At 47.9% G+C, this 57,671-nt stretch carries 54 protein-coding genes and 1 other annotated feature; of the genes, 12 read left to right on the top strand and 42 right to left on the bottom strand.

Translation table 11 applies throughout. The features are described 5' to 3' along the window. Positions 1 to 249: 249 nt before the first annotated feature. The 6 genes from E0496_RS16470 to E0496_RS16445 form a co-directional block, all read right to left on the bottom strand. Entirely contained in the window at positions 250 to 927 is a 678-nt protein-coding gene (locus tag E0496_RS16470; RefSeq protein WP_161601450.1) for a nucleotidyltransferase family protein, read from the bottom strand. After that, positions 842 to 1,897 carry an XdhC family protein gene (locus E0496_RS16465; RefSeq protein ID WP_161601449.1) on the bottom strand — a complete coding sequence of 352 codons (1,056 nt, stop codon included), beginning with the start codon at positions 1,895 to 1,897 and terminating at the stop codon, positions 842 to 844. Before E0496_RS16465 ends, E0496_RS16470 begins: the two co-directional genes overlap by 86 nt. A gap of 67 nt (positions 1,898 to 1,964) precedes the next feature. Further along, a complete protein-coding gene (locus tag E0496_RS16460) occupies positions 1,965 to 3,290 on the bottom strand; it encodes a 5'-deoxyadenosine deaminase (protein ID WP_141502871.1) in 1,326 nt (441 codons plus the stop codon). 341 nt (positions 3,291 to 3,631) lie between these two features. Next, positions 3,632 to 4,603, bottom strand: a complete 972-nt coding sequence (locus tag E0496_RS16455) for a serine hydrolase domain-containing protein (RefSeq protein ID WP_141502870.1) — start codon at positions 4,601 to 4,603, stop codon at positions 3,632 to 3,634. 17 nt (positions 4,604 to 4,620) lie between these two features. Beyond that, complete coding sequence (locus E0496_RS16450; protein ID WP_141502869.1) at positions 4,621 to 6,024, bottom strand: MDR family MFS transporter; 1,404 nt, start codon at positions 6,022 to 6,024, stop codon at positions 4,621 to 4,623. Positions 6,025 to 6,128: 104 nt separating this feature from the next. Next, entirely contained in the window at positions 6,129 to 6,374 is a 246-nt protein-coding gene (locus E0496_RS16445; protein WP_141502868.1) for a hypothetical protein, read from the bottom strand. A gap of 204 nt (positions 6,375 to 6,578) precedes the next feature. Here E0496_RS16445 and E0496_RS16440 point away from each other — a divergent pair, with 204 nt between their 5' ends. Both E0496_RS16440 and E0496_RS16435 read left to right on the top strand, forming a co-directional pair. Further along, positions 6,579 to 7,196 (top strand): DedA family protein, encoded by a 618-nt coding sequence (locus E0496_RS16440; RefSeq protein WP_141502867.1) that lies wholly within the window; start codon positions 6,579 to 6,581, stop codon positions 7,194 to 7,196. A gap of 478 nt (positions 7,197 to 7,674) precedes the next feature. Then, complete coding sequence (locus E0496_RS16435) at positions 7,675 to 9,126, top strand: SulP family inorganic anion transporter (RefSeq protein ID WP_141502866.1); 1,452 nt, start codon at positions 7,675 to 7,677, stop codon at positions 9,124 to 9,126. A 63-nt stretch (positions 9,127 to 9,189) separates the two neighbouring features. Here E0496_RS16435 and E0496_RS16430 read toward each other — a convergent pair whose 3' ends face one another. Together E0496_RS16430 and E0496_RS16425 are read right to left on the bottom strand one after the other, a co-directional pair. Then, on the bottom strand, positions 9,190 to 9,465 hold the full coding sequence (locus E0496_RS16430; protein WP_338325862.1) for a hypothetical protein: 276 nt from the start codon (positions 9,463 to 9,465) through the stop codon (positions 9,190 to 9,192). Between the two features lie 25 nt (positions 9,466 to 9,490). Continuing rightward, on the bottom strand, positions 9,491 to 9,931 hold the full coding sequence (locus E0496_RS16425) for a DUF6376 family protein (protein WP_141502865.1): 441 nt from the start codon (positions 9,929 to 9,931) through the stop codon (positions 9,491 to 9,493). A gap of 120 nt (positions 9,932 to 10,051) precedes the next feature. Here E0496_RS16425 and E0496_RS16420 point away from each other — a divergent pair, with 120 nt between their 5' ends. Beyond that, positions 10,052 to 11,464, top strand: a complete 1,413-nt coding sequence (locus tag E0496_RS16420; protein WP_141502864.1) for a hypothetical protein — start codon at positions 10,052 to 10,054, stop codon at positions 11,462 to 11,464. On the opposite strand, the gene E0496_RS16415 is transcribed toward E0496_RS16420, so the two are convergent. Then, positions 11,448 to 12,032: a hypothetical protein gene (locus E0496_RS16415; protein WP_141502863.1), complete on the bottom strand. Its 585-nt coding sequence runs from the start codon at positions 12,030 to 12,032 to the stop codon at positions 11,448 to 11,450. The two genes, E0496_RS16420 and E0496_RS16415, sit on opposite strands and share 17 nt — an antisense overlap. A gap of 351 nt (positions 12,033 to 12,383) precedes the next feature. After that, complete coding sequence (locus tag E0496_RS16410; protein ID WP_141502862.1) at positions 12,384 to 14,606, bottom strand: MMPL family transporter; 2,223 nt, start codon at positions 14,604 to 14,606, stop codon at positions 12,384 to 12,386. 133 nt (positions 14,607 to 14,739) lie between these two features. On the opposite strand from E0496_RS16410, the gene E0496_RS16405 reads away from it, so the two are divergent. Further along, positions 14,740 to 15,354, top strand: a complete 615-nt coding sequence (locus E0496_RS16405) for a TetR/AcrR family transcriptional regulator (protein WP_161601448.1) — start codon at positions 14,740 to 14,742, stop codon at positions 15,352 to 15,354. Positions 15,355 to 15,378: 24 nt separating this feature from the next. Beyond that, positions 15,379 to 15,666, top strand: a complete 288-nt coding sequence (locus E0496_RS16400; RefSeq protein WP_141502860.1) for a DUF3817 domain-containing protein — start codon at positions 15,379 to 15,381, stop codon at positions 15,664 to 15,666. A gap of 316 nt (positions 15,667 to 15,982) precedes the next feature. Here the strand turns inward: E0496_RS16400 and cysI are convergent, their stop codons facing one another. From cysI to E0496_RS16360, 8 genes are all read right to left on the bottom strand, one after another. After that, complete coding sequence (gene cysI / locus E0496_RS16395; RefSeq protein WP_141502859.1) at positions 15,983 to 17,707, bottom strand: assimilatory sulfite reductase (NADPH) hemoprotein subunit; 1,725 nt, start codon at positions 17,705 to 17,707, stop codon at positions 15,983 to 15,985. Positions 17,708 to 17,760: 53 nt separating this feature from the next. Continuing rightward, positions 17,761 to 19,629, bottom strand: a complete 1,869-nt coding sequence (locus E0496_RS16390) for an assimilatory sulfite reductase (NADPH) flavoprotein subunit (RefSeq protein ID WP_141502927.1) — start codon at positions 19,627 to 19,629, stop codon at positions 17,761 to 17,763. A gap of 329 nt (positions 19,630 to 19,958) precedes the next feature. Then, positions 19,959 to 20,747, bottom strand: coding sequence for an undecaprenyl-diphosphate phosphatase (bacA, locus tag E0496_RS16385; protein ID WP_139998606.1), 789 nt, complete (start codon positions 20,745 to 20,747; stop codon positions 19,959 to 19,961). Positions 20,748 to 20,796: 49 nt separating this feature from the next. Continuing rightward, positions 20,797 to 22,110 carry a hemolysin family protein gene (locus tag E0496_RS16380; RefSeq protein WP_141502858.1) on the bottom strand — a complete coding sequence of 438 codons (1,314 nt, stop codon included), beginning with the start codon at positions 22,108 to 22,110 and terminating at the stop codon, positions 20,797 to 20,799. 31 nt (positions 22,111 to 22,141) lie between these two features. After that, the gene (locus E0496_RS16375; protein ID WP_141502857.1) at positions 22,142 to 22,501 is read right to left on the bottom strand and encodes a Lin0512 family protein; all 360 of its coding nucleotides are present in this window, start codon (positions 22,499 to 22,501) and stop codon (positions 22,142 to 22,144) included. Positions 22,502 to 22,548: 47 nt separating this feature from the next. Then, complete coding sequence (locus tag E0496_RS16370; RefSeq protein WP_141502856.1) at positions 22,549 to 23,697, bottom strand: DUF3900 domain-containing protein; 1,149 nt, start codon at positions 23,695 to 23,697, stop codon at positions 22,549 to 22,551. 5 nt (positions 23,698 to 23,702) lie between these two features. Further along, the gene (locus E0496_RS16365) at positions 23,703 to 24,227 is read right to left on the bottom strand and encodes a glycosyl-4,4'-diaponeurosporenoate acyltransferase CrtO family protein (protein ID WP_141502855.1); all 525 of its coding nucleotides are present in this window, start codon (positions 24,225 to 24,227) and stop codon (positions 23,703 to 23,705) included. Then, a complete protein-coding gene (locus E0496_RS16360) occupies positions 24,217 to 25,353 on the bottom strand; it encodes a glycosyltransferase family 2 protein (RefSeq protein ID WP_141502854.1) in 1,137 nt (378 codons plus the stop codon). Before E0496_RS16360 ends, E0496_RS16365 begins: the two co-directional genes overlap by 11 nt. 209 nt (positions 25,354 to 25,562) lie before the next feature. Between E0496_RS16360 and E0496_RS16355 the strand changes: the two genes are divergently transcribed. Then, positions 25,563 to 27,059 (top strand): phytoene desaturase family protein, encoded by a 1,497-nt coding sequence (locus E0496_RS16355; RefSeq protein ID WP_141502853.1) that lies wholly within the window; start codon positions 25,563 to 25,565, stop codon positions 27,057 to 27,059. On the opposite strand, the gene E0496_RS16350 is transcribed toward E0496_RS16355, so the two are convergent. The 16 genes from E0496_RS16350 to E0496_RS16275 form a co-directional block, all read right to left on the bottom strand. Continuing rightward, positions 27,056 to 28,156, bottom strand: a complete 1,101-nt coding sequence (locus E0496_RS16350; protein WP_141502852.1) for a nitric oxide synthase oxygenase — start codon at positions 28,154 to 28,156, stop codon at positions 27,056 to 27,058. The two genes, E0496_RS16355 and E0496_RS16350, sit on opposite strands and share 4 nt — an antisense overlap. Continuing rightward, positions 28,153 to 29,001 carry an EcsC family protein gene (locus E0496_RS16345; RefSeq protein WP_141502926.1) on the bottom strand — a complete coding sequence of 283 codons (849 nt, stop codon included), beginning with the start codon at positions 28,999 to 29,001 and terminating at the stop codon, positions 28,153 to 28,155. Before E0496_RS16345 ends, E0496_RS16350 begins: the two co-directional genes overlap by 4 nt. Positions 29,002 to 29,200: 199 nt before the next feature. Further along, entirely contained in the window at positions 29,201 to 31,282 is a 2,082-nt protein-coding gene (locus E0496_RS16340) for a HelD family protein (RefSeq protein WP_141502851.1), read from the bottom strand. A 75-nt stretch (positions 31,283 to 31,357) separates the two neighbouring features. After that, complete coding sequence (locus tag E0496_RS16335) at positions 31,358 to 31,654, bottom strand: DUF1294 domain-containing protein (RefSeq protein WP_139998588.1); 297 nt, start codon at positions 31,652 to 31,654, stop codon at positions 31,358 to 31,360. Positions 31,655 to 31,709: 55 nt separating this feature from the next. Further along, a complete protein-coding gene (gene hrpB / locus E0496_RS16330; RefSeq protein ID WP_141502850.1) occupies positions 31,710 to 34,238 on the bottom strand; it encodes an ATP-dependent helicase HrpB in 2,529 nt (842 codons plus the stop codon). 28 nt (positions 34,239 to 34,266) lie between these two features. Beyond that, positions 34,267 to 35,091, bottom strand: coding sequence for a hypothetical protein (locus tag E0496_RS16325; protein ID WP_141502849.1), 825 nt, complete (start codon positions 35,089 to 35,091; stop codon positions 34,267 to 34,269). Between the two features lie 25 nt (positions 35,092 to 35,116). Continuing rightward, on the bottom strand, positions 35,117 to 36,067 hold the full coding sequence (corA, locus tag E0496_RS16320) for a magnesium/cobalt transporter CorA (RefSeq protein ID WP_141502848.1): 951 nt from the start codon (positions 36,065 to 36,067) through the stop codon (positions 35,117 to 35,119). A gap of 157 nt (positions 36,068 to 36,224) precedes the next feature. Continuing rightward, positions 36,225 to 36,935, bottom strand: coding sequence for an adenosylcobinamide amidohydrolase (locus tag E0496_RS16315; RefSeq protein WP_141502847.1), 711 nt, complete (start codon positions 36,933 to 36,935; stop codon positions 36,225 to 36,227). A gap of 33 nt (positions 36,936 to 36,968) precedes the next feature. Then, positions 36,969 to 38,072, bottom strand: a complete 1,104-nt coding sequence (gene cobD / locus E0496_RS16310; protein WP_141502846.1) for a threonine-phosphate decarboxylase CobD — start codon at positions 38,070 to 38,072, stop codon at positions 36,969 to 36,971. Positions 38,073 to 38,091: 19 nt separating this feature from the next. Beyond that, positions 38,092 to 38,904, bottom strand: a complete 813-nt coding sequence (gene cobS / locus E0496_RS16305; protein WP_141502845.1) for an adenosylcobinamide-GDP ribazoletransferase — start codon at positions 38,902 to 38,904, stop codon at positions 38,092 to 38,094. Beyond that, the gene (gene cbiB, locus E0496_RS16300; RefSeq protein ID WP_141502844.1) at positions 38,886 to 39,866 is read right to left on the bottom strand and encodes an adenosylcobinamide-phosphate synthase CbiB; all 981 of its coding nucleotides are present in this window, start codon (positions 39,864 to 39,866) and stop codon (positions 38,886 to 38,888) included. The genes cobS and cbiB overlap by 19 nt, the downstream gene beginning before the upstream one ends. After that, complete coding sequence (cobU, locus tag E0496_RS16295; protein ID WP_141502843.1) at positions 39,863 to 40,453, bottom strand: bifunctional adenosylcobinamide kinase/adenosylcobinamide-phosphate guanylyltransferase; 591 nt, start codon at positions 40,451 to 40,453, stop codon at positions 39,863 to 39,865. Before cobU ends, cbiB begins: the two co-directional genes overlap by 4 nt. A 10-nt stretch (positions 40,454 to 40,463) precedes the next feature. Further along, entirely contained in the window at positions 40,464 to 41,528 is a 1,065-nt protein-coding gene (gene cobT, locus E0496_RS16290) for a nicotinate-nucleotide--dimethylbenzimidazole phosphoribosyltransferase (RefSeq protein ID WP_141502842.1), read from the bottom strand. Between the two features lie 33 nt (positions 41,529 to 41,561). After that, a complete protein-coding gene (locus E0496_RS16285) occupies positions 41,562 to 42,344 on the bottom strand; it encodes a heme ABC transporter ATP-binding protein (RefSeq protein ID WP_141502841.1) in 783 nt (260 codons plus the stop codon). Next, positions 42,341 to 43,378: a FecCD family ABC transporter permease gene (locus E0496_RS16280; RefSeq protein WP_141502840.1), complete on the bottom strand. Its 1,038-nt coding sequence runs from the start codon at positions 43,376 to 43,378 to the stop codon at positions 42,341 to 42,343. Before E0496_RS16280 ends, E0496_RS16285 begins: the two co-directional genes overlap by 4 nt. A gap of 4 nt (positions 43,379 to 43,382) precedes the next feature. Next, on the bottom strand, positions 43,383 to 44,339 hold the full coding sequence (locus E0496_RS16275; RefSeq protein ID WP_141502839.1) for an ABC transporter substrate-binding protein: 957 nt from the start codon (positions 44,337 to 44,339) through the stop codon (positions 43,383 to 43,385). 317 nt (positions 44,340 to 44,656) lie between these two features. On the opposite strand from E0496_RS16275, the gene E0496_RS16270 reads away from it, so the two are divergent. Continuing rightward, complete coding sequence (locus E0496_RS16270) at positions 44,657 to 45,103, top strand: FixH family protein (protein ID WP_141502838.1); 447 nt, start codon at positions 44,657 to 44,659, stop codon at positions 45,101 to 45,103. 5 nt (positions 45,104 to 45,108) lie between these two features. Here E0496_RS16270 and E0496_RS16265 read toward each other — a convergent pair whose 3' ends face one another. From E0496_RS16265 to E0496_RS16250, 4 genes are all read right to left on the bottom strand, one after another. After that, positions 45,109 to 45,795, bottom strand: a complete 687-nt coding sequence (locus E0496_RS16265; protein ID WP_141502837.1) for a sulfite exporter TauE/SafE family protein — start codon at positions 45,793 to 45,795, stop codon at positions 45,109 to 45,111. Next, entirely contained in the window at positions 45,792 to 48,062 is a 2,271-nt protein-coding gene (locus E0496_RS16260; RefSeq protein ID WP_161601447.1) for a heavy metal translocating P-type ATPase, read from the bottom strand. Before E0496_RS16260 ends, E0496_RS16265 begins: the two co-directional genes overlap by 4 nt. A gap of 97 nt (positions 48,063 to 48,159) precedes the next feature. Then, positions 48,160 to 50,028 (bottom strand): arginine--tRNA ligase, encoded by a 1,869-nt coding sequence (locus E0496_RS16255; protein ID WP_141502835.1) that lies wholly within the window; start codon positions 50,026 to 50,028, stop codon positions 48,160 to 48,162. A 49-nt stretch (positions 50,029 to 50,077) separates the two neighbouring features. Continuing rightward, positions 50,078 to 50,309 (bottom strand) — a binding site (T-box leader). Between the two features lie 90 nt (positions 50,310 to 50,399). Beyond that, entirely contained in the window at positions 50,400 to 50,804 is a 405-nt protein-coding gene (locus tag E0496_RS16250; protein WP_141502834.1) for a hypothetical protein, read from the bottom strand. Positions 50,805 to 51,141: 337 nt separating this feature from the next. Here E0496_RS16250 and E0496_RS16245 point away from each other — a divergent pair, with 337 nt between their 5' ends. After that, the gene (locus E0496_RS16245) at positions 51,142 to 51,351 is read left to right on the top strand and encodes a hypothetical protein (protein WP_139998553.1); all 210 of its coding nucleotides are present in this window, start codon (positions 51,142 to 51,144) and stop codon (positions 51,349 to 51,351) included. Positions 51,352 to 51,811: 460 nt separating this feature from the next. Here the strand turns inward: E0496_RS16245 and E0496_RS16240 are convergent, their stop codons facing one another. Next, on the bottom strand, positions 51,812 to 52,273 hold the full coding sequence (locus tag E0496_RS16240) for a VOC family protein (protein ID WP_141502833.1): 462 nt from the start codon (positions 52,271 to 52,273) through the stop codon (positions 51,812 to 51,814). Between the two features lie 157 nt (positions 52,274 to 52,430). Here E0496_RS16240 and E0496_RS16235 point away from each other — a divergent pair, with 157 nt between their 5' ends. After that, positions 52,431 to 52,865, top strand: a complete 435-nt coding sequence (locus E0496_RS16235) for an AsnC family transcriptional regulator (RefSeq protein ID WP_141502925.1) — start codon at positions 52,431 to 52,433, stop codon at positions 52,863 to 52,865. A 106-nt stretch (positions 52,866 to 52,971) separates the two neighbouring features. Here E0496_RS16235 and map read toward each other — a convergent pair whose 3' ends face one another. Then, positions 52,972 to 53,718, bottom strand: a complete 747-nt coding sequence (gene map / locus E0496_RS16230) for a type I methionyl aminopeptidase (RefSeq protein WP_139998550.1) — start codon at positions 53,716 to 53,718, stop codon at positions 52,972 to 52,974. Between the two features lie 349 nt (positions 53,719 to 54,067). Beyond that, positions 54,068 to 54,979 carry a helix-turn-helix transcriptional regulator gene (locus E0496_RS16225; RefSeq protein ID WP_141502924.1) on the bottom strand — a complete coding sequence of 304 codons (912 nt, stop codon included), beginning with the start codon at positions 54,977 to 54,979 and terminating at the stop codon, positions 54,068 to 54,070. A gap of 100 nt (positions 54,980 to 55,079) precedes the next feature. On the opposite strand from E0496_RS16225, the gene E0496_RS16220 reads away from it, so the two are divergent. Beyond that, complete coding sequence (locus E0496_RS16220; protein ID WP_141502832.1) at positions 55,080 to 56,024, top strand: alpha/beta fold hydrolase; 945 nt, start codon at positions 55,080 to 55,082, stop codon at positions 56,022 to 56,024. Positions 56,025 to 56,290: 266 nt separating this feature from the next. Beyond that, entirely contained in the window at positions 56,291 to 56,437 is a 147-nt protein-coding gene (locus E0496_RS36190; RefSeq protein WP_206669786.1) for a hypothetical protein, read from the top strand. A gap of 97 nt (positions 56,438 to 56,534) precedes the next feature. Here the strand turns inward: E0496_RS36190 and E0496_RS16215 are convergent, their stop codons facing one another. After that, complete coding sequence (locus E0496_RS16215) at positions 56,535 to 57,086, bottom strand: TetR/AcrR family transcriptional regulator (protein WP_141502831.1); 552 nt, start codon at positions 57,084 to 57,086, stop codon at positions 56,535 to 56,537. Positions 57,087 to 57,235: 149 nt separating this feature from the next. Here E0496_RS16215 and E0496_RS16210 point away from each other — a divergent pair, with 149 nt between their 5' ends. Continuing rightward, positions 57,236 to 57,574 (top strand): ketopantoate reductase family protein, encoded by a 339-nt coding sequence (locus E0496_RS16210; protein ID WP_241674832.1) that lies wholly within the window; start codon positions 57,236 to 57,238, stop codon positions 57,572 to 57,574. The last annotated feature ends 97 nt before the right edge of the window (positions 57,575 to 57,671 follow it).

Below are 57,671 nucleotides of genomic sequence, written 5' to 3'. Positions count from 1 at the left end.
ATACTAGTTGCAAATGAGCCGCCATACTCCTGTCGCAAAATGCTTACGTCCGCCTTTTAAGATTAGCTTTCGTAGCTTTTACTAGTTTTGGTGGAAACCAATCACTTACTTTCAATATATATCTACGTTAACTTTACGTCAATATATATAACATTAATTTTCAACAAATAAACATAATACCTATTAAAACAAAATTCCATAGCAAAAACCGTTTTTTTTAATGTTATATATATTTACATATAATCAAAATTAATATTGAATTCGCCCTTTTGAATAGTGATTTTTCGCTGCTTCCATCTCTGATACCGTATCAACGTCCATTAAACAAGCCTTATCGCTTACGGTCAGACCTTCTCCTTTGAACACCGATGATTGAAACAGTTTCCGGGCACCAACATCCCCCTCTAATTCCATTAAAGCTGCAAACATAGAACGAGCTATAACCGCAGGCGGCATCAAAACAGGAGTTCCTTCACTTAATTCTCCGGATGTCGTCGCAACGAAGTCCAGCTCTGGCTGGCTTCGCCAATAAAGAATAAGCTCCTCGATCCTTTCGGCTGAAATAAACGGCTGATCTGCTAAAGCAATGCAAACAGCTTCAACAGTCGGATCTTCCTCCAATAGCACGCCAAGCCCATATTTGATGGAATGCGCCATCCCCTTGGACGCCTCCCTGCACGGAGCTATGCTGACTACAGGGCTCCCCTCTGCAAACGAATGGCTAGCGCTAAGTTTCTCTCGCTTAGGCAGCCAAGATAGCGGGTCTTCTGGATGTACAACGACAACCACATGTGATACAGAACTGAATTTGAGAGCTTGGAGAGCAAGGCTAGCAAGCGGCTTATTTGTCGCCAGCTCTAGCGATTGCTTGCGAACTCCCATGCGCCTGCTTTGCCCTGCCGCCAAATAAAGGGCCGAAATCGACATCCCTCCCCCACTCCTTCCTAGAGCGCTGCTTAATCCCAACTCTAATGGCAATGAGTTCAGCAGCAACGCTAACCGCGATTTCTGCGGGACCATCTGCACCAATAGACAGACCTATGGGTGCTCTTACATTCGATGGAATTAAAAAGGTTTCGAACAATAGCCGAATCCGTTTCTTCGAGCCCATGACACCGATGTACACCAGCTTCAGCGGCAAAGCAAGTCGAATCATTTCCCTATCCTGCTGAAGCTGATGGCTGCATACGATTAAATAATCCTCCGGGCGAAAGCCAACCTCCTCCATAATCTCCTCAGGCGTACCTACGATACACTCTGCATCCGGATAGCGCTCCTTTGTGCATATTGCTGCCCGCCAATCCGCAATAATGATATGGAATCCGATTGATTTCACCAAGGCGCATAAAGCATCCGCATCCTTACCCGCTCCAAACAAAACAAGCCGGGGCCTTGGACTGATGTCCATGGACATCATCTTTAATCCCTCATCATGCCTTTCGGTATACGCTATTGCATCTTCATCGCCTGTACCTTCAGATAGCGTATAATTGATATCGAGGTCATTCCAGCTTCGAGTAAGTTTAACTGAATGGCCTTCGTCGTTTTTCTCTTTCACTTTCAGCAAAACCGCTCGCAAACGTTCATCCACCGGCTCAAGCAGCAGGCGAATTTCCCCTCCGCAGCCGATCGCTTCGCCCCAGACTATATCTTCATCCTGATTCATGTTGTAGTCGATGCATACAATGCGGCCTGTAGCCCATATCTCCTCGGCACGCTCCATAAGATCATGCTCCAGACAGCCCGGGCTAATGGTGCCTACTTGCTTACCGCCGAGCATGAAGAGCATCGTTGCCCCTGCCTTCCGATAAGAATGGCCCTCCACACAAATGATAGTGGCAAGTACTGCTCGCTGATCCTGCTTCTTCACCGCAGTTAATACCTCATGCATATCCATCCGATTTCCCTCCCTAAGCATCTACCCTTGCAAAGGTTTCGATTAGCCGTTTGAACGAACTTTATTCCTATAGCCGCTCAATTAGCTTTCTTAGCGAGCGGTCCGCTTCCTTCAGTACGATCTTTTTGTCAACCGTCCTAACAAGTTTGTTCTCCATGACCAGCTGTCCGTCGATAAGGACCGTATCCACATCGCCTCTAGTCGCGGCATATACAACTCGGGAATACCAGTCCGCATCAAAAGATGGGTACACGTGGAAGTCCTCCAAATCCAGCAGCTGCAAATCCGCAAGTTTGCCTGCCTCGATGCTGCCGATCTCCTTTTCTAATCCGAGCACTTTCGCGCCTCCCATCGTCGCCATTCGCAAAACCGTCCTTGCGTTCATCACTGTGGGACCATGCTTCACCTTCTGCATGTAAGCCGTTAATCTCATTTCCTGAAACATATCCAGGTTGTTATTGCAGGGTGCGCCATCTGCTCCAATTCCGACATCAATTCCTTGTTCAAGCAATAGCGGGATCTCTGCCACACCGGATGACAGCTTCATATTAGAGCCGGGACAATGCGTAACTTTTACTCCCCGCTCGCGAATGATCCGTTTCTCCTCATCATCCAGCCAAATGCTATGAGCTAAAATCAAATTCGGCTTTGCGAGGCCAATGTGATCCAGGTAGATGACATTCCGCATGCCGCGCTCCGCTTCCACCATCGCGATTTCGCCTGCATTTTCGGAAGCATGGGTGTGTACCATTACACCGTACTTCGCTGACAAGTCACGAACACCGACAAGCAACTCTTCTGTACAAGAAACAACAAATCGCGGACAGAACGCATATTGAATTCTCCCATTTTCTGCGCCATGCCACTTCTCCAGCAAATCCACGCTGTCCTGCAGCGATTTTTGTGTATTCTCTTGCAGAGCTAGAGGTACCTCAGTGCCATGGTCCATCATCACCTTGCCTGAGAGTGCCCGAATGCCGCTTTCCTTAATGGCTTGAAAAGCCGATTCCGTATAATGCACGGTTTCCATATCCAATATCGTCGTTGTTCCGCTGCGGATCAGCTCGCCAATTCCTAACATAGCCGAATAATAAACGGAATCCTCGCTGTGTGCGGCTTCGAGCGGCCAAATTTTTTCTTTCAGCCATTCAATAAGCGACAGATCATCAGCTCTGCCACGGAACAGCGTCTGACAAAGATGAATATGTGTCTGCACGAAACCTGGAAGCAGCACTTTGCCACCAGCGTCAATTACCCGGTCTGCATCCATCGCCTCAAGCCCTTCACCTAACTGCATAATCCGATTTCCTTTTATTAAAACAACTCCAGTAAAAATGTCATCCTGCGCATTCATCGTCATGACAACTGCGTTGCGAATTAATAACGTAGACATCTAACTTCCCCCTCATGACGAACTCGCAAGTTGCTCATATAATTATTGTAATTTTCAGACTTTTTAGAGTGGACAAACAACTTCTTTATCGCTGCTTAAAAGGTAGCATTACAAACGCCCACCTTTACGCTATGGTCAACTATAAAAATGCAAACAGAAAGTAAATAAGACGTTTCACTTTCATAATGTAAGATTATATAACATCATAATGCAGAATTCACCGTTAAGCAATACATTTCATGAAATAATTATACGCACATCTTTCGAATTTCGTTCGAACATAACATATACTTTACGCAAGAATTCAAAAAGGCACCGATTCAAGATCGGTGCCTTTCATTTTATAGTTTTTTTATGCTTAATTTTTGAGAATTGCGAACCGATGTCAAGAAATCGGGGATCAAATGCTCAAAAATGAATCTTCTCGCAAACATGGCATCGTTCCGCTTCGTTATTTTTTTGCGAATCACAATAACCAGCTCATACTCCGGAACAATTAGCAAATATTGTCCGCCATGTCCAAATGCAAAATAACAGTCGCATTGGCCGTTATAGCTCTCAGGCGAGTACCACCAATGGTAGCCATACCCTCCGTAGATCGGGGGCTCATATTGTAAAAGTCCTTTGTGATGCAGCGCTGTAGACTCATCCACCCATGCTGCCGACACGAGCTGATTATTCCCGAAACGACCTTTTTGGGCATAGAGACTGCCGATTCGTGCCAGATCTCTTTCGGAGAGAAATAGCCCCGTTCCCCCTTCATTAACACCCGCTCTTTCCATCCAGCGAGCACTTTGGAAGCCAAGCGGTTCAAACAAATGCTCCTTTGCGAAAGAAAGCGCAGACATGCCTGCCGCTTCCGTTAGAATCGCCGATAGTAAATGCGATCCTCCCGAATTATAGGCAAAAGCAGCTCCCGGTGCGGAAATAAGCGGCTGGTCAAAAACGTATGCTACCGGATCTGGCGCTGCTTTGAACGTTTTGTAAGGCTTATCAAAATCTGGCCATTCAAATCCCGGTGTCATCGTAAGCAAATGCTTGATCGTAATCTGGCTGAGCGCCTTTGAGATTTCTTTCGGATGCTTAAGATAGGTTGTGATCGGCTGCTCCACATCCGCAAGAACACCTTTATCAACCGCAATTCCGATAAGAACGGACAAAATGCTCTTCGTACAGGAATATAAAGGACCGATCGAATCTTTGCCGCCTGCGTACCATTCACCGAGTAGGCGCTCGCCCTGCAATACGATAACCGTGTTTATTTTCCATTCTGAAAGTTGCTTGTTATAGGAATCCAGATCCATTGGTTTCATATCCGGTGACGACCTTTCTATGATGCGTTTCTTTGCTGCTGTTCAGCTTGATTCAGCTTTGGCAATCCGATGGACACAAGGACAACAAACACCGATAAAACGGCCACCCAAACAAAGATCGTATGTAAGCTTGCAGAAAGAACCGATGCCTCAATCGTATCCGCACTGCCGGTATGGAGCAGCAGGCCGAATATCGTAATTCCAATCGTTTGCCCTAAGGTACGAATGAAATTATTGCTGGCTACGGCGGAGCCCCGAAGCTCCCAGCCTACCGAAGAAGATACGGCAACCGTCAAGGACGTCAGTGACAAACCAAATGACAACCCGGCCATAAAGGTGTAGACGATGAATAATACAATAGATGTGGAAGCTGTCATGAAAGCAAAACCGATACTGCTGGCTAGCAAGAAGCAAGAACCCATCACGCCGATAAACCGCAATCCTTTTTTGGAGATCCAATTGCCTGCCAAAATCGAACCGAGCGGCCATGCGACAGAAAGCGGAATCATGGCAAGGCCGGAATAAGTGGCTGGTTTGTCGTAGACGCCTTGAATCCAGAGCGGTAAATAAAAAATAATGACTACGTTAATGACACAGAGCAAAAAACTGTCCAAATTCGCCATGCTTATGATCCGAATGCGAAACAGTTGAAAGGGAATGATTGGCTCGGGTGACCGAACTTCGATACGAGCAAAAATAATAAAAAACAATACAGCAATACCGAACAGCAAGCCCATCAGCCCGAAAGAGCCGGATTCGTCCGTATTTTCACGCAGCAGCGTCATGGCATATAGGAAGCTGAACATGGCGATCGTAAAGGTAACAATTCCAGGATAGTCGATATGTCTTTTCTTCTTCTCGATCGTCTCCCGCAAGGAAGTCGATAATAAATAGATGGCAACGATGCCGAAAGGCAAATTCATGTAAAAAATCGCTCTCCAAGATATGTAATCGACAAGCAGGCCGCCCATTAAAGGACCAGATATTCCTGCAATTCCCCAAATACTCGACATCCAACCTTGGACTTTAGCCCGTTGCTCAAAGGGATACAAATCCCCGATAATAGTATAAGGAATCGTGGTTAACGCTCCGGCCCCCAAGCCCTGCAAAGCCCGAAACCATATGAGCTGATTCATCGACTGGGCCACGCCGGACAGCATGGAACCAGCAAGAAAGATCAAAGCTCCAATAATGAACATTTTTTTCCGTCCGTACAAATCGGACAGCTTGCCATACACAGGAGTTGTAATAACCGTTGCAAGCAAATAGATTGAAATAATCCAGCTGTATTGTTGAATGCCTTGCAGTTCCCCAGTTATGCTTGGCATTGCCGTGCTGACAATCGTTCCTTCAATCGCTGCTAGAAACGTAGCTACGAACAAGGCAATGGTTACTTTTTTGCGAGTCTGATTAGCGTTCATTGTCCATCCTTTCGGTGTCTCCGTATAGGAAAATAGAATAATAAAGATGATTATCTCTTCTATTATGATCGCTGTATACATGAAATATCAACGTATTTATTGAATTAAGACGTTTGCAATAAATTTTGCTGTTTCCACTGAAAGCACTCGCGTGTACAGATCCGGAGAATATATGGCGATTTTTCTTTTTCATTCAGCTTCCAAAATCCGATATCGCCAAACAGTTGGCATAATACTTGTTCAGCCGCTTTGCAAGCTGCTTGTTCTTCTGCCAGCAGGGTCATGCATATTGTAAAACATAGCGATTCAAACCGCCGTAACTCTTCAACCTTTTTCTGGAAATCCAACATGTGAATAGTCGCCCCTTCATGCCACTTGAAACCTATTCTCTATTGTATCTGCTCGTTAAGCCCAATTAGTTACGAAATGGTTAAATTTGAATCATTCTTCACCAACCCACGTATGAATGGTATTCAAGTGAATTCGGATGTGTTAACCTATATAAAGCCCATGATCATCATCATGTATGATATGGAAGATAAGGATGTTGTTTAATGTATGATTTATTATTAAGTATAATAGAAGAAATCGGTTATTTTGCTTTGTTCCTCGTCCTGTGTCTTGGCTTAATCGGCCTGCCCATTCCCAATGAAGCCGTAGTAATGACAGGTGGCGCATTAGCGGAATCGGGCGTATTATCGCCTATACCTGCCTTTATGATGACCTTTCTGGGCATTTGCTCCGCAATGACTTTCGGATACAGCATCGGAAGATTTGCAGGAAGCAAGCTGACGGTCTGGTTCAGCAGCAAAAAGAATATTAGCAAATTTGTCGACAAATCCGAGCAGCTAAGCGAACGGTACGGCGGCTACGCCATTAGCCTTAGCCTTTGCCTCCCCTTTTTGAGGCATGTAACCCCTTATGTGATGGGGATGAACCGGATGGCTTACAAACGATTCGCCATATTCGCTTATCCTTCTGCACTTATCTGGACGCTGATTTACTTTTTCATCGGCTCTGTTGTCGGGGATCAAGTTCAGGATCTTTCCAATCACATTTACCAATATGGAACATGGATCATCTATGTGTTAGCTGCAATTGTTGTCCTCTTTGTTGCCTACAAATATTTAAAAGGCAAACAAACGAAAGACCAGGTTGACCGTCCGATGTAGTCCTCTGTATTCAATAAAGGAATCAGCATAACGATGCTGGTTCCTTTATTTAAATATAAGACTTTTTAGGTTTCACGCGATAAAATATTCTTCTATTTTTACGAGAAACGGATACCCTCCTCTTAAAGAGGACGGAGAAGCCGTTTCTTCTTGAAAAATAGGAAAGTATATCATTTCGCTACTCCTTCTCTACATTTCTCGGAATGAAACGCGCTGCGCCGCCAAAGGATGGCGACAGCCGTTTCACCTTGGTTTAATTTGTTGTCTAAAATGGCGAAAACCAGAGAAAACGATTGATATCTCTTCATGTAAGCGCTTAAACAAAGTTTTAATATTGATCGTGGATCGCATAATTATTGTATAATTACGCCTAGTGTGCATCGGCCCCGACTTTTCTGAGAGTGGAAAGTCAATTTAACCATCGGATCGGGAGCGAACCTGCTCCTCCGATAAAAAAAATCAAGGAGGCTTCTTTGTTTTGCTCGAAAAACTGAAAAAATCATGGTTTTATAATGTTCGGGGCGATGTACTTGCAGGGATAACGGTTGCCTTAGCCCTTATTCCCGAATCCATCTCTTTCTCGCTGATGGTTGGCGTTGGTCCAATGGTCGGCCTGTACGCTTCGTTCTGCATGGCTGTCATGATATCCATCGTCGGCGGGAGGCCCGGCATGATTTCTGCTGCCACGGGCGCAATGGCCCTTCTCATGGTTTCCCTTGTCAAGGATCATGGCATAGAGTATTTGTTCGCCGCGACGATTCTGGCTGGAATTCTACAGTATATCATGGGTGTTCTGAAGCTCGGTCAGCTGATTCAATTCGTACCGCAATCCGTCATGCTCGGCTTTGTCAATGCGCTTGGCATTCTTATTTTCACGACACAGCTCGTTCATTTCGTTGGCGCTACCTGGATCATGTACGCTCTTGTCGCTTTAACTCTTGTCATTATTTATACGCTGCCTAAGTTTACAAAGGTAATCCCTTCCCCCTTAGCAGCGATTATTATTGTTTCCATCATTGCCGTTGCCATTGGCGCTGATCTCAAAACCGTAGGCGACAGAGGCATTATCGAAAGCACACTGCCGATTTTTCATATCCCGGATGTACTTTTTTCACTTAAGACATTATGGATCATTTTACCGTACTCCTTCTCTCTATCTATTGTCGGGATACTAGAATCACTGTTAACCGCTTCGGTTCTTGATGAGATGACGGATACGACCAGCAACAAAAACAAAGAAGTCCGTGGGCAAGGCATAGCCAATATGGCAACAGGCTTCTTCGGTGGAATGGCTGGCTGCGCATTAATTGGCCAATCGGTCATTAATGTCAAATCTGGCGGCCGTTCGAGACTCTCTACACTTGTGGCTGGGTCCTTCCTGCTCTTTCTGATCATGGCCTTAAGTGATGTAGTCAATAACATTCCAATGGCTGCCCTAGTCGGTGTTATGATCATGGTTTCGATCAGCACCTTTGACTGGAAATCAGTCATTCATATTCATAAGGTTCCTCGCGCTGATGCTTTGATTATGATCGTTACCGTTGTCATCGTGCTCATTACGCATGATCTATCGAAAGGTGTTTTTGCAGGGGTTGTCCTAAGCGCATTTGTATTCGTTGGGAAAATGGCAAAAATTCGCGTCGCTGTCTCATCTGACAAAGCCAAGAGCCGCACCTACAAAATCGCTGGACAGCTCTTTTTTGGAACGACAAGCCGCTTTGTTTCCCTGTTTGATTACCAAAGCGACCCCATTCAAGTTACACTAGACTTCAGCGGATCCCATGTATGGGATCAATCAGCCGTTACGGCTATCGCCAAAGTAAAAAGCAAATATGAGCAGCAAGGCAAACAAGTATCATTTATCGGACTTAATGATGAAAGCAAGCTGATTATCCGCAAGCTTGGATTAACATCATCCAACGGTCATTAAACAAATAAGGCCATGCGAGCCTCTTTCTAAAGAGAGAGCCCGCATGGCCTTATGTATGTTCATTTATTCTGCTTTTTCAAGCTTAGCCTTTGCCGTATCGACGAAAAAATCGAACAGTTCGTCGTCCTCCTCAAGCAAATCCTCTAGAGCCAGCAATTCTTCTTCCTTGCCGGATTCATGCAGGAAAAACAAGCCGTAGCCCCATTCTTTACCTTTCTTGCTGTGCAAAGCAATCTCATACTCATTGGCATGCCCATCCACTCCGAAATGTACCTTGCCTACGTAGCCGTCTTCTTTGGCATACGTCATCGATGCTTCCAATACTTGAACGTTAATCACTGTTGTTCTTCCTTCCTGTTGGTTGTTACGGTGTGAGCTGATTCACTTGATTCAGCAGCTCATTAATTTTGTTAATCGTATCCGGGATACCCGTCGAATCGAAAGCGGCTCTTCCTTGTTCTATATTCGTCAGAGCCTGATCCAGACCCTTCTGAAGCGTCGCATTATATTCGGATATCGATTCATGAATGTTTTGGGCATATTCCGGAACTTGAAGCCCTTCATATTGAACAACTTGCTCCTTTAATGCAAGCAGCTTCTCTTTCAGATTTACTCTGGCATCCAAATCAGTGACGGCCTGCTCAGCAAGTGAATTCATTTCTTGTCCGAAGTCCGTTAACGATTGTAAGTAATCCGTTGTCTCCGATGCAAAATTTACCGTTTGCCCTACTTCATTCATAATACCACAGCCAGAAGTCAGAAGCATTACAGAGAGCAGTAGTATGGTTACGCTACGCTTGATCATCCGATCACTCCTTATTTTTACTCAAGTCTTCTAGATGAACGCCTATCCATCTTCATGCATACAGTAGTATACGAAAACAGTTCGCACTGGTTTCGTGTATCTCATAGGGAGATGATCGGGATGGACATTCAATTATCGGCGCTTCACTGGGTTTATTTAGGTTTTGTCGTTGCCATTATCGGTTTTATGCTGATGCGGCGTGATACCACTTTAATCTGCATCGCAGGCATTTTGGGAATCGGCATTCTTGCAACGACTTCGGCAAGCGGTTCTGTAAGCGGTATTTTCAACAGCTTCATATTTGCAATCAAAGAGCTTATCGGCACGATATTAATCATATCCATTATTGTTGCCATGAGCCGGATACTCATCCGAACGGGTATAAATGAAATTATGATCTCACCGTTTTCTCGATTTCTAAGAACGCCTGCACTCGCTTTTTGGGGAATAGGACTCATAATGATGGTTACATCGTGGTTTTTTTGGCCATCGCCTGCAGTGGCGCTTATCGGAGCCGTCTTGCTTCCTGTAGCCCTGCGTGTTGGGCTGCCAGCGCTCGGAGCTGCTGTTGCCATGAACTTATTTGGCCACGGCATTGCTTTATCCGGCGATTATATCATTCAGGGCGCGCCTAAACTTACGGCTGACGCCGCTGGAATACCTGTAAGCTCTGTTATGCAAGCCAGTATACCTTTAGTCATTGTGATGGGTTTAGTAACGACTGTCGCTGCATATTGGATGATGCGGCGCGACCAGAAACTGGGGACTTGGCGCGATGGTTTGATAGCTACAACGAATGATAAAGAACTAGTGATCGATCCAAATGAGGAAGAGGACCGCACCGCTTTGTCCCTTAACACCAAGCGTCTGCTCGCCATCCTCATTCCGGTATTGTTTGCTTTAGATGTTATAGCCATGTTTATCCTTGATCTTCAAGGTGGGGATGCCACAGCACTGATCGGCGGTACCGCTATTCTCATTATGCTTCTGATTACAATGCTAACTCACAAGGGCAAAGGATTAGAGAAAACGACGAGCTATTTAATTGAGGGATTTTTGTTTGGTTTTAAAGTATTTGGTCCCGTCATTCCTATCGCTGCATTCTTCTATTTGGGAGACTCCGGTTTTTTAGCTATGTTTGGGGAGAAGCTTCCTGAAGCCTCTCATGGCATTGTTAATGACCTTGGCATTGCCCTCGCACATGTCGTGCCTGTGAATGGTTTTGTAGGCTCTATTACTTTAACCGTAGTTGGCGCAATCACTGGTCTAGATGGATCGGGCTTCTCTGGCATCTCCCTAGCAGGTTCGATTGCACAGCTGTTCGGCCATGCTATTGGCTCGGGTGTTGCTACCTTGACTGCCCTTGGTCAGGTCGCTGCCATTTGGGTAGGTGGCGGTACCATTATCCCTTGGGCACTCATACCTGCTGCTGCCATTTGCGGCATTGATCCCTTTGAGCTGGCACGCCGCAATTTGAAGCCTGTCCTTATTGGTCTAACTGTTACAACGATCGTCGCTATGTTTTTGATCTAGTGCGTTTTTGCTTACGGTATAGCAATGCGGCGGCGGAGCTGACAATAATTACACTAAACAGAAGGATCATGTTTCGTACAAATGTTTCCCCTGACTGCTGCTCCCCTTCGCTAGCCTGCGGTGGCAACGAGCCGCTGCCGAGCAGCGAGATCTGTTCCTCCGCCTGATTATGAAGCACCGTTCCGTTGCAAAGATTTACTTCAAGTGATTTTCCTGTTGCAGTTGCGTATACCAGATACCTTTCTCCCATCTTGAATTCATAGCCGCAGCTCTCGCTGCTCCCAGCAGTAAGCACTTCAATACTTGGCGACACATGCCCTTTCCACACTTCATTGACTTGAAAGTTAGCTTTTACCGCCTTAGCTGGAGAGCTTAATAAACTCATGGATGTTGATTTGACAGCAGTTACGGTTCCTTCAAATACAGCATCGCTTTTGGCTTGCGCTTCTTCTAAAGCAATAGTGCCTACACATGAGCAAGCCGAGGCTTTTGTTCCTCCTAAAAGCATGCTGCCGATGATAAGGACCATCGATAGCCCCACGCTGATTAAGCATCTTTTGATCAACATAAAATGGTTCCCCCCGACTTTTTTCTGTAATAGGTATTTTTAGGCCTTTAAGATAAGACGTAATGAAATGGGAAAAAGTTTCAAGTTTGGTAAGAAGAATGCCTGATGTCGTCCTTTCTGTAGACGCCATCGTTTCTGTGAAACGTATAGAGAAAGTATGAGTAAACTCCTATACTCTCCTTTACGTCAAGGTGAAACGGCTGTCGCCGTCCTCTGTAAGAGGAGGGCGACAGCCGTTTCTCGCAGAAATAGAAGGATACTTTATCGCGTGAAACCTATAATCTTAGATTTGAACAAAAAAAGGCTGAATTTAATGCAGCAACCGCCACTTTAAATCCAGCCTTTATTGAATTAAGCTTTTACATTTTGTTTGGAATCTTCGACAAGCTCGACTTTGGAAGGCCAAAATGCATGTTTGCCAAGCAAAGTCGTAATCGCAGGTACAAGGAATGGCCGAACAATAAAGGTATCCATTAAAACACCAATTGCCGTAATGAGACCAAATTGGACAAGCACTTGAATCGGAAGCGACGCTAATACTGCAAAAGTAGCAGCTAAAATTAATCCCGCTGAGGTAATTACACCACCGGTCTCGCTTACACCCTCTTTAATAGCTTGCTTCAAAGGCATTGTTTTGCGCTTATTCCATATGCTCGAGATCATGAAAATATTGTAGTCCTCGCCGAGTGCAATTAAAAATACAAAGGAGTAAAGCGGTATGGCTCCTTGGATGGCCTCTACTCCCATGAACTCATGTAGAATAATCCACCCGAGCCCAAGTGCTGCAGCATAGGACAGTAATACGGTACCAATCAGATACAGCATAGCAGTTACAGACCTTAGGTAGGCTAATAGCAATACCATAATAAGTCCAATGACCAAAGGAATAATGACACGATTGTCTCGATCCGTCAGCACTTTAGAATCATATTGTGTTGCTGTTTGGCCTCCAACCCATACCTTTTGCTCCACATCGGTCAATCCTGCACCAGTTAATGAAGCTTCGGCAGCTGCATGAATCAGCGGAATCGTATCCATGGCTTCTTGCGAATAGGGATTAATATTCAAAATCACGCTATAGGAAATTAAATTTGGATCATCCGTACTTTGCTTTGGCTCTTGAACATGATCGACGAGCGGAACGCCGGCAAGCGCCGCAGCCAGATCCTGTGCAGCACCTTCTGTCTGAACGACAACCGTAATCGGTGCGAGATCGCCAGGCGTGAACGTTCTGGAGATGACTTCAAATCCTTCTCGCGATGGCATATCCTCTGGAAAAGAAGACAGCAAATCGTATGTGTACTTAATCTGGCTAGAGAAACTTGCAAGAATACCCAGCACGAGCACAGATGAAATAACGACTGTCCACGGCTTAGCAATAACTAGACTTCCGATTTTAGAACCCAGTTTCTTCTGCGGGTTAGGCTTGCGATAAGGCTTGCCTTTCTTGGCTGCACGGGATTGCTCCATAAATTCCGTACGCGGAATGAAAGGGAAAAAGGAAGCTCTTCCTATGATCGCAAGCAGTGCAGGGACAAGCGTGAGGCTCGCTATGCCCATAATTAGAATCGACAAGCTGAATGGTACAGCAAATCGATCATAGGCACCATACTTCGCAGCCAGCAAAGCAAGCAAGGATAATACAACCGTGAAACCACTCATCGCAATTGCGCCGGAAGCATCCTTGAACGAGCGTCTTAAAGCTTTCATTTTGTCGCTCTCACGCGTAAGCTCCTGACGGAAATGTGAGATGAAAAACAAGCAATAATCCGTTCCGGCACCAAACAAGAGAACGGTCATGATCGATATTGCTTGTGCATCGACAGTAATCCAGCCCTCTCCAGCCATCCAGCCTAGAAGCGGACTTGTTACGGCATAAGCGAAGCCTACTCCGACAAGCGGAATAATCGCGAGGATTGGCGACCGATAAATCAGCAGTAGCAATACAAGCACGATTAATACGGTGGCGATGAGCAGAGAAACGTCAGCACCCTTGAATAAGCTTGTCGCGTCTACGGAAATGCCTGCGGGACCGCTGATTCGCACGCTAAGTTCAGCAGCATCATTCGTAGCAACGTCAAAAGGCTGTTTACCCGAAGCCTGTTCGATAACAACTTGAATGGCGTCCATGTTTTCTTTTAACACTTCAGTTTCTGTCTGTTCACCGAACGAGATCGGCTGAACAAGCGTCGTTCCATCTTCAGATGCAAAGGCCTTTAAAGCTGGCAGCGGCATTTGATGCAAAGGCACAACCTCTCCTTGTTCTTTTAAAGGAGCTTCAACGATCGTTTGAGTCGTTTTCTGAATAAGTAAATAATCTTCCTCTGTTAACCCTCCCTCACGGTGCCAGACAACAAGTGCCGGGATACCCGATGAGCTTGGGAATTTTTCCTTGATGAGCTGATCCGCCACGACCGATGGGCTATCCGCTTCGAGATTGGGTGCATTGCTCTGTTCCTTTTCACCTACGGCAGGAAGAAATACGCTCAGAAGTGCTGCTATGATGATCCAGGCGACCAACGTAACCCATTTGGTACGCGGCCCTGCAATAATCCCAGCTAATTTTTCGATCATTTGACAAATCCTCCATTTCACATTATCGCTAATATCGTTTAAAATAAAATCATGCTGCTAATTAATTATATATACCCGAAGGTTAATTAATCAATCATTAATTTTGACAATATGATGAATGGAGGGCATGGCAATGAGCGAGGAGCCAGTTAAACGCAAACCAGGCCGTCCCAAAGGTACAGGTTCAATCCAGACGATGCACCAAATATTGAGAACAGCTGCGTATTTATTTATGGAGCATGGTTTTGAAAAGGTATCTTTGGAAGGTGTAGCAAAGGCCTGCGGGATCACCAAAGCAAGCGTATATTACTATTTTAACAACAAGGCTATTCTCTTTACGGAATGTCTCCAGTTTGTATTGAAGATGGCCTATGATCAAACGGCCAAGCTTGTTCATAGCCCAGGTCCCCTTAGGGAGCGAATGCTTGAAGTTGCCATACGTCACATGAATAATGCACATGTTGAGTTTGAAACGATGATGCGGGAGGCGTCCAGCGGCTTGACCGAAGAGCAAGCCGAAAGCATTCGGGCTAGCGAGCATGCGCTGCATGAATTGATAGCCAGCGTATTTCAGCAAGCCATCGATGAAGGCGAGATCGTCGGAAACGATGCCATGCTGCTTGCTCACCTCTTTACGGCTATGCTGACCATAAAAAACCGTAAAGAAATTATAAATAATGAAAAAACAGTGGAACAAGCTGCTGCCGAAATCGTAGAACTATTGTGGACAGGTTTGGAACCGCGCTAGCTCATATTAATTGGAGGTTATTTGATGTTAAAGACTGCTTTAGGCCGATTGCGTTTCATCGGCTTCTATGAAGGGATTTCCTTTCTTGTGCTGCTGCTCATTGCGATGCCGCTCAAGTATTGGGCGGATTTCCCGCACGTTGTAACTGTTGTTGGAGGTTTGCATGGACTCTTATTTGTCCTTTATATGCTTGCCGTTCTTCATGTATGGATTACACACCGCTGGTCGATTCTGAAAGTTGCAGCTGCTTTTATCGCTGCCTTTCTGCCATTTGGCACCTTCGTGCTCGATAAAAAGCTTCTTCGCGGTTAAGATTTTAAGCGACAAACAACGAACCAAACAGGCGATTCCGGCTTACGGATCGCCTGTTCCTTATTTTGTTCACTATTCACTGGCCAATAAGTCGATGGAATTAAAACTAATTTTGTAAGTCAGTATAGTATCCTTTTGCATTTCATTATCGGCTGTTATAAATAAAAGCCCAGGGCATTTGCCCTGGACTCACTTAAATTACAGGAAATTATATCCGTAGGCTATACATTCGCTATATTTCTCGGAATGAAACGCGTCGCGCCGCCAAAGGACGGCGATAGCCTTTTCACCTTGGCTTAATAATAAGCAAAGCAATTTAATTATGGAATTCCTGCCCATCATGAACCGCTTTGACAAAGCCTGCGCGGATAACGTAATCTCCGAAATGCTCGCCGGATTGACGCTCCTTTGCGTACTGATGGATAATCGGCTTCAAGGTGTCGAGAATTTCGGTCTCGTCAATATTTTCACGGTAGAGCTTATTCAGCCTCTCGCCAGCAAAGCCAGCCCCCATGTACATATTGTATTTGCCTAACGATTTGCCGATAAAGGAAATTTCGCCGAGTGCTGGTCTAGCGCAGCCATTCGGACAACCTGTCATACGGATATTGATTTCCTTGTCGCGGAGTCCGGCTTCATTGATAATAGGCTCCAGCTTGTCGATCAAAGTCGGCAGGTAACGCTCGGCTTCCGCCATGGCAAGTCCGCAAGTCGGCAAAGAAACACAAGATAGAGAGCTTCTGCGCAGGGCAGAATGCTGCGTACCATCCGTTAAGCCGTACTGCTCCGCCAATTCGGAAATTTTACGTTTCTTCTGGCTGCTTACACTGCCAATAATGAGATTTTGATTCGGCGTAATCCGGAAATCGCCAGTATGAATCTTTGCAATCTCGCGCAAACCGGTCATTAGGTTATAACCGTCTTTGTCTTCAATGCGCCCGCTTTGAATGTACAACGTCAAATTCCATTTGCCGTTACTGCCCTTCAGCCAGCCGTAACGGTCGCCGTTGTTATCGAATTGATAAGGACGGACTTCCTCAAGCTGCCAACCAAGACGGTTTTCAAGCTCTGTTTTGAACCATTCGATTCCATGGCGGTCGATCGTATATTTGAATCTTGCATTTTTACGAATGGAACGGTTTCCGTAATCCCGTTGAATCATGACCGTTTTCTCCGCAAGTGCCACAATGCGCTCAGGCGTACAGAAACCAATGACTTTACCAAGCTGCGGATAAGTCGTAGAATCGCCATGCGTCATCCCCATGCCGCCGCCAACAGAAATGTTGAAGCCTTTCAGCTTCCCATCTTCTACGACAGCAATATAGCCGATATCCTGTGAGAATACGTCTACGTCATTGTGAGGAGGGATTGCAAATCCGATTTTAAATTTACGCGGCAAATATACCGGCCCGTAGATAGGTTCAACCTCTGCCCCATCTTGTTGACCATCAATCACTTTCTCTCCGTCAAGCCAGATTTCATGATAAGCGCGAGTCCGCGGCGCCAAGTGGTCATTCACTTGACGAGCCCAGTAGCTCACCTCTTCATGAAGATCGGATTGAAACGGATTCGGACTGCACATCACGTTGCGGTTAACGTCCCCGCAGGCTGCAAGTGTAGTCATCAGCTCGCTGTTGATTTTTTGCAGCGTCGGTTTCAAATTCCATTTGAGGATACCATGCATTTGGAAGGTTTGACGAGTCGTCAAACGCAGCGTGCCGTTTCCGTACTTGTGTGCCAGTTCATCCATCGCTAGCCATTGATCAGAGGTGGCAACGCCGCTAGGCAAGACCACCCGAATCATGAATTGAAATGCGGGCTCCAGCTTTTGCTTCTCACGTTCATTCCGCAGGTCTCTGTCGTCCTGCATATAACTCCCATGAAATTTCAACAACCGATTGTCATCCTCAGGCAGACCGCCTGTAATCGGATTTCTCATCGTTTCAACCAGTGCGCCGCGCAAATAATTGCTTTCGATCTTTATATGCTCTACCTCGCTTGGCGGGCCGCCGATCGGCTTAACCAATTGCTCTTTTGCCATTGTTGCTGTCTCCTCTCGCAATCATAAACACACTCATGCTGATTATTTATCTATTAATAAACGTCACGCTGATAGCGCTGTTCCTGCTGTAGATTTTCAAGGTAAGCCGCTGCTTCCTCCGTGCTCAAACCGCCTTCTTGTTCAATGACGGTGAGTAGAGCCGTATGCACGTCATGGGCCATATGCTTCTCATCGCCGCAAATATATACATATGCTCCTTCTTGCAGCCATGCAAACAGTTCACGGCTTTTCTCCAGCAAACGGTGCTGAACGTATACCTTTTCTTCTGTATCGCGAGAGAATGCAACATCAAGCTTCGTAAGAACACCGTCTTTCAGCATTCTCTGCCAATCCGTCTGATAAAGGAAGTCTGTCACGAAATGACGGTCTCCATAGAAGAGCCATGATTTCCCTTCTGCGCCAAGCTCCTCACGCTCTTCAAGAAATGCGCGGAATGGCGCTACGCCAGTGCCTGGTCCAACCATAATGATCGGTGTCTCTGGATTAGCGGGCAGCTTGAAGTTCGGATTTTGTTGAATGTAAATTGGCAAGCTGTCGCCTGGCTGCACGCGTTCCGCGCAATGGATGGAGCATACGCCATAACGATCGCGGCCATGCGATTCGTAACGAACAGCACGAATCGTGAGGTGAACTTCATCTTCATTCGCTTTAAAGCTGCTTGCAATGGAATATAGACGCGCTGGCAGCTTTCTTAGAATAGCAACCAAGCTGCTTGCAGACGCCTGCCATGGGGCAAAATCCTGTACCAAATCAAGCAGATCCCGTCCGTTGATATAACTTTTGAGCTCTTGCTCCTTGCCTGGTGCAATAAGCTCCCGCAAACCGGCATGCAGCGACAGCTCCGCCGCTTGTGTAAGCAGTGGTTTTGTTAATGCCGTAATTTCATAATGCTTAAGCAGCGCTTCTCTGAGCGAGCCTTGCTCGCCATTTTTGTTAATGGGAACGATTTCCTCCGGATTCCAGCCAAACTCTTGAATGATCGCATCAACGAGTGCAGGATGGTTTTCTGGATATATGCCAAGGCTGTCCCCTGGTTCGTATTGTAAATTGGAGCCTTCCAATGACAGCTCCAAATGACGGGTTTCCCGATCTGAGCCGCGGCCGTTCAGGTTTAAATTGGCCAGAACCTCTGCTCGAAATGGATTCGTACGCGAATAGGCAGATTGCTCAGCTGCAATATCGTTCGCTAGATCTGTAGCCGCAGCTGCAAGAGCCGCTCCTGATACTGCATTGACGCGATTGCCCAATGAGTTAAGCACTTGCGCAGACCAGCTTGCCACCGGCTCATCATAATCCAGGTCGCAGTCCACACGCGGAGATAGCCGCTTGCCGCCAAGCTCTTCCAGCCGCTTGTCAAAGTCTTTGCCCGTCTGGCAGAAAAACTCATAGGACGTATCTCCAAGCGCCAGGACGGAGAAATGCAGATTCTCAAGCTGTGGCGCTCTCTTGCTATAGAGAAACTCGTGGAAAGCCCGTGCGTTATCTGGCGGTTCGCCTTCACCGTGAGTACTGACGACAAGCAGTAAATTTTCAACTTTCTTCAAGCCATTAGTCTTGAACTTGTTCATGGCTGCTAGAGTGACTTGAAAGCCCTGCTCTTCCAGCTTGCGCCCAAACCCCGTTGCAAGCCGTTGGCAGTTGCCAGTTTGGGAACCAAACAAGATCGTAACTTCCTTGGATACGGCAGGTTGGTTAATTGCAATTACGGTCTCTGCAGCAGCTGGAGCCGCTGCAATTGCTTGGATTTCTGAAACGGCTGGAGCCGCTCCAGCCGACGCTTGGCTGGCAAATAAATAACCGGTAAGCCATACGCGCTGAGACTCGGTCAATGTGGGCAGGAGGCGATTTAGAAGCTCGGCCTGCTCTTGGTTAAACGGACTGTTCGTTACCTGAAGTTGCAACAATATCCACCTCTCATAAACATAAAATCATCAACATTTCGTTTCCTCTGAAAAAACCATTACAATATTACTTAACCTAACATAATCAGACAAATCCTTCAACGCTGTCCACGAGTCTTCAAAATCCCATATTTATGCAATTTGGCGATATTGCTCGTGAAAATAAAGAAATCAGGGCAATTTGCCCTGATTTAAGATGGTTTATCAGAAAAAATGATCGTTTAGATATAAAAAAATGATAGATGAATGACTTGATATTTTTGGCGAAAAAAGCTAAATGAAAATGGTTCTCGGTGATTCTCTTACAATTCAGTGGTTATTGGCTTTTTTTATAAAATAATAAAATAAAATAGTGCAGCAAGCGCAAAGCGGTAATAGGCAAACCAAGAAAGCTTAATTTTCTTCATCATGTTGATAAAGGTCACAACGGCAATCATCGCGACAATGAAAGCAGCGATAAGACCAATCAAGAACAGAGGCAGGTCAGCCATGGTCAGAAACTCTCTGCTTTTGAGTAAATCGATACCGCTCGCTCCTGCCATGATGGGAACCGAGACGATAAACGTAAACTCTGCGGCCGCCTTCTGACTCGTTCCAAAAAGCATGCCGCCGGATATCGTCGAGCCTGAACGCGAGAATCCCGGCCAAAGCGCAAGCACCTGGAAGCAGCCGATCGCAAAGGCTTGCTTATATGTGATATCATCAAGCTCTTCGGCTGCGGGCTTTCGCTTCACCCGATCGGCGATAATCATCAGAATGCCTCCCGCTACGAGCCCGATGAGCACCGTCTGCGGGCCAAACAAGTATTGCTTAATGAAGGAATGCAGCACAACCGCGAAGACGCCCGCAGGAATCATCGCCAGCAATACATGAAGGGCATTCAAGCCTGAACCTTTGCTTATCTTGAAGTTAAGCAGCTTGGCAAACCGCTTTCGATAGAGCACCAGCACAGCGAGTACAGCACCAAATTGGATGACCACCTCAAACGTCTTGGCCCGGTCTCCCGTGAATTTCAGCAGCTCTGCCGTTAAAATCAAGTGTCCGGTTGACGAGACGGGCAAAAACTCGGTCAATCCTTCCACGATCCCCATGATAATGGCATTAATTAAATCCCCCAACACCCAGGCCCCCTCATAAATAGACTAAAATTCGGCTTCTCATACAAGCCTATGCATGTCCGTAAGCGCTAATCTCACTTTCGCTCAAATCCGTTTGGATTTCGATTTTTCGAATGCGATTATCATCTCGCTCGCGTATGATAAAGGTCATATTATCATACGTCCATGGCTCCCCTACGGGAAGCTCTGGCTTCTGGTTGAACAGCCATCCACCAATCGAATCCACGTCTTCACTGTCCAAATGTGTCCCAGCCGCTTCATTCCAGTCACTGATCGAGGCTTTTCCATTGACCAAATATCGCTGCTGCTCAATGATTTCGATTTCCTTCACCTCATCCGCGTCAAACTCATCGCGTATTTCGCCAACGATCTCTTCGATGATGTCTTCGATCGTAATCAAGCCCGCGGTGCCCCCGTATTCATCGAGCAATATCGCAATATGCACTCGTTCCTGCTGCATTTTTCGGAGCAGCTTATTGATGGGTATAACCTCTGGAACGGACATGACCGGCTGCAGCAGCTTGACCACCTCAACATCGCGGTCGGTATCATAGCGCAGAAAAAACTGCTTCGTGTTCAAGATGCCAATGATGTTGTCCTTGCTGCCCTTCGCAACCGGAAAACGGGTATACTGCTCCTTCTTAATGATTTCAAGGTTTTGGTCACGAGTAAGGTCAGTAAATAAACAAACCATATCCGTGCGCGGCACCATAATCTCACGCGCCAACCGTTCATCGAAATCAAATATCCGGTTCACATAGCCATATTCGCTTTTATTGATTTTGCCGCTCTCATAGCTCTCGGATAAGATGATGCGGATTTCTTCTTCAGAATGGGCTTCATGCTCGCTTGTAGGCTTTAATCCCAGAAATCGAACCAAACCGTTAGCGGAGCCGTTGAGCAGCCAAATGAAAGGATACATCACCTTATAAAAAACGACAATAATGGGCGCCGTCCATTGGCTGACTTCCTCCGATTTAATAATCGCCAGCGTCTTAGGAGCTAGCTCGCCGAGCACCACATGCAAATACGTCACGATTAGAAACGAAATCACGAACGACAAGACCGAGCTCAGTTCGCCTTCGATATGAAGACGGTCAAAGATGGGATGCAAGATCTGCTCCACGGTGGGTTCACCCAGCCAGCCGAGACCAAGCGCCGTAATCGTAATGCCAAGCTGGCAGGCGGATAAATACCCGTCCAGTTTGCTTGTCACTTGAAGAACGGCTCTAGCGTTCTTCGCTCCTTCTGCTACCATCTGATTAACCCGGCTTGAGCGCATGCGAATAATCGCAAACTCCGTTGCTACGAAGAATGCAGTAAATACAAGCAATAGTGCGAATAGAACGAGCTTTAAAACCATCGTATTCTCCCTTTTGGCAACGGAGATGCGATTAGTAGCCTACCTCAACCGACGCGTTTACGATATAGATCAAATCGTTTTTGTCGTCTTTATCGGGCAAAACCACACCGCTAGTCGTAAGCATGCCGCCGTCGAGCAGCTCTACAGTCACTTGACCGTAAGGCAGCACTGTTTTGACCTGCTCCACATCAAGCAGCTCATGGTCACAAGGAAGCGCAAGCCTTACCCGCACCTTCATCTGATCCAGCGACCCACCCGGAAGCAGCGACCGCAGTCCCGGCATCGAGTTGTGGTGAATGGCGTTTTGTACCGCACGTACCGATGCCTTCGTAATATTTTGACCGTGCAGATCGCACCCCATGCCTATTTCTATAAAAAATAAGTTGTCCACTTAATTATCCTCTCCCTTATTCCAGCATTTGATACATGCTCGCAAGTTTACCATGGCACATCATCGTTATTTGTTGGACTCTCGCCAGCCGGCGTGTAGCTATAGCCAGAATCAGCGTCTTCTGCCGGTTTACGGCTGCCGATTCGCGGCATCACATCGACCAAATCCAGCGGCTGCACAAGCTCTACCGGAGACATGCCCTTCTCGAATTGAAACGCATCGCCTTCAATGACAACCACATAACGGCCGTTATGCTTGGCAAAATGAATCGCGGCTCCAAAGTCGGCAAGCAGCCCCTTTACGGTTACATCGTCCAGCTTAAAGGAAAATTGCAAATCCGGCTTCTGCTCGACGAGCGCTGCCGCTGCCACCTCAACCTGCTCAGGTGTCCACCATTCCTGTAATTCCCGCTTTTCGCTCGCAGCCCAGACCTCGACCGCATTCTCCTCCTCGCGGCGCTCGCTGCTCTCGTCCTCTTGCCATTTGTCGGCAATGAATTGATGGACCATCTCAACCACCTGCTCGCCTATCACTTCCGGCAATGGCTTCTCATAAGAGACGTATTTCAAGAAATCCTCGAAATAACGAGCATGTGAGGCTTGGTGAATTTTCACCTCCCAGTGCTCCAGCATTCCTTCCTCCGGCATATGCGGGTATTGGATCGACTTGATGCTGCGAGCGCTTATCGCCATCTCTACTTGGGAAATCAGGCTCTTCTCATCGGAAATTCTAGCAATCTTAGGTTCAAAGTCGCACTTGAGAAGAAACAAAAACGGCTCGTCAAAATACGTATTCAGCTTGGATAGAGCAATAATAAATGCCCCGCCCCTAACCGCGCTTGTATCCATGTAAATCCGGACAAGCTCATCTGCTATGCCTATGAACCTCTCCTTCGAATCTGCGTCACGCAGGCGCTGGAACAAATTATAGTTCTGGTTGCTGCCCAGCTCATAGCCGGGCTCGACCATGAAGCGGCCGATTTTCGTCGGCGCTCCGGCAGAGTTCGGATTGCGCTCCACCTTCCTCTTCACGATCCGCTTGAACTCATCATCCAGAAACCGTTGTATCTCGCTATCCTCGTAAGTATCCTCCTCCAGCGTTTGATAATGCTTGTAACGCTTGCCTGAGGAGGCGGCACTCTCCTCTCCATCGGTATGAATGACGAAAAAAGATAAATATTGCAGGTTAAAATCCACGTTTACTATTCCTCCAAGCTGACTAATTTCATCTCTTTAGAATAGCATATCTCGTCCCTTCGCGACATCAGGCGAGAGAACCTCGCGCGGTTGTGCCGCTGAACAAGGATACAGGGCAAATTGGCAAAAAAAGCATAGGCAAACACAGCTATTATGCCCCAGCCCTCATTCCAAAGGATGAACAGGGGGGTCATTAGCAGCATGCACCAATGGGCCCATTCGCCGCGTCTCGTTTCCTTGGTGAATTGCTGCAAATAGGAAAGCGTGTTTGTCTGAAGCTTTTTTTTGGTAAATCCACCCTTCAACCATGCTCCTCCATCGGGGAGCCAGCCCTTCCAGCGGTTTATCCTTAAAATACGACTATATATTTTCCCGTTTCGCTCGATCGGAAGAAGCCTAAGCAGCCCCTGATCCCGATGAAACCAACGGTCAGGCAATTGAATGAACACGAAACTGATCAACAGAGGCAGCAGTGACAACCCTCCGATATTCATAACCCAGACGAAATAAGCCGGCAGCTTAAGGAACATCGATCTGCCTCCCTTTCCACGAAACTTTGCGTTTAACAAACGAAAGAATGAAAGAGTAAAGAAACACGGCTGCAAAAAATAGCATATAGGCTGGATAAAAAAGCTTCGTATACCATTTGAACGTTCCGCTTAGCTCAAGGCCTCTTGCGACTGTCCAAACTCCGAAAGTGTAAAGGACAAGCGAAGCTAACCAATCTGCTGCATCCGGCAAAGCGGTCATGGAGAACAAACGAATTGCGGCAGAAGCAAGCCCCGAGAACCATAAGATCACAAGAAGCAGCATCGCAAAAGGTGTTGATCCAGCGCCAAGTCCAATACTCTTGGACCAGCCTTGCACAATAGGCCTCCAGCCTATCGGATACATTCGAAACTGCAGCAGTCCTTTGCCGAGAAGCAAGCGCGATGATGCGCCAGCAGACTTGAATTGTTTGCCCAAATGGACATGTTCCAAAATTTCCGATCGTACTTTCTCATGGCCACCCATCTCAAAATACTGCTCCCTGCTGCAAGCCGCACAAGGACCGAAGCCATCGGTACGCATCGGGAAGACGCTTCTCGTTCCGGAGCCCGCCGTAATGACGAGATTAAAGAAAGCGGAGCATTGCTCACGGAAGGATGGCACGTCATGCCCAGGCTGAACCGTAATCAGTCCATCCGTTTGGTGAAGCTGTTCATGCATCTGCTCAAGGAATTGCGGCATAGGGTGGGTATCTGCATCGATAAAGACCAGCCATGCCCCTTTGGATACGTTAGCCCCCTGCCAGCAAGCCCATGATTTTCCGATCCAGCCCTGCGGCAAAGGCTGTGCCTTGTGTACCGCAACGCCATAAGCGGCAGCAGTCTCAGCTGTAGCATCCTCCGATCCGTCATCTACCACGATGATCTCATACGGAAGGCGCGTCTGCTCCATAAGCAAGGGCAGCAGAATAGGCAAATTATGTGCTTCATTACGCGCAGGAATGATAACCGAAACCATCCCCTCTTGTTTTGCGCTATGATATTCATCCGACACCGCTCCGCTTACGTCACTCTCCGGTTTAGTACTTTTCTGATTCGCGAGCCAAGCTGGTTGAAAAAGCAAAAAACCGACCGCTATGCAGGCGGCATCCCAAAAATAAAGAATCATAGGGCAATATCTCCTTTTAAGGTTAGAAGCTAACGAGCAAACTCTATGAAACCATAAATCATTATGATTTATAATGAGCGGATTAAAAGTTTTCAGATGTACCGTATTTCCTGACGCGAAAGCGTACACACTGGGATTAATAGGAATTAAATGGGGGTATGAATCTATTATCAACCATTTTAGCTATTTCAAATCAGGAGGAATATAGGATGAATAAAAAAGTTATCGTAATTGGAGGCGGGTTAGCTGGGCTATCAGCTGCCATTCGGCTGCGTGCTGACGGTCATGACGTGCTCGTGCTGGAAAAAAACGAAAGGGCCGGCGGCAAGCTAAATATTCGCGAAGGCGCGGGATACCGATTCGATACCGGCCCTTCCATATTGACTATGCCGTGGGTACTGGAGCAGCTGTTCGCTTCTGCAGGCAAAAAACTGGAAGACTATATGACTTTAAAGCGGGTCGAGCCGCAGTGGCGCGCAAAATATGAGGATGGGACTGAGCTGGACGTGCTAGGCGACCTACCAAATATGCTTGCGCAAATCGGTTCGCTGTCACCGGATGACCGGGATCGCTTTATCCGTTATGTGGACTATTGCCGCCAGCAATATGAACTTAGTTTAAAAAGCTTTTACAGCCGCTCGATTACGGGCATTTCGGATATGCGCCAGCAGCATTCCTTGAAAGAGCTTCTGGCGATGGATCCATTAAAATCAATGGCTCAAAAAACGGAGCATTATTTGCGGCACCCGCATTTGAAGCAGCTCTTTAACTTTATGATTATGTATATTGGCTCATCGCCATACGCAGCTCCTGCAGCCTTGTCTCAGCTCATTTACGTTCAAATGGGGCTTGGCATTTACTATGTCGAAGGCGGCATGTACAACATTGCCAGAGGCATGCTTCGTTTACTAGTTGAGCTCGGCGTGGAGGTAAGGACAAATAGCGAGGTGCTGGAGATTATTGCGGAGAACGGCCGGGCCACGGGTGTCCGCTTAGAAAACGAGACGATAGCCTGCGACCTGGTTGTGTGCAATCTGGAAGCGGTGCCTGCTCACAAAAGCATTCTCGGGTCCCAGCCGCAAAGCGCATCGACCATAAAGAAGCTTGCCAAATACGAACCCTCCGTGTCAGGGCATGTCATGCTGCTTGGCGTGAATCGGTCCTATGGCAACTTTAAGCACCATAATTTCCTTTTCTCCAAACGGCCAGAACAAGAGTTTCACGATATGTTTGTCAGCAAGAAACCATCGGCTGACCCGACCGTTTATGTCGGGATCTCATCCAAAAACGACCCGTCGCAAGCGCCAGCCGGCAAAGAAAATTGGTTTGTCCTAACGCATGTGCCACCGCTTCGGGAGGGAGAAAATTGGGCGACCTATCAAGAAGCCTACCGGGAGCTTGTGCTGGATAAGCTTGAACGGATGGGTGCACAGGATCTAAGAAAGCATATTGAATGGGAATACCAATTTCTTCCGAATGACCTTCAATCGCTTTACGGCTCCAACGGAGGCTCCATTTATGGCGTTGTAACGGATCGCAAGCTGAACGGAGGCTTCAAAATCGCATCTAGAAGCGCCATGTTAGGCAATTTATATTTTGTCGGCGGCTCCACTCATCCGGGAGGCGGCGTGCCAATGGTCACGTTAAGCGGACAATTGACGGCCGACCTCATACGCGAGGATTTGCTGAAACAAGATGTCATTTAATTCGTTTCATACGGAACAGGCTGATAACGGTAAGCAGGCGTGCGCTCGATATCATTGTAGCTGCGATGCCAAATGCCGGTGGTTGCGGGAGACATTGGCGGAATGAGCCATGACCAGCGGCCCGTCACCTCCCTGCCTTGCTCCTGCTCTTGCCTCTCGAAACGAAGAAATTGCTCTGCAGCCGTATGATGATCGACAATGCTAACGCCGTGCTTCTTGAACGAATGAAGCACGGCTATATTTAATTCGGTCAGCGCACGATCCTTCCACAGGGAGGTATTTGTTGACGTATCGAATTGGAACAGCTTGGCTACCGCTGGCAGCTGGTTATACCTATCGCTGTCAGATAAATTTCGCGCCCCTATTTCTGTCCCCATATACCAGCCATTGAACGGTGCTGCGGCATATCGAATCCCGCCGATTTCAAGCTCCATATCCGCGATAAACGGAACGGCATACCATTGTAATTGGAGCTCTCCGAAATTCTCGTGCACGGGATGAGTTAAGCGTACCTCCAGAACCGTTTCCTCCGGCAAAGGATACCACTTCGGAGCGCTACCTTCCATTTGCACAACCAAAGGCAGCACATCAAAGCGAGTTCCTGCCCCCTTCCAGCCAAGCTTCTCGCAAGCAGCCGTGAATGCAACCGATGCGGAGTCGCCAACAATCCCTTCGTCTTTGGCATAACCTGCGTAACGAACGAGCTGGTGGTTCCAAATTCTTAAGCGATTAGCCGCATGGCTTGCCGGGAATATCGTAATCGCCGGCCGGACGCGCCCGTGATTCGTCGCATAGCTCATATGCTTGAAGATACGGCTTGCTGCGTCAAGCTCATCCTTGACATCACGGGCGTCAAATACCTCTAGCGTTTGCCAAAACAGTCGTCCGATGCAGCGGTTGTTGTTCCGCCAAGCCATTCTCGCACCATGCTTGATCTCGTCATAGGTATGGGTATAGCTGCCTGTTCGTTCGATTTCTAGCAGCGCTTCGTTTATGCGGAGCTTAGCCTCTTCCTCGCTCCTCCCCAGCTCAAAATAGGCTTCGCCTAGAAATGAGGTCGCTTGCTCCTCCATGGTCTTGTTTTCTGTCGTTATCATCCTGATTTCTCCTCGTTCTCCGCCAGCTTTATGAGCACTCTGCGCTTCCTGTAAAGCATCGTGGCTGCCTCTGCCACATCATTCAGCATGCCGCGATTAATAAATGCGCCAAATAACATGCCTGCGACCGGTATCATTTGAAACAGCTTTTTCCATCCGAAATTATCACGGTACACGGTCACGACCTCGCGCCACCCTTGCAATTGGGATAGCATTTGATTGCTGCGGCTGGCAGGGTCATAGGCGCCAAGCTCCTCAAGAATCGCTTTTTTCCCAACGATATCTGAAGAAGCGAACTGCATCACCTTGACAGCAAATACGCGTTCTTCTTTGACCTTAGGATCAAAGCCGTAACAGACCGCGATTTCCTGAATAATTTTGAGTGAAAGTCCAAGTACGGCCGGAATGTCAACGGCTAACGTAAAGATGCCGCCAATTCCCGTGGTTGCACCCTGAAGCGTGGCCATTGCCGAGCGGCTTGATGATAGCTGCGCTGCGCTTTTGTTCATGGCCGCTAACGGCATAGCTGCCAGATCGCCAATCGTAATAGGTTCATTCTTGTCTATGTTTAGGCTCTGCTCTACATCTGAATTTCGGTGCAGCCGTTCGATTACCGAGCGTTCGGAAATGAGATATTTGCCGCCGGTTTGAATATAGCTGCCGATTTCGTCTACGGCCTGACCAATCTTCTCTTGAATGAACTTTGGCGTTACCTTATCCAATAACATGAAGGGCAATCGGCCGAGCTTCTCCCAAAACCATAAATCCTTCTGATCTTTTTCCCATACTTCGATTTCCAGTAAAGCTGCTTGCAATTGCTCTTGCGTATCGATGCCCGTCCCCATTTTCTTATACACGCTCCTTATTCGCTTGTAATACGCGTACAAACGACAAATGGATTCGTTGTTCACATTATTGTTCCAAATGAATGGTTCGTAAACAAAAAAGAAATAGGAGAGCATTCTTGCCGGGCACTCTGAGCGTCAGCATATAGCAATAACCGCTGCGGTAATCGCAGCGGTACGCCTTTTAAGTATAGCTGAATTAAGAATGATCTGCCAGCAGCGAAGTAAGCGTGCCACGGTAGAACAGCTTCAGCTTATGCAGGGCACGAGTACACCCCACATACAGAAGCTTAGCATCAAGAGGCGTATACGCTTGCTCGCCGGCATCAGCAACCAACACGGCATCAAATTCGAGCCCTTTCGATAAATAGACGGGAACGACTGACAATCCACCGCCGTAAGCAGGTTGTTTGCTCTGTACGAGCGAAGCATCAAAACCCTGTTTTACCAAATATTCATAAATTTCTTCGCATTCAAGCGCTGTACGGCCGATAACCGAAATGGTCTCGTACTCGCCCTTTGCCTGCCATTCACGTACTGTAGCTTCAATGCTAGCGAGCCATTTTTCTTCCGGCGCATGCTCCGCAAGCACTTCGTCGCCGCTGCGGAACACGGGTACGGCAGGCTTGACACCGCCAATCATGCTGCCTAATATTTTGTTCGCAAATTCGATAATTTCCATCGTGGAGCGGTAGCTCCGGTTAAGCTCATAAAAGCCAATTTGCTCTTGTTCAAACAAAGCCGTAAGCTCATCCCAGCTCTGCACGCCGGCATAAGCATGAATCCCCTGCTGCAAATCGCCCAGCACCGTCATGGAAGCGGTTCTTTGACAGAGCCGCAGAACCTCTAGTTGAAACGGCGAGTAATCCTGCGCTTCGTCAATAACGATATGGTCGAACGCCTGCTTGGGCAAGCCGAACAACTGAAGCTGAATGTAAGCAAGCGGCGCCAAATCCTCAGCGGCTGCAAGCCCCTTCTTCAGCCTATCGGCAGTTGCCGCGGCGACGGGCTTAGGAATGCCTGCTGCGAGCTGTTTCCCGCTGAATAAGGACGCGTAAAGTTGAACGGAAGTGTAGGACGGTATTTTTTTCGTATAGCTGTTGAACTTGGCCAGTGCCTTCGCACGGACTTTCTTGTCCGAAATGCCTTTCATTTTAAGCTCGGACTCAAACCAGCGGCGAATGCGGCTAACTAGCCGATCCCGTTTCTTCATCAGTGTCTCTTCACCATAATCCGTGTCATACCATTCGCGCATTTGTTCAGGTGTTAGCTCAAGCCGATCGATCGGGATAAAAGGAACCGTTGGCACAATTCGCTGCTCAAAGTCAGCAATCCGATCATCGACGATGGCTTTGAATGCCAGATTGCCTTTGAAGCGCCCGGAAGCATGCTCGATCTCGTCAGCAGTCCGGCGCTCCTCGAACCAATATGCCATCGTATCGGCAGGATCACTTACAGCGATCGTTTTCTCAAGAAGCTCAATTGACCAGTCGCTAAAGGTTGTTTGCTGAATATCGCCTACCCCAAGCTCGGGCAAAACGCCGGATATGTAATCCAGGAACATTCGGTTAGGCGCGAAAATAATCATGCGCTCCGCACGCATGCGGTCTGCGTACTGATAAAGCAGAAATGCGAGCCTGTGCAGCGCAACCGTCGTTTTCCCACTGCCCGCAACTCCCTGAATGAACAGTGCTTTATTCCGGTCCGCACGAATGATACGGTCCTGCTCGCCTTGGATCGTTGATACAATGTCACGCAGCTTATTATCTTTGTTCTCGCCAAGCCGGTATAACAGAAATTCATCCGTTACGGAGCCTTCCTCTTGTCCACGAGTATAGCTGTCAACCAGCCGGACAATTTCGCCTTGGCGAATCATAAAGTTTCGTTTCAGATGTACAAATCCTTCGATTTCCCCGTCCGGGGATTCATAAGAGGCTGGCGCTTCACCGCCGGTAAAAGAATAAAATACGCTAGCTGCCGGTGCGCGCCAGTCGATTACAAGCAGCTCATTGCTGCCTTTTTTGGCTACGCCTGCTTTGCCGATGTATAACGGTTTTTGCTCTCCGGCAGGCAGCTCCTGAAAATCGATGCGTCCGAAATAGGGCTCCCGTTTGGAGATTTCAAGTCTGAGTCTCCGTTCCTCTTGCTGCAAGTCGAGCATTTGCTCTGTGAAATCGTCACCTTTGTAACGAGGCCCAATGTCCTGCAGCTGGTTTAAAATATCACGCAGCGCTTCCGTTAAGCGAGTCTGCTCTTCTTGATAGGCACTTTGAACTGTCAAGTCAGTTACCTCCTAAGTTTAGTTGTCAAAAAAAAGAGAAGCCCCAATATACCATAGGATAGCTTCTCAACGCAATCAAGAGTTTGCCGTTATGCCAATCAGCCAAATCGCTCCAATGAGGAGCAGTACATTTAAACCGAATAAAAAAGGAATGCCAACCGTAAACGAACGGTGCATCGTCTTATGGCGCCATACTTTCATTGCTATCCACGTTCCGCCAGCCCCACCTATCGCACTAAGCGTAAACAACCGTTTCTCGGGGATGCGCCTGCGGTGTTTCCTAGCTCTCTGTTTGTCCAAACCCATAATTGCAAAGGTATAGCCGTTTATGAACAGTAAATAAATGATTAATATAGATAAGGCAGTAACCATGCCACTCATCCTCTCTAGCTTTGGAGCTCTGATGCCCAAGCCCTCATGGAATCCGTTAAAATTTACGAGGCTTGGCCCGATTTGTCGGAACAGCGGCATACGGATCATCCGGCCAAGAATGCTTAGGATATCTGCCTTTCAAATCCTTCTTCACTTCGAAATACGCATTCTCCCAAAAGCTTCGCAAATCGCGCGTTACCTGCACCGGCCGCTGCGATGGGGACAATAAGTGAAGGGTGACCGGCAGTTTGCCCCTCGCCAATCTTGGCGTGTCCTTCATCCCAAACAGCTCCTGTAAGCGAACGGCAAGCACGGGTGATTCTGGGTCGCTGTAATCTACCGGGATACGTGAGCCGCTAGGGACAACGATATGAGTGGGCACCTGCTCGTCCAACTCTTGCTTTTGCTTATAGCTGAGCCTGCCCTCGAGTAGTTGCGCCATTGGCAGCCTCTGCAAGTCTGATCGGCTCTTCATGCCGTAAATATGCGGCTTCAGCCATTCATCCACAGTATCTAAGAGCGCTTCGTCCGTAGCTGACGGCCAGTCTTGGCCAGCTAGCGCCATCAGTTTCATTCGCGACTGCAGCTGCTGCGCTTGCTTGCTCATCGGCAGCATCGCAAAGCCTTCTTGGCGTATAGCTGACAAAAGCGTTTCTGCCACCTGGCTTTCATCCGGCTTCTGCAGGATGGTTTCCTTCAGTACGATCGTGCCGAGCCGCGTACGCTCCCGTGCGCGAACCGCTTGTGCTGACGAATCCCACTCGACTGCTGCTTCCGTTGTCACATAAGAGCTCAAATGGGCATTCAGATCTCCTAACTCAAGCTCTGTCGCGAGCCGTATTCGGCTCTCCGTACCGGCATCATCAAGCTCGCAGGCAGCAAGAAATGGCGATCTTGACAACGGCTGCAGCTCAGGCAGCACGGCTCCTCTTCCGTTTGCCAATAAATAACGTCCGTCGCTTCGACGCTGGGCAATCCGATCGGGATAGGCAAACGCCAGGAGAACGCCAATAGGAGGCTTATCTTGGCCTTGGCTTGCGGCCTGCGCCTTGGCATACTGTGCGGCTGCTCTTTCCCATTGATCCGCCTGGGCTGCGATGCGGTATGCGAAGGGGACGCTTGGGTGATCTCCTCTGCCGTCCATTCTGGACTGCTGGTTTCGCCCCGTCAACCGGTGCAGCAGCTCCAGCCGAAGCTGCACATCGACATTGCGCTCTTGCGGGAGCAGATCCTTGTCGCTTAGCAAAGCTGCCAGTTCACAAGCTTCCCTAAGCATACCGAAATCGGAAGCTTTTAGGATCATTGCTCCAAGGCGCGGATGCAGTCCGAACTGCGCGATTTGCACACCTGCTGCTGTCGGTTTCCCGTCCGCTTGAACAGCGTTCAACTGCCTCAGCAGCGAAATAGCTTGCTCGTATGCCGCAGTTGGCGGCGCGGTCAGCCAATCAAGCTCCCGAGGATCTTGAATTCCCCAGACCCCTAGCTCCAATGCAAGAGAGGCAAGATCCGCTTCCAAAATCTCAGGCGTGCTTTGCTCCGGCAAATAAGGATGTTCAAGCTCGGTCCACAGCCGGTAACAGGTGCCTGACGCTGTCCGTCCGGCTCTACCGCGTCGCTGATCTGCCGATGCGGCGGAGACGGGGACCGTCTCCAGCCTAGTCATTCCCGTTCTCGGCGAAAAGCGCGGAATGCGCATCAAACCGCTATCGACAACGATCTTGATGCCTTCGACCGTCAAGCTGGATTCTGCTATGGACGTTGCAAGAACGACCTTGCGGTTTCCTGGTGCGCAAGGAGCGATGGCCGCATCTTGCTTCTCCAGCGGCAAGCTGCCGTGCAGCTCCTCCACTCGGATATTAGCTGCAAGCCCGGACCCTGCCAGTAATCTGGCGGTACGGCGGATTTCGGCAACACCCGGGAGAAAAGCAAGCACGTCGCCCTCATGTGCGAGCAGCGCTTCAACAATGGTACGTGCCATGACCGGCTCAATCGGGCCAGCTCGCCTTGCTGCTGCATACTGGGTTACAACCGGATACAACCGCCCTTCGCTCCGGACCACGGGAGCATCCCCAAGCAGCTCGGCAATCGGCCCTGCTGCAAGCGTAGCAGACATCACAACCAACCTTAAATCCTCGCGAAGCAACTGCTGAGATTGCAAGCAAAGAGCAAGGCCTAGATCGCCGTGAAGATGGCGCTCATGGAATTCATCAAACAGCACAGCACCCACCTGTTCAAGCGCCGGGTCTTCCTGCAGCATTCGTGTCAGTACACCTTCCGTGATAACTTCAATTCGCGTTCGCACGCTAACACGAGAGTCGAGCCTAACCCGGTATCCGACGGTTTCTCCGGGCTGCTCGCCTAACATCTTGGCCATAAACTGGGCTGCTGAGCGTGCAGCGAGCCTGCGCGGCTCCAGCATGAGGACTTTTTTGCCTGCAAGCCATGGCTGATCAAGCAGCGCCAACGGAACGCGCGTCGTCTTGCCCGCTCCCGGTTCAGCAACGAGTACGGCATTGTTAAAGCTGCGCAGCGAAGCCAGCAGCTCGGGCAGTACAGCGTCAATAGGCATTTGCGTTGGTTTCATGCTGGTTGCTCCTTTATGTTGTTCCATCTTATTTTACGATGCGCAGCATTTGAACAACTGGCCTGTTATCCCCAGGCAGTGAAGCCTCACTGCTCAGCAGTTGAGAGGAGCCGTCACCATCAAGAAAGATTCCGTCTATAAGCTTACCGTCTCCGATGCTGTCGATGATAGCTTCGCGAAATATCGACAACGTGCCCTTTGTTTTGCTAACGACTAAATATAAATTGCCTGCATGGTCATAAACAGCGGCGGAGCGCAGCCGATCGTCATCCGGGAATGGCGCATTTTCAACAGCAGCTTGCTGAACCCAGTCCGCATCGCTGCCAAGGCTCATGCTGATGCCGCCTTGGGCCCAAAAACGCGTATGGTCCTTCACCTTGAGCTCCGAGGCTTTGCTTGCAACTTGTACGCTTAAGGCGTCTGAGGCCCCATCCCACACAAGCGTGCCGCGTGCATATTTTACATTTTCCGCGCCAGTACCGTAGCTGCCAATCTCTTTGTTGACAGGCAGGCTATTGACCACGCCAATGCTAAGCAGCTGATTGCCATAAAAGAATCCGCCATTAATGCCTACTTTGTTTGTAAGGGTAACGTTATTGTTAATCGTCTCCAGCGTCACATAGGCAGCCTTTGTCTTAAGCACATGAAGCTCCATGCCGTTTGCCGAAGTCTCCGAAAAGTATGTATAATGAAGTGCTTCCTCCAGCTTTGGGGTATCCATCGCCGAACGATTGCCAAGCGCGATAATCATGAAATAAAGCATGACGCCCAAAACCATTAAAATGCCTGCTAATATCCCGCCGACCGCGAACCACCGTTTCCTGCCCATGGGGGCACGTTCTTTCATGTCCATTTTTATTTAATCCCCTTAACTAACCTCATTTAAACCAACCTTTCGTCCGAAACCATGCATACATCGATAGTCCGATGACCAGCATAACGGTGATCGTTGCAAAATACCCCCAGCTCCATTCAAGCTCAGGCATATTGACGAAGTTCATTCCATAAATGCCTGCCAAAAAGGTTAATGGCATAAAGATTGTCGTGATGACGGTAAGAGTTTTCATAATCGAATTCATCCGGTTCGAATTGAATGATATGAAACTGTCCCTCAAATCAGCCGTCATCTCTCTGCTGGAATCCATCATTTCAGATAGCTTGATCAAGTGGTCATAAATATCATGATAAAAAGCCAAATAAGGCTTCAGCCCGATAATGCGGTCCGTATTGGTCATCCGATATAATAAATCGCGCATCGGCATGATCGTTTTCCTAAGCCGCAGCAGCCTTGACCGAATATTGAAAATATCGCTCATCATCGTTTGGCTGCGTACCTCATCGTTTCCGATTTCCATATCCAGCAGTTGGTCCTCCAGTTCGTGTACGGCAGGGAAATATTGATCCACCAGCTTGTCAATGACGAGATATGCCGCAAAGAGCTGTCCGGTCTCCCCGATTTTCGCGCTGGCCATCAGCTTGCCCCGCGCTTCATTGATTTCCGGCGAAGGCTGATAATGAAACGTTACGAGAAAATGAGGACCAATGAACATATTAATTTCATTTACGGTTAATGTCTTCCAATCCACCTCATGAAGCACCAAAAAATGCACGTCATCATAATGGTCCATTTTAGGCCTCTGCAGTAAATGGTAGCAATCTTCGATCGCTAGCGGGTGAAAATGAAAGAACGTATCCAGCAGCCGGCATTCCTCTTCCGACGGGTTGTCAAAATCTACCCAGTACCAATCCAGCTCTGGCAATTTGAGATCCTCGAAGCTCAAATCCGACCGCCATTCCTTTTGTTTGGTATAACCATCTATTCGAATCAAGAGAACACCTCCATTCTGAACACCGCATATTCCTTAGGTAAAGCCAATGATTCGACTTATCCATTTTACACGAAAAAACGACGATTGTAATGCCAGTTCATTCCCGGGCGTATTTTGGGTGGACTATTGAGCATCCCTCTATCATCCAGATTAGCATCTAGTCCTCATGCTGCGTTCGAGCCGCTTCCAGCAAAGTCTCATAGACCGCTTCGCCAATTGCGCAGCCGATTGTTGTTGCAGCACCTGCATAGGCATGCAACGCATCCCAAGCGGCCGCCTGGCTGACTCCAATGACGATAGCATCTGTCGTCGTGCCGGTTGCCAGCTGCCCGTTCGCTTCCTCCGTAATGCCTAATTGCTGAAGGGCTGCAGACTTTGCTTCTGTAGCCGTAATAATTGCGTTAACCATCGCTGATTCGCTCATCTGCCCATCAATTAATAGAATGGTATTAATCGTACCCGCTGCATACGCGGAAAAGGTGCTGCGAGGCAATCCTGCTCTAGCCGCGTTGCGGGTGCCGACAGTCGTACAGCAAAGCAGGTTGAACCGATCTCCAGCAATCTCCTTAATCGACGCATGCGTAAGTTTCGCTGCTGTAATGAGCCCAATCGTACCTGCCGGATCGCAACCCCACTTTGCGCACTGCTGGATGAGGTCACGGACGGGGTCATGGCCATGATAGGCTAACGGCACTTTCCAATTTACGATGCGGTTCGCATAGGAAAAACCTCCCGGGTGAACGGCACTGCTAAGAACATATACAAGTTCCGGCGTACTCGTTTCTATCCGATCCTCCTTCAGAAGCAAACGGACGCCGCTCCAAATCGTTGAATCATAATGGCTTCCGCTCCGAAAGGGCTGCGTCATTCTTTCTCCTCCTTAAAGGACTCAAATCTCGAATCATTTGACACTAGGGCTTCCGCTTCGTTGCAGGCATGAGCTGAATGCTGCTACCAGCTGTTCATTTTGCGCCCGCAGCTTAATGGCAACTCGGATGTAGGTATGGTTAAGTCCTGCAAATCTGGAGGCATCGCGGATCAATACGCCTTGCTTGCCCATTTCAAGCTGAAGCATACTGGCGCTCAGGCCCGCCGTCTCTGGTATCCGGAGAAGCAAATAGTTAGCCGCACTATCCGTAACCTGGAAGCCGATCTTCTTTAGTTGTTCGGTAAGCCATGGCTTTTCTTGCCGTAGCCAAGCCATTGTGGTCTCGGAAAACTCCGTTTCCTCCAAGACCGCTTCGCCAATGAGCATCGCTAAAGAGTTGACGCTCCATGGCACTTGCAGTCGCTTTAAGCCGCTTAGCGCTCTTGGCGTTCCGACAATATAACCTAACCGGATGCCCGGAATGGAATAAAACTTCGTCATGGATCGGATAACGAACAGTCTTTCATGCTTGGCCGCTTCCTGTACCAGACTGAATCTCGATTCCTCCGGGACAAAATCCATAAAAGCCTCGTCAACGACCACATAAGCCCCATTGCTTAGCAGTGTGCGAATGAGCGATGGGTCCACAAGCTGGCCGGTGGGGTTGTTGGGTGAGCCTAATATGTACAATGAGTTTGGCATAGCTGCACAATCGGCATTTGCTTGTTCCATCCGCAATTGAAACTGATGATCGGCAGAGAGCTTGATTTCGCTCACCGCTGCTCCTATTTTACGTAAAGCATCTCCATATTCATCAAAACATGGGATCGCAAGCGTCGTTCGTTCTGGCTGAAGCGCGCGTACAATGAGGTCAATCAGCTCTGCGGCACCGTTACCTACTACAATTGATTGCTCATCAATTTGATGTTTTTCCGCCAGCTTCCTTCTTAAGCCTCGCACGGCAGGATCAGGATATTGCCCAATAACTGCTGCATAGTTGCTGAGTACAGTCTTTACGCTTTGCGGGGGTCCAAGCGGATTCATATTCGAACTAAAATCGACAAATTGCGCTGCGGGCATGCCGAAAGCTTCCTCTGCGGTACGCAAGTCGCCACCATGGCCATATCTTTCCAACATGGTTGCTTACCCCTCCTTTTCATTGATTATGTATCCATACGACGATTGCAAACAGCAAGATCGCTTCAACCGCTTCATTCATTGCCCCATAAGTATCGCCAGTCAAACCGCCCAGCTTTCGGTGCAGCCAGGCTGCCAGCAGTCCGCCGCAGCTAATCGTAACCATACTGAGCAGCAGCATCCATATCAAGGAAGCATTATGCTCCATCCCTGCAAGCTCAAATAAAAAGTAAGTAACGGCAGCGGACACAAGGAATGAAGCACAGGCCTGAAGACCTTTAACCTCATTAAATAAAACGCCCATCCCTTCATTCTTGCGTGCATTCGGCCAGAAAGCAATTGCTGCGCCCATCCACGCCCTGCTCCATACAGGAACGCAAACGAGCAGCGGCCAATACAAGCTGATCTGATTTCCCTTGTATAGCTCAGCTAGCAACGAAGCTTTAAATAATAGCAGCAGTACGGCAGCCAAAACGCCCATGGCTCCAACTCTGCTATCCTTCATAATTTCGAGCATGCGCTCGCGAGAGCGGTGGCTAAGAACGCCGTCTGCGGTATCCATCCAGCCATCAAGATGCAGACCCCCGCTTAAAGCTGTCCATAGGGCAAGAATAAGAACCGCCGCCGGCCATGCCGGAATATACGGAGCAAGCAACCAGGAGGCAACGGCAAGGCATGCGCCGATGAACGCTCCTGCAAGCGGGAAATAGAGGATGCTTCTGGATAGAACCGGACCGTTAAATGGAACGGCAATTGGAATTTTGACATGCGTTAGAAATTGAAAAGCCGCGACAAACGCCTGCAGCTGCAGCTTTATCTCATGACGAACCATGCGGCAATCACTCCCGTAAATAAAATCACGCTTACACTATACAAAAGACGGACCGTAAGCACGATATCGTGTGGCTGCAGCTCACGCGTAGGCCAGCCCATTCTCGCTCGTTCACTCGGAACGCCAAAATATAGATTTGTTCCTCCGAGCTCAATGCCTAGCGCACCCGCAACCGCGGATTCGGGAATGCCGCTGTTCGGACTTGGATGGAGATGCGCAAACGCCACAATAGCTTTAAAAGCTTGCTTAGCGCTCATCTGACAATACGCCATTGCTGAAATCGTAAGCATTACGCCTGTTAGGCGCGCGGGAATATAGTTAAGCCAATCATCCGTTCTTGCCGAGCACCAGCCGAAATCCCTATACTTGTCATTCCGATAGCCTATCATAGAATCCAGCGTGTTAGCTGCCCTATACAGCATGGCAAACGGCGCCCCGCCAATCAGGGCGAACAATAAAGGGGATACTAAAGCATCTACCGTGTTCTCCGCCACCGTCTCGACAGCGGCACGCGAAGATTCATGCTCATTCAAGCTTTCCGTATCCCGACCGACGATATAGCCCACATATTTTCTGGCTTCGTCAAGTCTGCCCTCGATAAGGGGAGCGTAGACAAGCATTGCCGCTTCCTTTAAGCCCTTAACAGCCAGCGTAGTCGATATGAGCCAGGCACTAACCGCATAACCAATCCAAGGATGCAGGGCATCGGCTGTCCATACAAGCAGCCAAGTCACACTCCAGCTCATTAATAATGTGATAACCATCAAGGCAGCACCTAAAGCCTTGACAGCTGATTGCTGCTCTTTGTATCGTTCCGGAGCAAGTCTGCGCTCCAGAAACCGGATCAGCCTGCCTATCCAAATGACCGGATGGGTCGGCCATTTCGGATCGCCAACGACCCAGTCAATTGCAATCGCCGCTGCGGCGAGCAGCAGCAATTCCTTCAGAGAATAAATAATCATAACTGTTCCCACTTGAAGGCTTGCGATTTGAGTTCTAAGGGAATGCCGGCAGTTACTAGAAACACGCGATCGCATAAAGAGGCTATCCGCTGATTGAGCCGACCCGCTTCGTCCCGGAATATCCGTCCGAGCGGATAAGCCGGAACGATGCCGTCACCAACTTCATTCGTAACCATTAGCAAGGGAAAAGGATAGTGATGTATGGCATCTATTAAATTTTCAATTTCAATCGCCAGACGTTTGTCAGCAGGCGGTTGTTGTTCGTCTAGCATAAGCCAATTCGTCAGCCATAAGGTCAAACAATCGAGCAGCACTACGGGCGGCTCGCTGCCGGCTTCAAGATCCAATGCAAATTGCGTTGCAAATTGCCCTAGAAGGCTTGCCGCGTCATAGGCTTCCTCTCTCGTCTCCCAGTTAAATCCGGACTTCTCACGATCCAGCTGATGCTTGAGGGTACGTTCCCCCATCTCATCATCATACGGCTGACAAGTGGCGAGATAGATGCCTCGCGAAGCAACGCGCATCGCGTATTGCTCCGCAAAGCTGCTCTTTCCGCTGCGGGCTCCGCCGGTTACTAGTATTGCCATTGTTCCTCACCTATTCCTTGGAGACGCCTGCACTCTCAAACGTGGCCATCTCCTGCATGAGATGGAGCGCAGCATCGATAAAATGAAAACATAAGACAGCTCCCGTACCTTCGCCAAGACGCATCTCGAGCTGCATCATCGGCGATAGACCAATCGATTCAAGCAGTCTAGCATGCCCTTGCTCCTGCGACAGGTGGGAAGCGATCATATAAGGCAGCGACTGCTTGGCAATTCGTGAAGCGATGAGGGCGGCAGTCGACGAAATATAACCGTCAATCACAACGGGACAGCCGTTTGCAGCAGCGCCGATGATAACGCCGACAAGCCCTGCAATTTCCGCGCCGCCTAATTTGGCTAGCACATCAATCGGATCGCTAGCATCAGGCTTGTTCACGGCAATCGCCCGCTTCACTACTTCTACCTTGTTTGCCCAGCTTTCGTCATTAATGCCTGTGCCTCGTCCCACGGACTCCTCAGGCGACATGCCTGTCAATACGGTAGTTAGCGCGGCGCTTGCTGTCGTATTTCCGATACCCATCTCACCTGTCGCAAACAAACGACAGCCACGCCGCACCTGCTCTTGAACAATCTCGATCCCAACCAAAATAGCTTCAAGCGCTTCCTCGCGCGTCATGGCTGCCTGCTTCGCCATATTGGCCGTGCCGCGAATCACTTTACGGCTGACTAGCTGCTCATGCGCCAAATCCGCATTTACACCAATATCAACACAGACCACTTCAGCTCCTGCTTGCCGGGCAAGCACGTTGACCGCCGCTCCGCCGTTCAGAAAATTCAAAACCATCTGCGGAGTAACAGCTTGCGGAAACGCGCTTACGCCTTCCTCGCATACGCCATGGTCACCTGCCATCACAATAACCGATTTGCGCGACAGGTCCGGCCATAAACGACCTGAAATACCCGCGAGCTGAATTGCGATCGCCTCTAGCTTTCCTAAGCTCCCTGGCGGCTTTGTCAAATGATCGGAGTGCTGCAGCGCCGAAGCTGCGGCCTCGTCATCAAACGGCTTTATTCGGTTAACCGTCTCGTTTAACCGGATGTACAACTCGTTACCCATTCTGAATTGCCCCTTCATCTTTGCAAGATTAAGTCAAAAATTAACGTTCGGTTGAAGCATAATTTGCGGCACACCCGTCGCCGGATGTGTAATTATCGTTGTTTTGGTCTCGTATACTTGCTCTATTATCGCGGATGTCAGTACGTCGTGCGGAGCCCCTGCCGCCGCTACTTTTCCTTTATGCAGCACAAGAAGCTCGTCGCAATAAAGGGAAGCCAGATTGAGGTCATGAAGCACAGCAATCACTGTCAAATCACGTGCCTGCTGCCAAGCTCGAACCGTATCCAGCAGCTGTACCTGAAACCCGATGTCGAGATAGGTCGTCGGCTCATCGAGCAAAATAATGGAAGGCTCTTGCGCCATCAGCTTGGCAAGGGCCACACGCTGCCGTTCGCCGCCGCTTAGCTGGTCCATTTTGCGGTTCGCTAGCTCTCCAAGCCCCATATCTGACAAAGCTCTGTCAATGATCTGGTCGGCATCCTGTTCATCCCCTCCGAGCCAGCTCTGAAAAGGATATCTGCCCATGCTGACAACTTCCCTGACGGAGAAGCCCACGGGCGGCAATCCGCTCTGCTGAAGTACAGCCATTTGTTTGGCGAGCTGCTTCCGGGGATATGCGGATATCCGTTGTCCATCCAGCAGCACCTTACCGGCTTTCGGCTGTTCCACGCCGGACAATAGATGCAGCAGCGTCGATTTGCCGACGCCATTTGGGCCAATCACGCCATACATGCGCCCTTTCTGGAATGAACAGGATAAACCATTCAGCACAGTCCTTCCTTGTACCGTCTGCACAATGTCCTGTGCCTCAATCATAATGGCCCTCCCGTCTTCAGCTTCCTTCTGTGCAGCAAATAGGCAAAAAAAGGAGCACCGATGAGCGCCGTAACGACACCTAGCGGAATTTCCCTAGGAGTCAGCGCCGTACGGGCAAGCGTGTCCGCCCAAAGCACAAATATGCCGCCACCGATTGCGGATAACGGCGTAATTAGCCGGTAATCCGGACCCACTATCAAGCGGATTAAATGCGGAACCACCAGTCCGACGAAACCGATAACTCCGGAAACAGATACTGCAGCAGCCGTAAGAAGCGTCGAGCTGATGAGTATGATCAGCTTTGTTCGTTCGACTCTTACGCCGAGATGCGCAGCATGCCTCTCGCCAAGCACAAACAAATTAAGAGATTTGCCATAGACGAGCAATAGCGGAAGTCCAAGGGCAAGAAAAGGAATAAGCATATATACATTGTCCCAGCTCCGCATGGCCAGAGATCCCATCAGCCAAAACAAAATTTGATTGACGACGCCTTCCGATAAAGAGACCATAAACGAAACAAAAGCGCCTAAAAACGATTGGATAATGACACCGGAAAGAATTAGCGTTTCAATCTGCATCACTCCTTTATCCCGCGACAGCCAGAAAACACCCAGCAGCGTAACCGTTCCCGTTGCAAAAGCAACAAGAGGGATCGTCCACAAGCCAAGTGCCGCCTGCAATCCGAATAAAATGATGAAGGCGGCTCCAACAGAGCTGCCTGATGCTACCCCGAGCGTGTAAGGATCAGCAAGGGGATTGCGAAGCACGCCTTGAAAGCCTGTCCCTGCAAGGGCAAGACAGGCGCCAACAAGAACGGCAAGCCAAATCCGCGAGAGCCGCACCTGTGTTACGATAGCGATTTCCCCTGAGGAATAAGGCACTGGCTGATCAGCCAGCCAAGGCAGTTGATGAAGCAGAATTCCCCAGACGTCCCTGATCGAAATGCCAGCCGATCCAATGGATAAACTGATAACGATAGAAACAGCAAGAAGGAGCATAGCTGCTCCTCCATACCAAACTAATTTATAGGTCATGTGATTATTTTACGAGATCCGGGTGAATGACCTGCGCAAGCTCGAGTAATCCATCGGCAAGCCGCGGTCCTACGCGTACAAGCGGATCTTCGGTCACTGCGTGCATTTGCTTGTTCTTCACCGCATCGATGACTTCCCAACCTGGACGGCTCTCGATGCCCGCAACGATCGGATTCGGGTCCTCCTTTAGATTAGGATAGATAATAAGCTCCGGATTTTGCTGAACGACATCCTCAGCGCTTACTTCATACCAGCCCGGCGATGTACCAGCGATATTCGTACCGCCTGCCAAGGTAATCAGCTCATCCAAGAATGTACCCGAGCCAACTGTCCATCCAGGTGAGAATTCCAGATAAACCTTCTTTTTCTCAGCATCCTTAACCGCTTCCGATACTTGCTTCTTAACCTCGCGCATATGCTCGGCAACTGCGGCGGCCTCGGACGGTTTATTCATAATATGACCTAAATTTTCGATTTTGGCAATAACCGCATCATAGGTCAATGGATCAGTCGCATAAACGGTTATGTTCAGCTCGCGCAGCTTTGTGATTGCTTCTGTGTTCATAGAGGAAGAAGCAATTACAAGATCAGGATCTAACGCAGCCACTGCTTCGATATTCGTTGCCATATCCCCAATCTTCGGCTTGTTAGCCGCATCCTCTGGATAGTTGCTGTATTCATCCACGCCTGCGACTTGCCCACCTGCGCCAATGGCATAAATAGCTTCTGTTTCACTAGGCGCTAGCGTAACAACCTTTAAAGGCTCTTTGCCAATGGTGATCTCTACGCCCGTATCATCCTTCAACGTAAGCGGATAATGCGCCTCTGTTTCGGTTGGAGCAATTGTCGCGGACGGGTTGTTATCTTCTTTCACCGCTCCGCAGGCAGCCATTACGACAAGCAGCATCGTCAGCAGCAAGCCGAAAAGCAGCTTCTTCATGGTGCGATTCATTCCGTTCATCTTTTCTCTTCACTCCTATAGGATGTTTTTCGTATATAAAAAAAAGCATCTCTGGCATAGATGCCAGAAATACTGTTATACGCCACTTGAAAGATATAACTCAAGCATTTTCGTATCCGCATCCGTTTGCTTACAAGGGATAAAATTATCCGTAGTTACTATACACTGTCGCACTTCATTTGTCCAATGTCGACTCCATGCGAGACTTGGCAACAAAAACGTTCTGCTTCAATCATTTGCCGCATAGGTAACGTAATGAAGTACCGCACTTAAGCTGGTCACATCGGATCCAATAACCTTAGGAGGTCAGGCTAATCATGTTATCCGAACCTAAATCTCGCACTTCCTTGTTCAAATATGCTCTTATGCTTATTGCAATCGCTATTGTCATCGGAGTAGGCATCGTATGGCTGCAATCAAGCGATGAAGCTGCTCCGCCGATGACGGAGCATACGTTCGACAGCGGCTATGCCGTATGGTCCATTGCTGAATACCCGGCTAAGGTACTACATGAAAACCGCTTTGAAATCGACCTGACGGATCCGACCGGCGCTCCTTTGGAAGGCGCGAGCCTCTCCGTCAAACTGGATATGGTCAATATGATTTGCGGTGACTATGCCTTTGCAATGACCGAAGTAGCTCCCGGAAAATATGCCGGAGAAGGCGTCCCGCTAATGGCGGGCACCTGGAAGGCAACCTTAACGCTCGACACAAAAAACAAGGAAGAATATACGATCGTTCGATTGCTGCGTGCTGTTCATTAATGAATCTACCAAAGCCATGGATTAATCGTTGGAATGAAGCCATTGGCAGCTAACCCTCTTAGAATCGAAATCACGCCAACAGCAATCGCCGTAATTACGCTTGCCTTCCTCATAAATCGGCGCCATTTTTTACTTGCAAATGAAGCGATGGAAGCTGCCGCCGCTAATGCAGGAAAGGTAGATAAGCCAAACAGAGCCATGACAGCAGCCCCTTCCGCCCATGAACCGGTCGAGGCTGCTGTCATTTGCATGGCATAGGTCAAGCCGCAGGGTAAATATCCGAAAGCTATTCCGGTAGCAAGCAAATGCCAAGTTTCCTGATTTGAAGGCCGCTTGGCGCCACCTATGAGTCTCTTATGCAGGAAAGAAGACACATGCTGCAGCAAAGGCAGCTGAAATCTTCTCCATAGCCATAACAGCAAGAAACACCCGCCGATAATAGATGCTAGGCCCTGAACCCCTGCCAGCTTGCCAGCAACGTCAACGAAAGATCCAACCGCTCCCATGACGGCGCCCAGCATGGTATAGGACAAGATTCGTCCCGCATTATATAGAAGCATCGATTTTTGAAGGGTGGCCGATGAGCTTGTCGACACCGTAGAAACGATGCCCCCACACATGCCAATGCAATGGGGAGCGCTGAACAAGCCGGTCAAAATGATAAACCCGATTTGCTGCCATGTGATGGTCATCCTCGCACTCCAGCCCTTCTTCTCAGCTGACCGCTAAGCCGAAGGGCATTGGCAACGACCGAAACAGAGCTAAGAGCCATAGCCGTTCCTGCCATCCAAGGCTCAAGCAATCCAAAAGCGGCGAACGGAATGATAAGTACATTATATAAGAAAGCGAAGGTTAGATTTTGACGAATATTCCGAATCGTTAACCGACTGATTCTTATAGCCTCTGGGATCGCTTGCAGTCGTGAGAATAAGAGCGTCATATGGCCTGCGCTTAATGCCGCGTCAGCCCCTTCCCCCATAGCCAGACCAACGTCAGACGCTGCTAGCGCCGGCGCGTCGTTCCAGCCGTCTCCAGCCATCGCGACGCGCTTGCCCTGACGCTTAAACCGTTCGACAAGAGCCACTTTCCCTTCAGGCAAAATGGAAGCATGCACAGTCGCGATCCCCGCTTCTTTGGCAGCCGCTTTTGCAGGGGCCATATGATCTCCTGTAGCTAGGATTGATGACACGCCCAGGGTTCTCAGTTCCGCAATCGTTTCCCTTGCATTCGACTTCACCTTATCGCTAAAAGCAATGGCACCCATTGACTTTCTTCCGATAGCCGCATACAGTACGGTTTCGCCGTATTGCTCTCGTTGATTCGCAAAAGCGATCACCTCGCTTCCTACCTCCCATCCCCGCTCTGCGGCATACAAGGCGTTGCCAATCGCAAAACGCTGCCCCTCGACCAATGCCTCCACACCGCCTCCCGGCGTAAAGACGTGTTCGGTGGCTGAAGGAATGACCAGGCCATGCTTGGCGGCTTCGCGAAGGATAGCGAAAGAAAGCGGATGAGCTGCTTGCGCTTCAACGGCAGCCGCTAGGCGCACCAATGATGCTCGGCTTCCCTTGATGGAAAGCGATGCGCTAATCTGAGGTTTCCCTTCGGTTAACGTACCTGTTTTGTCAAATATAACGGTTTGAATCGTCGCCATTCGCTCTAGCACGCCCGCTTCCTTAGCGATAATGCCTTGCTTGGCAAGCCTCCCCGATGCAAGCACTAATGAAATCGGCGCAGCCAAGCCAAGTGCGCACGGACAGGCAGCGAGTAATACGGCAATTCCGCAAACAAAGGCTCGGCTCCAATTGCCTGGCTCCAGAAAAACTCCCCACATAATCACCGTAGCAAAAGCAAACATCAGCATCACGGGTACAAACCAGCTTGCTGCTGCATCCACATTGCGCTGAATCGCGGATTTCGAGCGTTGTGCTTGCCTGACAAGCTCACTGATGCGATTGAGCATCGTATCATGGCCTGCGGCTTCCGTACGAATGCGAAGCTCAGCGCTAAGATTACGCGTCCCTGCCCAAACCGAATCTCCCTCACGCTTGGCAATGGGCAAGCTCTCTCCGGTAAGCAAAGCTTCATCTGCCGCAGAAAACCCGCTGCTGACTACGCCATCAACCGGCACCACTTCTCCGGCTTGCACGATAACTAAGTCGCCCGCTCTCACAAATTCCGTTTGGATGAGTGTGACTTCACCTGCACGTTCTACGGCTGCAGTCTGGCTTTGCAGCTTCCCGTAGCCCTCTGAGCCGTGCTGTGACCGGATAGAAGCAGAGACTTCAATGAACTTCCCGAGCAGGACAGCCGAAATGACGACAGCCGACGTCTCGAAATAGAGTGGGGCTGAATGTGCAGCTGTCGCTGATAGCGGCTCGAACAGCCCATTCTGAAAAACAACATAATGACTGTATAAATAAGCTGCGGTGGTGCCGATCACCACAAGGACATCCATATTGGCGCTGCGTTCCCGAACCGCATGATAGGCACCAAAATAAAAGGGCATGCCAATAACGAACTGTATCACCGAAGCTAGCAGAAGCTGCAGCCATGGCATCGTTAGCCAATTGGGCAGGCTAGAAGCGAGCGGAGCCAGCATAGGAATATGCTGAAGCATGCCGGTTAACAGCGGCAGGGTCAAAATAATCGAAAGGATAAGTCTGATTTTGAGTGTCTTGTGCTCTTGATATAGCCCCGCTTTAGCTGTCTCATTAAGCAGCGCGGCAAACCCCAGCTGATTGACTCGATCAGCTATTAGCTCGGGGGTAAGATGGTTTGGCTTAAATTGCACCCATGCCGTGCGAAGCGGAAAGCTAACCGCAGCCATCTGGACGCCTTCCATTTTGCCAACGGCTTTCTCGATTCTGGCCGCACAGGCCGAGCAGCTCATCCCTTGGATCGCAAAATCTATCGTCAAATCATTCTCTGACTCACTATGCTTTTCTGTATGCTCCATTGGAAACACCTGCCTTCCATTCATCACCGTTCCCAGCCTGTACCTCTTAAATTAAACTATATGACAGACAAGCGAATTGCATGAATGGAACCTGTGTTTACATTCGGTTTGGCGTAGGCAACCCTAATATTTCAAGCGCTTCAAACATGGTATGCTGATACTTCTGCGTCAACCAAATGCGGAAGGCTCTATCATTCTCCTCTGCTTTCAGAATCGGGCAAGTCGCATAAAAATGATTAAACAACGTACTAAGCTCATAAGCGTAGTTGCATAGCTGATTCGGAGCCAATTCTTTAACAGCTGCTTGAAGCGTTTCCGGCCAATAGGACAGCTGACGAAGCAACAGCCGCTGTTGAAGCTTCAGATGCACAAAGGAATTCAAATCCGGCGATGCCGCATCGGTTTCAGCCGCCTTCTTCAAAATGCTGCAAGAACGTGCATAAGAATAAAGCAAATACACGCCCGTATTTCCCGATACCTCGGTGGCCTGCTCCAAATCAAAAACAATTTCCGTTTGCAAATGGAAACGAAGCAAATAATACCGGATTGAAGCTGCTGCGATAGCAAAGCTTGTTATGCCTGCCTTGCGTGAGCGCTTCCTGTCAATAATTTGTTCCATATGCGCCAGAAAGTCAGCAATTTTGATACCGATTCCTTGCCTTCCTGACATCGCGTAAGCATGCTTGCCATCCGAAATATCAAGTCCTAGGCTCTCAGCCGTACTCGGACTGAGCGAGACGACACCATAGCTCACATGCTTCAACTGCTCAGCCTGCCCTTGATAGCCGAGCGCAAGCAAGGCCTGTTTGACCATCGCCTGCGGATATTCTTGTCGTTGGTCGATGACATTAATGACCGTGTCGGCGCGGCCGATCTTTTTCTTTTTCCCGCCTGAATCCGTTGACCAGAGTCGATCATTAAACTTTTTGTACCGAAAATCCTGTTCCAGCAAGCCGAATTTCCACAAATGATAAGCAATATCTTTCGCTGTATACGTCAATAATCCATTGGAGCGCACGAGCACCTTATCCGCCTGAAATTCAGTGCCCTCACCTTCCTCCTCATCTTGGTCCTGCTGCTTAAGTACCCAGCAGCCCTTCAGCTTCCCTTCTGACTCCTGGCGAAACACCGCCGTTTGCTTAAGCTGTTCAAAGGCTTGGGACCAGAAGCCTTCCCTCACGATGCTGCTTTCCCATACGAGCACGTCATAGGAAATGCCGAAATTTCTCATCTCCTCCACATGTTCGCGAACGATCCGTTCTGCAATGAGCAACCCCATCCAAGCCACATTGGAGCGCCCTTCTTCCAGGTGAGCCAATACTTCGGTCCTCTTCTCCAGCAAAGTAGGATCATTTTTGTAGGCTTTATTTATTTTGGAGTAGGTCTCCCAGCAAAAATCACCGAAGCGAGCGAAAGTCTCCTCCGTCTTAGTCTCGTTTATCCCTACCACCGTATCGGCCAGTTGGTTGCCAAGATCATCGATATAATTGTGCACCTCAACTTGATGCCCAGACTTTCTAAGCAGACGGGCAATCGTATCACCGATGCAAGAGTTGCGCAAATGACCAATATGAGCCGACTTATTCGGATTGATAGACGTATGTTCCACCAGTACTTTCCCTTTTGAAGCCCTCGCTGTTGTAGGCTGTTCAGAAGCTGCAGCCCACCAAGGCCAATGGACATGAAAATTAAGGAAGCCGGGAGCAGCCACTTCGATTTTTGCCATAGAAAGAGCGAGCTTCGGGTTCGCTAAGAGCTTCTCCCTGCAATCTTCAGCGATCAGCATCGGAGCCCGTTTGAGATGTCTGGCAAGCTGCATAGCGATATTACTGCTGTAGTCGCCATGTTCCGGATTAACCGGATGTTGCAGTGCGATGGCAAGCTTCTCCGGTCTTTCAAGCTTCGCCTCCAACAGCATAAACTGAGCTATTTCTTCGATGGCTGATGTCATTTTTTCATAAATCATGTTTACTCCTCCTTAGGTTGAAAATAAAAAAAGGCCCCCGTCTCTATAAATAAGAGACGAGAGCCTTAAGATCCCGTGGTACCACTCTAAGTGCCAAGTCCAATCTGAACTTGACCCCTCGCTTTTGTAACGGTCGTTGACCGGATCTGCCTACTGCTTCCAATTCGGTTCGGCAAACCATTTCCTGGGGCCGCTTCATCTTAGACATCCGTACCGGCTTCCACTGACCCGGCTCGCTGTGACTCTCTGTCTTAGACTACTGTCCCATTCCTCAATGTTGATTATCCAGTTGAATACTTAAATGTATTTATACAGGATACGTGTGGGCGTGTCAAGAGGGCTTATGATAGTCTAATTGATTGTTGATGAAACTATAAGCACTTTTGAATATTCTCGACGATTCGGTCATTGCCAATGGTTATTGTCGAACGCCCGGAAAGCGATTCCGTATATCCGCATGCTGATGTTTCTTTCGTTATTCCACGGGTATCCGTATATTTCAAATAAACGCTTCCCTCACCAACAAGGTTTAATTGCGGCTTTATTTTGGATTTGTCGCCTGCCTTCAGCCGTTTAGTATACAGATGCGTTGAATTGCTGCCTACGAGACCCAGCTCCACAGACACAATATCATAATCAGATTGGTTGATTAAAGTCACGGAGAAGCTTTGGAAATAATTGAAATTATCAGTGTTCAATCGGACCCAATTCATAACAAACAGAATAAGCATGAGCGACATCGCTCCTAACAACATATAACCGTACTTCAGTTTCATGTTTTTTCCTACTTTCGACAATAGTGGTTGGAATTTCTGACATAAGAAAGACGCTCCTATTGACGAAATAGTAACACTTTTGATTTTCACAAAAATACCGCCCTGTTTAAAGGCGATAAATCGAAACCTATTTTTTCGAAATGTAATCGCTTTACAAACTTTTTTTCTCGACCTTATAACTTCTAGCAACAGTTTCCTGTTCTTAAACGATTGGATTTAACGATTGGATTTAAGAAAATAAGTCCATAATGAAGAATATATGTTTACTATACGTAGATAGATAGTGTATCATATGACCTCGACACAACAAATAACGCAATAATGGAGGCAATCTAACATGCAAGAAAAAATCAAACTAAAAGCTGGTCAAAAACTAATCACAAATAAAGACTTTGAAATTGCAATTGCGGAAAAAGTAAGTGTTAAAGCAATGCAAAATGGGATGCAAATTAGACCCGCGTCTACCGTTACAGGATATAACGATGATTCCATCCGCATGTCTGATGGAAGCATCATCCACCGAGCTGCAAATTCATTTTTTGTATAATAAGCGTTAAATTAGACCGATTCCAAAATCGGTCTTTTTTTGTTACACACATAAAAGGATGAAATAGATAAATTAATCTAAAATTTCTCTTTTTGGTCGGTGCGCAAATAGATCATTCTTCAGGGGCGCAGTTGCAGCCAGATTCTTGATTTGACTTAGATTTTGTGAAATAGATCTAACATTTAGATCTATTTGATCAAAAGTCGCCAAATGGACAGAAATAGATCTATTAAATAGATCTAAATCAGCTGTGTAGCTCCATATAGGCGGTAATTGACCAATTTTTGTGAGATAGATCTAAAATATAGATCTATTTGTTCAATAATCGGCCAATGGACAGAAATAGATCTAAATCATAGATCTAATCCAGTAGTGTGTCTCCACATGGGCAGCAAAAGACCGACTTTTGTGAATTATCTAAGTTTAACTAAAGTATCTTGATGCCTGGCATAGATTTCGATTAATGCTCCGTTCTGCCCTCGACATTAAAATCAACCTCTTCCAAAAACTCGATCACTTCACCGTTCGGGCTGTGTATCACCGCGTTTCTTAACACAAGGGGCGGCTCACCAAGCGTAATTGAGCCAGGAGCAACATAAGCCTTGGCGCCATGAGCAAGCGCTCGATGATAGATTTCGTCCACATCGCTAACGTAAAACGCAAAATGCAAAATCGCCCCATAAGCGATTTCACTCGCAGATGCCGCCTTTTTGCCCTGGGCAGCAATTTCTGCTTCGTTGTCAAAAACTTCAATGCATGTTTTTTGATCCGGAGAAATGAGCATGGTGGCATCTTTAATCTTAAACGACGGCAAGCTCCAATGATGACCCGCCTTAAATCCTAAAACTTCCGTATAAAATGCAATGGTTTGCTCATAATTATTCGCTTGAATAGCTACATGAGCCAGACCTTTTATACTCATCGATTCTCACTCCTCTTTAATTATCTACAATAATTATAGAAATAACAAGGAGGTTTTCAAATAGAAAAAATAAGGCATTTGTAGTAAAATGATTACTTAATCATAGTTATTTTATTGGTGTTACCTAACTTTTTAAGAAGACAAGGAGTTGTTCGATCTGGAACATAATATAGATGAAACCGACAAAAAAATTATCCAATTACTTCAAAATCATGCGCGAATGACCATTGCCCAATTGAGCAAAGAAATCGCTATGTCGCAGCCTTCTGTTAAAGAAAGAATCGTCAAGCTGGAAGAGAAACAAATTATTTCCGGTTATACGACAGCGTTGGACTTGGAGAAGCTTGGCCGCGGCACCACCGCATTCATCCTCATCAAGACGGAGCATTGCCAGCAGTTAGTTGATTTTTGCGAGGGATCATTCGAAGTGACCGGTTTGTTTCGCATTAGCGGTGAATATAATTACCTGATTCAGGTGCAGACCGCTTCGATCTCTGCGCTTGCAGATTTTCAGGATGAGCTTGTAAAGCTCGGGCCTTCAAAATCACATATCAGTATGAAAAACATATTAGAGAATCGGATTAGGCTCTAATACCATTTTTTCACGTATGCCCCTAAACAATCACGACACGTTTGAAATGCCCAATACAGCAAAAAGCAGCCTCCCGCAAGCGAGGCCGCTCCATCCATTCGAAACCTTATTGTTCCGTCAAAATAACGGGACCCTCGTCGGTAATCGCAATCGTGTGCTCATATTGAGCCGATAAGCCGCCATCAACGGTTCGCGCCGTCCAGCCATCAGAATCAATTTTGCTATGGTATTTTCCCGTATTCAGCATTGGCTCTATCGTCAATACCATTCCTGCTTTTAGACGTGTTCCACGATTCGGTGGTCCGTAATGCGGAACCTGCGGCTCCTCGTGCATCTTCTGGCCGATGCCGTGCCCGATGAAATCACGTACGACCGAGAAGCCCTGTGCTTCAGCAAACACTTGAATTGCATTTGAAATATCTCCGATCCGATTGCCCACAACTGCCTGTTCAATGCCTTTATATAATGATTCCTTCGTGACGTCGAGCAGTTTTTGGGAAGTTTCTGACACATTGCCGATCTTGTAGGACCAGGCCGAATCTGCAAGCCACCCATCCAAATTCACAACCATATCAACGGTAACGATATCGCCCTCTACGAGTACGGTCTGACCTGGAAATCCGTGGCAGATGACATCATTTACAGATGTGCATGTCGCATATGGATAGCCATGATACCCTTTTTGCTCAGGAATCGCGTCATTTTTTTGCAAAAATGCTTCAGCAAATTGGTCGATTTCCATCGTTGTTAATCCAGGCCGAATAAAGGTTCGCAGCTCACGGTGGCACGCTGCTAATATTTCGCCCGCTTTTTTCATTTTCGCAATTTCTTCTGCCGTTTTTATGATAATCATTTCAATCACCCAATCCTTTACTTCATGAATGGATCATTCTGAAGTTTTTTTCTATTCCATATTGTGATTATAAGAATACCGTATTTCTTCACAAAAATATATCAAGCCTAATTTACGGGGTACTCTCGTTCAACGAATTTTCCTTTTTAATAAATCTAGGGAATCTTTTCCTACTGCAATCCACAGGTTCGAAAAATGCTCCTGCTTTATACGGTTTACCTCAGCATATGCATATAGCTCATCCAATGGGTATCGAGTTGAGGGTTGAAGCTTCAATGCTAAATCTATGAAGAAGCGCGTAAAGGCCCAACTCATGTGGCATCGGTCACATATCGAGACGAGACCTTTATCAGGAATAGTTCTCCACCATATGATATAAATAATTCCGAAAGTCTTCAACATAGGTTTTGGGCTCTATAACTGTTAGATGAGTGCCCAAGCTTGCTAAAAATTGAAATCCCCTCTGATTTTGAGGGACATAAATGGTTGCTAATAAAAGTCCAGAGCTATGGTCCTCAATACTTCTCCGACCATACCTTTCGACGATTTGATCTATTATGCTAGGTGTTATCCATGCCTTAATCGTGACGAATTGCGGTAGATAACTTGCTTCATATCCTTGCTCTAACCAATCGGCTCTAGGATGAAACGCGCGTTCATCCATAGTAATATGATCGCTCCGAGATAGCTTGAATGTTCGATACCCCTGTCGATGTAAACAGAATCCTTTTAAGTACCAACTCGATTCGCTAAAATGCAGCTCATAGGGTTCGACCATTCTATTCGTTACAGCCCCGTCTTTATCTGTATAATCAAACGAAACCAGCCTTTTCTTTAAAATGGATTCCTGACATGTCCTTAAGGTTTCAAGAATCTCGGACCGACCTTCCCAATCATAAAATGACAGATGAATGGAACGATTCAGAGACAATGGACTAACCATTGCCTCTATTTTTTTTATCGTTCTTTCAACGTCTTCAGTAAGGAGGATTTGTTCCAATCCGCCGAGCGCGGTTAATATATTCTGTAAATCGGAGCTGCTTAAAAGGCGTTTATCAACCTTGTATTCATCCATTATGCCGTAGCCGCCTTTGACCCCATTGACAGAGTAGATCGGGATGCTCGCTAAGCTCAATGTTTCCATATCGCGAAGGATCGTTCTTTTGGAAACATCGAATAGTTGTGAGAATTCCTTTGCAGAAACAACCTCTTTTTTTAGCAATATCATGATAATTGAAATGAGTCTCTCCACTTTGTCCATCATTGCCCTCTTTTTTTCTACACGATTTCAGAATGGTGACAATAAGATGTCACCTTTTGTTCATTATACTAAATGTATCACAAGAAGGAGGTTTTGATTAATGTTTAATCCAACCGATTTTCCCAAGCCCACCCTTATTACAGTCAACGGTGTGGAACTCGAAATCTTTGAAGCAGGCCGACAAAATGCCCGAAAACCCATTGTCCTCTGTCATGGCTGGCCAGAGCATGCCTTTTCTTGGCGCCATCAGATGGCCGCCCTTGCCGCAGCGGGCTACCATGTCATCGTCCCAAACCAGCGGGGTTACGGCAACTCATCCCGACCGACCGAAGTAAAAGACTATGACATTGAACACTTGTCGGGTGATCTTGTGGCACTTCTCGATCATTACGGATACGAACATGCCACCTTTGTCGGTCATGATTGGGGGGCAATGGTCGTTTGGGGACTGACCTTACTGCATCCAAAACGTGTAAACAAAGTGATAAATCTGAGCTTGCCTTACCAAGAGCGCGGAGAAAAACCTTGGATCGAGTTCTTGGAGGAAATACTTGGCATCGACTACTATTTTGTCCACTTCAATCGACAGCCAGGTGTCGCGGACGCCGTATTGGATAAGAATACGTTTCGCTTTCTTCGCAACCTGTACCGCAAGAACGAGCCTCTCAGAGGACCTGAGCTCGGCATGGCGATGATCAATCTTGCCAACGCGGAAACACCGAGCGGCGAGCCCTTGATGAATGACGATGAACTGGCCGTTTTCGTATCAGCCTTTGAAAGATCAGGGTTTACGAGCAGCATAAATTGGTACAGGAACCTTGACCGCAACTGGCGCTTATTGGCGGAGGTAAACCCAATCATCCAACAGCCGACTCTCATGATCTATGGTGACCGGGATGTGGTTCCGAAGTCTGAAAATCTGTCAATGTTCGTTCCCAATGTGGAAGTAGTCAATCTGGATTGCGGCCATTGGATCCAGCAAGAAAAGCCGGAAGAAACAAACCAAGCGATTTTGAGATGGCTGGAACAGCAGAATGCCATTTAGTTTCAAGAGCGTTTCAAGGTTGAGCCTGCCCTACGCTTGACCGGGAGGGTGGAATGAGACGCGGTCACCGTCTTTGAGGTGACTGATTGGGCACCGCTACCCCGGTTGGGCTAGGACGTGTCTTTATAAAGGTGTGGCGGTCGTGAGCCATGCGGGCGGCGGGCGGGCGTGGTCAGCGTGTTGAGGAAGGGTAAGGGGGCATGATCAGGCTCATGGGCTGATCTCCGAGTACTTCGTCGCTTTGACGGACGCCCCCGCTTTGTTAGATGTGGACTCGATCCCGCCGCACGCGGTGCACGGCGGCGGGATTAAGCCGATCAGCCGATCAGCCGATCGTCCAAGTTGGGACCCTTGAGGAGCTGCTGACCGGCAGGACGTTCGACAAAATCCTCGAGAATGCTTTCACGTATTGATTTGCCCATAGAAAAAACAACAAATGATTTCGCCTTAGCGATGATAAGCTGAACCGTATCACAAATAGGGGCAATGGATTTGGTTTGAATAACAGACTCATTCTTTAAAATAGGGCGTAATCCCTCTTGAATATAGGTTCTCCACTAACTTGGAAAATTGTTCCGACGATAAATCCTTTTGACGCTGGAGCCAAAGACGAAATAAAGAAAGGGAAGTTGTCAGGTAAAACTCAATTAAATAAGGCGTTAAGGAATGGTTTTGCGGAACGTTTAATTCTAATTGATCCAAAGTGATTTCTTTTTTTAAGCGTTTTAAAAAACGGACACTTCCATAATCACCCAAAAGAGCGTTAAGAACGAGGAGATGTTCTCTTTTGTCCAGACAATAGAGCGTATCTTGAACCGTATGTATCGATAGCTCTTTATTCGCCAATTCTTTTTTCATTTCATTCAATAAATCGTTTTCAACAGAGTCTAACAATTCGTAAATGTCAGTAAAGTATTGATAAAAGGTGCTGCGGTTATATCCTGACTTATTCGCAATCTCCTGAATCGAAATTTTCTCAATCGGCTTCTGGCTATATAACTCACAAAAAACATCTACAAACGTTTGTCTTGTTTTCTCCGTTATTTGGGGTTGCTTTTTCATATTTACCTCCTACTAGCGAATAAGAATATCATCCGACAAATCATAAAAAACTGATGGTTGATCAAGGAATATTGAAGATTTATAATCACATCATACAACATGTTGTCTGATAATCAAAAGGGATTGTTAATAAGTAGGGGGGGGTATTCATGTTAGCAAAACAAGCTAGAATTTTAATTTTTGGCGCAGGAGTCATCGGGAGCATGTACGCAATTAAGCTTATTGAAGCAGGGTTTGATGTTAGCCTGTTTGCACATTCTAATAGATTTAAATCATTAAGAGAAAATGGCTTGCAATATAAAGAAAAAGGTACGGTTAGATCGATACAAGTGAATGTCATTGATACGCTCGAAAATGACGATATATACGATTTCATATTCGTTACCGTTCGTTATGATCGGTCCGAATCAGCGTTGTTAGCGCTAAAAGATAATCAAAGCAAAAATATAGTTACGATGACTAGGACGTGTCTGAAAACTCATTACTGAGACAATTTGAAGATGGCAGCTACATATACAAACGACAAAAATGACTTGGCTAACTTGTCGTAACGAGTAGCCACACGTCGGAAGTGTTTGATTTTAT

Source organism: Paenibacillus luteus (assembly GCF_006542765.1).
GTDB classification, from domain to species: domain Bacteria; phylum Bacillota; class Bacilli; order Paenibacillales; family Paenibacillaceae; genus Pristimantibacillus; species Pristimantibacillus luteus.
Note: the sequence above shows the minus strand (reverse complement) of the source record. Positions and strands in the feature narration are given on the sequence as shown.

Bases quoted from the DNA above. Each gene is read 5' to 3' on its own strand.
- E0496_RS16470 (WP_161601450.1), bottom strand. From the start codon at position 927: ATGTCGATTTCGGCCCTTTATTTGGCGGCAGGGCAAAGCAGGCGCATG.
- E0496_RS16465 (WP_161601449.1), bottom strand. From the start codon at position 1,897: ATGGATATGCATGAGGTATTAACTGCGGTGAAGAAGCAGGATCAGCGA.
- E0496_RS16460 (WP_141502871.1), bottom strand. From the start codon at position 3,290: ATGTCTACGTTATTAATTCGCAACGCAGTTGTCATGACGATGAATGCG.
- E0496_RS16455 (WP_141502870.1), bottom strand. From the start codon at position 4,603: ATGAAACCAATGGATCTGGATTCCTATAACAAGCAACTTTCAGAATGG.
- E0496_RS16450 (WP_141502869.1), bottom strand. From the start codon at position 6,024: ATGAACGCTAATCAGACTCGCAAAAAAGTAACCATTGCCTTGTTCGTA.
- E0496_RS16445 (WP_141502868.1), bottom strand. From the start codon at position 6,374: ATGTTGGATTTCCAGAAAAAGGTTGAAGAGTTACGGCGGTTTGAATCG.
- E0496_RS16440 (WP_141502867.1), top strand. From the start codon at position 6,579: ATGTATGATTTATTATTAAGTATAATAGAAGAAATCGGTTATTTTGCT.
- E0496_RS16425 (WP_141502865.1), bottom strand. From the start codon at position 9,931: ATGATCAAGCGTAGCGTAACCATACTACTGCTCTCTGTAATGCTTCTG.
- E0496_RS16420 (WP_141502864.1), top strand. From the start codon at position 10,052: ATGGACATTCAATTATCGGCGCTTCACTGGGTTTATTTAGGTTTTGTC.
- E0496_RS16415 (WP_141502863.1), bottom strand. From the start codon at position 12,032: ATGTTGATCAAAAGATGCTTAATCAGCGTGGGGCTATCGATGGTCCTT.
- E0496_RS16410 (WP_141502862.1), bottom strand. From the start codon at position 14,606: ATGATCGAAAAATTAGCTGGGATTATTGCAGGGCCGCGTACCAAATGG.
- E0496_RS16405 (WP_161601448.1), top strand. From the start codon at position 14,740: ATGAGCGAGGAGCCAGTTAAACGCAAACCAGGCCGTCCCAAAGGTACA.
- E0496_RS16400 (WP_141502860.1), top strand. From the start codon at position 15,379: ATGTTAAAGACTGCTTTAGGCCGATTGCGTTTCATCGGCTTCTATGAA.
- cysI (WP_141502859.1), bottom strand. From the start codon at position 17,707: ATGGCAAAAGAGCAATTGGTTAAGCCGATCGGCGGCCCGCCAAGCGAG.
- E0496_RS16380 (WP_141502858.1), bottom strand. From the start codon at position 22,110: ATGGTTTTAAAGCTCGTTCTATTCGCACTATTGCTTGTATTTACTGCA.
- E0496_RS16365 (WP_141502855.1), bottom strand. From the start codon at position 24,227: ATGTTCCTTAAGCTGCCGGCTTATTTCGTCTGGGTTATGAATATCGGA.
- E0496_RS16360 (WP_141502854.1), bottom strand. From the start codon at position 25,353: ATGATTCTTTATTTTTGGGATGCCGCCTGCATAGCGGTCGGTTTTTTG.
- E0496_RS16355 (WP_141502853.1), top strand. From the start codon at position 25,563: ATGAATAAAAAAGTTATCGTAATTGGAGGCGGGTTAGCTGGGCTATCA.
- E0496_RS16350 (WP_141502852.1), bottom strand. From the start codon at position 28,156: ATGATAACGACAGAAAACAAGACCATGGAGGAGCAAGCGACCTCATTT.
- E0496_RS16345 (WP_141502926.1), bottom strand. From the start codon at position 29,001: ATGGGGACGGGCATCGATACGCAAGAGCAATTGCAAGCAGCTTTACTG.
- E0496_RS16335 (WP_139998588.1), bottom strand. From the start codon at position 31,654: ATGGTTACTGCCTTATCTATATTAATCATTTATTTACTGTTCATAAAC.
- hrpB (WP_141502850.1), bottom strand. From the start codon at position 34,238: ATGAAACCAACGCAAATGCCTATTGACGCTGTACTGCCCGAGCTGCTG.
- E0496_RS16325 (WP_141502849.1), bottom strand. From the start codon at position 35,091: ATGGACATGAAAGAACGTGCCCCCATGGGCAGGAAACGGTGGTTCGCG.
- E0496_RS16315 (WP_141502847.1), bottom strand. From the start codon at position 36,935: ATGACGCAGCCCTTTCGGAGCGGAAGCCATTATGATTCAACGATTTGG.
- cobD (WP_141502846.1), bottom strand. From the start codon at position 38,072: ATGTTGGAAAGATATGGCCATGGTGGCGACTTGCGTACCGCAGAGGAA.
- cobS (WP_141502845.1), bottom strand. From the start codon at position 38,904: ATGGTTCGTCATGAGATAAAGCTGCAGCTGCAGGCGTTTGTCGCGGCT.
- cbiB (WP_141502844.1), bottom strand. From the start codon at position 39,866: ATGATTATTTATTCTCTGAAGGAATTGCTGCTGCTCGCCGCAGCGGCG.
- cobU (WP_141502843.1), bottom strand. From the start codon at position 40,453: ATGGCAATACTAGTAACCGGCGGAGCCCGCAGCGGAAAGAGCAGCTTT.
- cobT (WP_141502842.1), bottom strand. From the start codon at position 41,528: ATGGGTAACGAGTTGTACATCCGGTTAAACGAGACGGTTAACCGAATA.
- E0496_RS16285 (WP_141502841.1), bottom strand. From the start codon at position 42,344: ATGATTGAGGCACAGGACATTGTGCAGACGGTACAAGGAAGGACTGTG.
- E0496_RS16280 (WP_141502840.1), bottom strand. From the start codon at position 43,378: ATGACCTATAAATTAGTTTGGTATGGAGGAGCAGCTATGCTCCTTCTT.
- E0496_RS16275 (WP_141502839.1), bottom strand. From the start codon at position 44,339: ATGAACGGAATGAATCGCACCATGAAGAAGCTGCTTTTCGGCTTGCTG.
- E0496_RS16270 (WP_141502838.1), top strand. From the start codon at position 44,657: ATGTTATCCGAACCTAAATCTCGCACTTCCTTGTTCAAATATGCTCTT.
- E0496_RS16265 (WP_141502837.1), bottom strand. From the start codon at position 45,795: ATGACCATCACATGGCAGCAAATCGGGTTTATCATTTTGACCGGCTTG.
- E0496_RS16260 (WP_161601447.1), bottom strand. From the start codon at position 48,062: ATGGAGCATACAGAAAAGCATAGTGAGTCAGAGAATGATTTGACGATA.
- E0496_RS16255 (WP_141502835.1), bottom strand. From the start codon at position 50,028: ATGATTTATGAAAAAATGACATCAGCCATCGAAGAAATAGCTCAGTTT.
- E0496_RS16250 (WP_141502834.1), bottom strand. From the start codon at position 50,804: ATGAAACTGAAGTACGGTTATATGTTGTTAGGAGCGATGTCGCTCATG.
- E0496_RS16245 (WP_139998553.1), top strand. From the start codon at position 51,142: ATGCAAGAAAAAATCAAACTAAAAGCTGGTCAAAAACTAATCACAAAT.
- E0496_RS16240 (WP_141502833.1), bottom strand. From the start codon at position 52,273: ATGAGTATAAAAGGTCTGGCTCATGTAGCTATTCAAGCGAATAATTAT.
- map (WP_139998550.1), bottom strand. From the start codon at position 53,718: ATGATTATCATAAAAACGGCAGAAGAAATTGCGAAAATGAAAAAAGCG.
- E0496_RS16225 (WP_141502924.1), bottom strand. From the start codon at position 54,979: ATGGACAAAGTGGAGAGACTCATTTCAATTATCATGATATTGCTAAAA.
- E0496_RS16220 (WP_141502832.1), top strand. From the start codon at position 55,080: ATGTTTAATCCAACCGATTTTCCCAAGCCCACCCTTATTACAGTCAAC.
- E0496_RS36190 (WP_206669786.1), top strand. From the start codon at position 56,291: ATGTGGACTCGATCCCGCCGCACGCGGTGCACGGCGGCGGGATTAAGC.
- E0496_RS16215 (WP_141502831.1), bottom strand. From the start codon at position 57,086: ATGAAAAAGCAACCCCAAATAACGGAGAAAACAAGACAAACGTTTGTA.
- E0496_RS16210 (WP_241674832.1), top strand. From the start codon at position 57,236: ATGTTAGCAAAACAAGCTAGAATTTTAATTTTTGGCGCAGGAGTCATC.